A 57671-nucleotide genomic window follows, 5' to 3' on the forward strand; every position below is an offset into this window, starting at 1 on the left:
CGCAGGGAGTTACGTCGGCATTCGACGTCGAGGTTCGCATGCCGACTCGATCGCTCGGGGCGACCTCGCATCGGGTCCCGCGAGCAGCCGCGCGCAGTGAGGCCCAAACGGTCGAGCACCGCCGAGGTCACAGGGTTCAGCGGCCCTTGTATTCCGGGGTCCGCTTCTCGAAGACCGCCTGAATAGCCTCTGTCAGGTCCTCGGACGGTAGGAAGGCGGCGTTCCAGGCCGAGACGTAGCGCAGGCCTTCGGCTACGGCGGCGGCATTCCGCTGTCCGAGTACGTCTTTCACGCCCTGTACCACCAGCGGCGGGTTCGCGGCGATATCGCGTGCGGTGGCGTGCGCTGCTTCCAACGCGGCCTCCTGGTCGGCGAAGACATCGTTGACCAGGCCGATCTTCTCCGCGCGAGCGGCGTCGATGTCCTTGGCCGTGAAGGCCAGCTCGCGCAGGTGGCCCTCCGCGATGATGCCGGGCAGGCGCTGTAGCGAGCCCACGTCGGCCACGATGGCGACCTTCGCCTCTCGCAGGCTGAACTTCGCTTCCGCGCTGGCGTAGCGGATATCGGCGGCGGCGATCAGGTCCAGGCCGCCGCCGATGCACCAGCCGGACACCGCGGCGATCACCGGTTTGCGGCATTCGGCGACGGCGGTGATCGAGGCCTGCAGGCGCCGGATATCGGCGAGGAAATCGGTCCGCGGGGCGGCCAGCGCGCGGTCGGCCATCAGCGGGCCGAAGGTGCCGCTCATCGCGGGCAGATCCAGGCCGTAGGAGAAATTCTTCCCGGAGCCGGTGAGCACGACGGCCCGGATCCCGGGGTCGGCGTCGAGGCCGTGGAAGATCTCCGGCAGCTCCCGCCAGAAATCCGGGCCCATCGCATTACCTTTACCCGGCCCGGTGAGGGTCACCCGGGCGACGTGATCGTCGGTTTCGACGGTGAAAGCCTGCCAATCTGTCATCTGCCCAGCCTAAGGGGGCGCGGCGGGCGCCGGGCAGCGGCTCCGGCCCGGGTTCGCGGAATCGTGCGGGGTCGAAGGAGCCCCTCCAGTGCGCGGGAAAGCCGCGCGCGACTCTGCGTATCGCTCTACCCTGTGCCCATGCGCAGGTCGCTTCCACAGATAACCTGCCGGGTCTCGGATACATTGATCGCCCGTGGCCACCACGGGCTGATCGTCACCGCGCCGGAATCGGCGACCGGTCCCGCGGAGACCGCCGAGGCGATGGAGGTGGAACTCGGGGCGCTTGTGCATTCGGAGGTCTTCCTACTCGGAGACGAGCCGATCCTGCTGCTGGTCTCGGCGGCGCACCCGGTGGACCCGGAACGTACCGGCGCGCGCCTCGAGGGCGCGCTGATTCCCGCACCGCCTCATCTGGTGGTGCGCTACACCGGGCAACTGCCGGGCAGTGTGGCGCCCATCGGTCATCCGGCGAATCTGCCCACCTGGGTGGATTCGCGTCTGTCGGGTCACCGTGAACTGTGGGCTGCCGGCGGCAGCCCGGGGACCGTCTTCCGCACCTCCTACACCGAGTTGTTGCGGATCACCGCGGGGCTGTCCCTCGACCTGGACTGACCTCACTCACCGCCTTCCCGGCCAGTGGACCGGCCCGCTGCAGCGGGCCGTTCCGGGCGTAGCGTCGGCGAGGTGACCGAAGTACCACGGCCCGAGACCGGAATCCGGATCCCCGACGACCTCAGCGGTATCACCGCCGAGCAGTACCGCGCCTCGATGCGCCACTACCCGGCCGGGGTCACCATCGTGACGCTCGGCTCGGCCGCCGGCCCGGTCGGTTTCACGGCGACCTCGTTCGCCTCGCTGTCCCTGGACCCGCCGCTCGTCTCGTTCAACATCAGCCACACGTCCTCCAGCCTGGAGGCATTGACCGCCGCCGAGTCCGTGGTGATCCATTTCCTCGGCGAGCATCAGCGTCATCTGGCCCAGCGCTTCGCCCGGACCGCCGCACACCGGTTCAGCGATCCCGCCCTGTGGAGTGCCCTGGACACCGGCGAGCCGGTCCTGCACGGCACCCCGCTGTGGCTGCGCACCACCGTGGAGCAGCTCATCCCGATCGGTGATCACACCTTCGTGGTCGGCCGGGTGGTCCGGGTGCACGACGACACCGGCGACGAAGCGTCCGCGGCTCCGCTGCTCTATTACAACGGCCGGTACTACCGGCCGACCCTGCTCACCGACGACGTGGAGTAGCTGCCCGGCCCGCCCTGCCGACATCGGGTGTTACCCGTCGCCGAGTAATCTGTTCACCCGGTCGACCGCTGTTTGCCCTGCGGTAACCCTCGTATGAGAGAACCAGTCCGTCGGCTGGGCGATGGAAGGTGGGCCGGACACATGCGGACGCAGGTGGATGCGGAGAGCGCGCTACGGCGGGCCGAGGCCGCGCCGCCGGCGCGCACCCTGGTCGATATCGTCGCCGAAACGGCCGCCGAATATCCCGACGCCCCCGCGATCGCCACGTCGGACCGCACGCTGACCTACGCCGAACTGCGCGCCGAGATCGAGTGTTCGGTCCGGGACCTGGCCGCCGCCGGGGTGGGTCGCGGCGACCGGGTGGGGGTGCGGATGCCCTCGGGCACCTGGGAGCTCTACCTGACGATTCTGGCGGTATTGCACGCCGGCGCGGCCTACGTCCCGGTGGACGCCGACGATCCCGAGGAGCGAGCCGAACTGGTCTTCGCCGAGGCCCGGGTGACGGCCGTGGCGACGGCCGACGGCATCCGCCCGGTAGCCGGACGCCCGGATCCGGCGGAAACCCGCGAAGCCGGCCATGGGAAACCCGGCCAGGTGCCCACGGTGGACGACTATGCCTGGATCATTTTCACCTCGGGTTCCACGGGCACTCCCAAGGGTGTCGCGGTGACCCATCGCAACGCGGCGGCTTTCGTCGACGCCGAAGCCCGCATGTTTCTCCGGGATGCTCCGCTGGGACCGGGCGACCGCGTCCTGGCCGGCCTCTCGGTCGCTTTCGATGCCTCCTGTGAGGAGATGTGGCTGGCCTGGCGACACGGCGCCTGCCTGGTGCCCGCGCCGCGCGCGCTGGTCCGTACCGGCGCCGATCTCGGGCCGTGGCTGGTCCGGCAGGGCATCACCGTGGTCTCCACCGTGCCGACCCTGGCGGCGACCTGGCCCGCCGAGGCTCTGGAATCGGTCCGATTGTTCATCTTCGGGGGTGAGGCGGTGCCGCCGGAGCTGGCCGAACGGCTCGCCGATCCCGACCGCGAGGTGTGGAACACCTACGGTCCTACCGAGGCCACCGTGGTCGCCTGCGCCGCGCTGCTGGACGGCACCGGGCCGGTGCGGATCGGTCTCCCGCTGGACGGCTGGGATCTGGTGGTGGTCGACGCCGACGGTGTACCGGTCGGCGAAGGCGAGACCGGTGAACTGGTGATCGGCGGGGTCGGGCTGGCCCGCTACCTCGATCCGGCCAAGGATGCCGAGAAGTACGCACCCCTGCACACCGTGGGCTGGGACCGCGCCTACCGCAGCGGCGACCTGGTCCGCAACGAGGAGGCCGGGCTGATCTTCCTCGGCCGGGCCGACGACCAGGTGAAGATCGGCGGCCGCCGGATCGAACTCGGCGAGATCGACAACGCGCTACAACACCTGCCCGGAGTCAGCGGCGCGGCCGCCGCGGTCCGGACCACGGCGACCGGTGCGCCGGTCCTGATCGGCTATCTCACCGGTGTCGGCGAGGACTACGATCTGGCCGCCGCCCGCACCCGGCTCGCCGGGCAGCTCCCGGCCCCGCTGATCCCCCGGCTGGCCATCGTCCCGGAATTGCCTACCCGCACCTCGGGCAAGGTCGACCGCAACGCGCTGCCCTGGCCCCTCGCCGATGCCGACAGCGGAATCGACCACGGGCTCACCGGCACCGCCGCCTGGGTCGCGCAATTGTGGACCGATGTCCTCGGCGCCGAGATCACCGGCGCCGACGCCGATTTCTTCGCCCTCGGCGGCGGTTCGCTGTCGGCGGCGCAGCTGGTCACCGGGCTGCGCGCGCGGTACCCGCAGGTCACGGTGGCCGATGTGTACGACCACCCCCGCCTCGGCGCGCTCACCGAACTGCTCGACCAGAGCGCCCCGGCCGCTGTCGCGCCGGTGCGTCCGGTCCGCCCCACCCCACCGTCGGCGCAGTGGATCCAGGTGCCGGCCACTGTCGCTCTGACAACGCTGACCGGCCTGCAGTGGGTCACCTGGCTGGCTGTCGTATCGGGGGTCGCCGCATGGTTCGAGCTGCTGCCCTGGTTGCCGCGCCTGTCCTGGTGGTGGACCGCACTGCTCTTCCTGATCTTCATCACCCCGCTCGGCCGGATGGCGATCTGTGTGGTGGGCGCCCGAGCACTACTCGCGGGTGTGCGGCCGGGCAGTTATCCACGCGGCGGTTCGGTACACCTGCGGCTGTGGGCGGCGGTCCGACTCTCGGAGGCCAGCGGGGCGGAGAACCTCTCCGGAGCGCCGTGGATGGTCCCCTTCGCCCGGGCCCTCGGCGCGAAGGTGGGCAAGGGCGTCGATCTGCACACGCTGCCTCCGGTCACCGGCATGCTCGAACTAGGCGACGGTTGCAGTGTCGAACCCGAGGTCGACCTGTCCGGCTACTGGATCGACGGCGATACCGTGCACATCGGTTCCATCGTCGTCGGCCGGGGCGCGGTGGTGGGCGCCCGGTCCGTGCTGCTGCCCGGAACCCGGATCGGCCGCGACGCCGTGATCGCGGCGGGTTCGGCGGTGTCGGGCAAGGTCAAAGCCGGTCAGGAATGGGCCGGTTCACCGGCAGTGAAGGTCGGGAAGGCCCGCCACCGCTGGCCCGCGCAGACGCCGGAGCGAGCCGTGCACTGGGTTTTGGCCTTCGGGATCGGTTCGCTGGCGTTGGGAGCGCTGCCGCTGTTCGGGCTCGCGGCGGGTCTGGCCGTGATCGCCTGGGGTATCCGGGACACCGTGGATTTCGCGGGCGCCGTGCTGCCCGCCTTCCTGTGGCTGCCGGTCGCCACTGTGTTCAGCCTGGTGGTCTACGCGGTCGCGACCGTCATCGCGGTCCGGCTGCTCGGTATCGGACTCACCGAGGGCTATCATCCGGTGCGTAGCCGGGTCGGCTGGCAGGTCTGGGTCACCGAACGCCTGCTGGACTCCGCCCGCACTTTCCTGTTCCCGCTCTACGCCTCGCTGCTCACTCCGATCTGGCTGCGTCTGCTGGGCGCGAAGGTCGGCAAACGGGTCGAGGCGTCCACGGTGCTGCTGCTGCCCAAGTTCACCACCGTCGCCGACGGCGCCTTCCTGGCCGATGACACCATGGTCGCCGGTTACGAGCTCGGCGGGGGCTGGCTGCGCATCGGCGAGGCCAAGGTCGGCAAACGCGCGTTCCTCGGCAATTCCGGGATGGCCGCGCCCGGTCGGCGGGTACCGAAGAACGGACTTGTCGCGGTGCTGTCGGCAGCGCCGAGCAAGGCGAAGGCCGGCTCGTCGTGGCTGGGCAGCCCGCCGGTCCGGTTGCGCCGGGCCGCGGGTACCGCCGATACCGACCGCACCTTCGATCCGCCGCTGCGGCTGCGTGTCTTCCGGAGTGCGTTCGAAACCTGCCGCCTCGCCGCGGTCGTGGTGACCTTCGCCATCGGTCTCGGGGTCCTGCTGGCGCTGGCCCGGCTGGCCGGCCGTTTCGGCTATCCGGCCGCCGCAGTGCTGTCCGGGGTGGTGCTGATGGTCGCGGGAGCGGTGGCCTGTGCGAGCGCGGTCACCGCGAAATGGGTGCTGGTCGGGCGGATCCGGGCCGGTGAGCATCCGCTGTGGAGTTCGTTCGTCTGGCGTAACGAGGTATCGGACGCGTTCGTGGAAACCGTCGCGGCACCGTGGTTCGCCCGCGCGGCGACCGGTACGCCCGTACTGAACCTCTGGTTGCGCGCGCTCGGCGCGAAAATCGGCCGCGGGGTATGGTGCGAATCCTATTGGCTTCCGGAGGCAGACCTGGTGACACTCGGTGACGGCGCGACCGTGGAACGCGGCTGCGTGGTGCAGACCCACCTGTTCCACGACCGCATCATGGCCATGGACACCGTGACCCTGGAGCCCGGCGCCACCCTCGGGCCGCACTGCGTCGCCCTGCCCGCCGCCACTCTCGGCGCGGCCGCCACCGTGGGCCCCGCGTCGCTGGTGATGCGCGGCGATTCCGTACCGGCCTCCACCAGATGGTGGGGCAACCCCATCGCCCCCTGGGCCGGGCCGGCGGCCGGCCCCGAATCCGACGAGGACACCGACAGCTGATGGGGAGCAGGTTCTACGACGCCCCCATCGACGACTATCTACCGCAGAACGGGAACAGGGGCTATCGGGTATCGCGGTACGAACTGGACCTGAACTACAAGGTGTCCAGTAACCGGCTCGCGGGGCGGGCCGAGATCACCGCCGTCACCACCGCCGAGCGCCCACGCTTCTCGCTCGACCTGTCACAAGCCCTCGCGGTGTCGAAGGTGCTGGTCAACGGCGGCAAAGCCGGTAAGTACACCCACCAGCGCGGCAAGCTCACCGTCACCCCGCGTGAGCGGATACCCGCGGGCGGGATCCTGCAACTGGTCGTGCAGTACGCCGGCGCGCCGAAACCGGTACGTGGACCCTGGGGCGAGGTCGGCTGGGAAGAGCTCACCGAGGGGGCGCTGGTGGCCAGCCAGCCCAACGGCGCCGCGTCCTGGTTTCCCTGCGACGACCATCCCAGTTCCAAGGCGAGCTACCGGATCTCCATCACCACCGATACCCCGTACTTCACCCTCGCCAACGGCGAACTGGCCGGTAAGCAGACCAAAGCCGGTCAGACCACCTGGGTCTACGAACAGACCGAGCCGATGGCGAGCTACCTGGCCACTGTGCAGATCGGGCGCTACCGCAGACACCAGCTCACCGACCGGCGCACGCCCGTCCCGATCCACGCGGTGATACCGGCGTCGCTGCGCGCGGCCTTCGACCACGATTTCGCCCGGCAACCCGAGATGATGTCGGTGTTCAGCGAGCTGTTCGGCCCGTATCCGTTCCAGAGCTATTCGGTCGTGGTCACCGAGGACGAACTCGAGATCCCGATCGAGGCGCAGGGTATATCCGTATTCGGCGCCAACCACTGCGACGGTCGCCGCGGGGCCGAACGCCTGGTCGCGCACGAACTCGCCCACCAGTGGTTCGGTAACAGCCTCACCATCCGGCATTGGTGCGATATCTGGTTGCACGAGGGTTTCGCCTGCTACGCGGAGTGGATCTGGTCGGAGGCCGCGCACGGGCCCAGCGCCGATCAGCTCGCCCGCGCGGCCTGGCACACCCTGCGCCGGGAACCCCAGAACATCGTGGTCGGTGATCCGGGCCCCGAGCTGATGTTCGACGACCGCGTCTACAAACGCGGCGCCCTCACGCTCCACGCGTTGCGGCTGGAGCTGGGCGATACCGCGTTCTTCCGGCTCATCCGCGAGTGGACCGCCCGCCACCGGCACGCCTCGGTCTCCACCGAGGAGTTCACCGACCTGGTCGGCCACTACAGCGTCATGCCCATGCAGCCGCTGTGGCAGCAGTGGCTCTATGCCGAACCGCTCCCGCAGCTGCCGCCGCTCGGCGGGAGCGCGGGTCAGAACACCAGGTAGCGGCCCGCGAGTTGTTCGACGAGCGGGTCGTCCTCGGCGACGCTGTTCAGCGCCTCGAGGTCGGCGACCACCGAGATGAGCCGTGGATCCTCGGGTTCGGCGCCCACCGGGCCGTCTTCGGTCAGTTGCCGCAGCAATTTGTCGCGTATCCGGTCCTTGAGTGAATCGCGCATTCGAACCTCGTCTGTCAGACCGGCGTCAGCCAGGTGCCCCAGGGGGTGTTGCGCACCACGGTGTAGACGGCGATCGAGCCGAGCAGCGTCCACATCGTGAGGCTGCTGATCCCCGGCAGACGTGGTCCTTCACCCCGCCATGCGCGGATCGCCCAATCAACCACCCACAACGCGTAGAGCGTCAGTACCGGCAGCGCCAGCAGGTTGCTGTGCAGGGAATCGACGATATGTCCCTCGGTCAGGTTGTGTACTGCGCGCATACCCCCGCAACCCGGGCAGTACACACCGAACAGGGCATAGACCGGGCACAGCCCGTACGCGCCCTCGATATGCGGGTCCCGGACGTGCAGCAACAGCACCGCCGCCGCCCCTACGGTGGCCGCCGCCGCGGGCAGCAGCAGCCCGCGCCATCGTGCACCGCTGTCCGGCCCGGCCGCTTCCGGAACCCGTTGGCCCACCAGCTCGCGCGGGTCGGCTGCGTCCGAGTCGTTCACGACCTTCACGGTAGTCGCGGCCCACGGGTTGACGCCACAACCACCGGAGGTGCTTGCTCCGGTTGCATTTATACCGGCCCTGGTTGCGTCGAACAGGCATAGATCATCCGGAGAATGGGCACCCCTGAGCTAACAGCGCCCCGTGCCGCACCGATATTCGGGACAAGCAACACATCCCGGACGAGGAGAACCGGAACTGCGCTTGCTCTTGTAAGCACCCAGCTTGCAGGGTTACCGTGTCAGCAGGCACAAAGGAGTGTTCTGATGCTGGTGAAATCGATAACGGCGCTGTCGCAGGCGCATCAAGGCGCGCTGACCGCCCCGTACCGAGCGACGTTGCGCGCGCGCCGATTCCGGACGGCCCACTACAACGCGCCGGCCGCCCATCCCGAGGTCGTTTCCGTCACCACTGCCGACGGCGCCCGCCTGCGAGTGCACTCCTACGGTCCCGCCGATGCCGAGCCGATCGTGCTCATCCACGGCTGGAGCTGCTGTATCGAGTACTGGCACCCCCAGATCAACGCCTTCGCCGACCGCTACCGCGTGATCGCCTACGACCAGCGCGGCCACGGCGACAGCACCCTCGGTCGCGCACCGCTGGGCGACCGCAGCCTCGCCGACGATCTCGCCGCCGTCCTCGACGCGACCCTGCGGCCGGGTGAGCAGGCCCTGCTGGTCGGGCACAGCATGGGCGGTATCACCCTGCAGGCCTGGGCCGCTCGCCATCCCGGCCAGGTGGAGCGGCAAGCCCGCGGGGTCGTACTGGCCAACACCACCTCGGGCAATATCCGTTACGACACCGATCTGCTACCGCTGCTGAACAAGCCGCTCAGCCTGGGAAGCCAGCCGCTGAGCCTGCTCGGGTCGCCGATCCGGCTGCCGATGATCGTCGCCGAGTCCCTGCTCACCACACCCCTTCCCCTGCCCGGTGGTTGGGCAGCCCGCGAGATCCTGAAAGAACGCATCATGGCCCGCGGCGCCACCAACGAACAGGCCGAATTCGCCCTGAACATCGTGCGTTCGTGCCGTCCGCTGGCTCGCGGCCGGCATGCTGCGATCCTGGCGGATCTGCAGCTCGGAGCGGCCGCGGCGAATCTGACCGTGCCCACCACGATCATCGCCGGCCGCTACGACCGCCTGCTGCCCGAACGGATGTCGCGTCTCATTGCCGACACCATGATCGAGGCCGGTCACCCGCCCGATTACCAGGTCTGGCCCACCGGCCACCTGGGCAATATCGAGCGGATCGACCATTTCAACAACGAGCTGACCGCCATCCTGAACCGCACCAGCCCCCGGTCCGCGGCCGCGGGCTGAGCGGGAAGTCCCCGAGTCCGGTCAGTGTCGCCCGGCTCGGTGGACCCTCCGCATTCGCCGGCCCCCTACTCGCGAAGACCGGAATACCGCTTGCGGCGCGTCGTTGCACGCAATGACGAACGCAACCGATAGGACTGGACTATGCGCGCAGCGACCTACGACCGGTATACCACCGACAACAGCGATATCCGGGTGCGTGACCTGCCGAAACCCAAAGTTTTCCCGGGTTCGGTACTGATCGAGGTGCGCGCGGCCGGGGTGAACCCGGTCGACTGGAAGCTGATGTCGGGTGCACTGGACGGCTTGATCGATGCGCACTTCCCGGTGATCCCGGGCTGGGACGTCGCCGGGATTGTGGTGGGCAAGGGCACGGACACCCCGGAATTCGAGGTCGGCGACGAAGTGCTGGCCTACGCCCGCAAAGACGTCCTGCAGGATGGCACCTTCGCCGAACTGGTCGCCGTCCCGGCGGCTCGGGTGGCCCGCAAACCGGCGGATCTGCCCTGGGAGCAGGCCGGTGCGCTGCCGCTGGCCGGCGGTACCGCGCTGCGCACCCTCGATCTTCTCCGGGTCACCGCCGAGGACACCGTGCTGATCCATGCCGCGGCCGGCGGTGTGGGCAGCCTGGGCGTCCAGATCGCGCGGGCTCGCGGCGCCCGCGTCCTGGGTACCGCCTCCGAAGGTAATCACGATTTCCTGCGCGAACTCGGCGCCGAACCGGTGGCCTACGGGGAGGGCGTGATCGAACGCATTCGCGAACTCGCCCCGGACGGTGTGCAAGCGGTGGCCGATTTCGTCGGCGGCCAGCTCGATACGACACTGGCCGTTCTGGCGAAGAACGGGCGGCATGCCTCGATCGCCGACGGTTCGGTGACCGAACACGGCGGCCACGCGGTGTGGGTCCGTCCGGACGGCGCCCAGACCCAGCGCCTGGCCGATCTCGCCGCCGAGGGCAACCTGGTGGTCCCGGTCGCGGCGACCTTCTCCCTGGAGGAAGTCGCCGACGCCTTCGCCGCGGGCCAGTCGGGCCATACCCGGGGCAAGAACGTCATCGTGCTCTGACGCCGTCAGGACTGTGCAACGGTTCGAGAACGGCGAGCGCTCCCCGGATATGCCGCAACCACACACACCGTGCGCCGCGCTGGAGATTCCGACGCGGGCATTCGTCGAGCCGGCACTCGCGGGAATCGAACCGGCCTGCAGGTGACCGGTCCGGCCATTCCCGCCGGCAGACGCGAACGGCCGGGGGGACATCCGTCCCACCCGGCCACCCGGAAACGTCGCGTTCAAGCGAGGACCAAGGTGACGATCAACGCGACCAGAGCGAGGGTCTGCAGGATGACCCGGGGGTAGATGATGCTGTCCCAGCGCTCCTGCAGCGCACGCGCATTCGGCGGGATCACGCCGGATCGAGCGGCGGCCTTCTGTGCCGCGTTGATCGGTTTGGCGATCCGCGCATAGAGGACGAGCCAGACAACGAGGGCCAGTACCGCGAGCCCCGCCGAAACAGCGGCACCGGCAGCGCCGGTCAGGGCGGCGATCACCGCGGCCGCCGACGCCGTCAGCACTCCGGTGATTCCGACCGGCGGCATACGCAGGTCTGCGTAGTAATGCCCCCACCCCGCGCTGAGGGTCATGGTGGTGTCGTCGAGCCGGCGGTAGACCGATCGCATGACCAGCGCGGCCAAGACATCGGTGCCGTAGACGACGGCATTGGTGAGAACCGCGACGGCGGCGAGGATCTGGATGGATACGGACATGGCGGGCTCCTGGTGTCTTACGGGTTACAGCTGGTGGTGGGTCGGTATCCGGCGATTACGCCGGCGTCGGGGCGGATGCCGCGGACTCGCGGATGAGCAGCAACCCGGTGATGCCGACGAGGAGTGCCGTGAGGCCGTGGATCCCGAAGGCGGCCGCCGCGGAGCCGTGGTAGGCCAGCACTGTGGTCATATCGCCGATCGGGATCAACGCCACGACGAGCATGACGACCCCCAGCGCGAAACGCTGCCCGACGGCCAGCAGCGCGAGGATCATGATCCCGCTGGCTGTGTCGCGTACGCCTTTGAGGTTCATGAACGCCGCGGCATCACCGGTGGGCCACTCGGGCAGCCCGAAGCCGGTGGCGATCGATTCGGGAGCGATCAGATAGCTGATCCCGATGTAGAGGATGAACGCCGCCCCGAGTAGCGACAGTGCGGTGGCGAGACGCCGAGTGGTGATCACGATTGCTCCAAAATCTAGCAGTGCTATTTGCTAGAGCAACACTAACCTACCCTGGCTATCTTGTCTAGCGGTGCTAGAATTTCGGTATGAGTGTGCAGAACAGGCGGGAACGGGAACGGGCGGAACGCCATCGGCTGATCATCGAGACCGCACGCGAGCTGGCGGAGACCGAGGGCTGGGACGCGGTGACCGTCCGCAAACTGGCAGATCGCATCGAATACAGCCAACCGGTGCTGTACAGCCACTTCACCGGTAAACGCGCCATTGTCACGGCCGTCGCCGAGGACGGAATCACCGAACTCGCCACGGCACTGCACCGCGCCAGGACCGCCGCCCCCACCGATTCCGACGCACTCGCCGCGCTTGCGCATACCTATCTCGAATTCGCGGCCGAGCGGCCCGCCGTCTACGAAGCGATGTTCTCCATGTCCACCGATCTGCAATTCGGCCCCGAGGCCCCGCAATCCCTGCGCGACGCGTTCGCCGAACTCGTCGCCGTGCTGAGTCCGTTCGCCGGAGAGCACGATGTGGAAACCTTCACCGAAACCGGCTGGAGCGCGCTGCACGGCCTGGCCACTCTCGAACGCGGTGGCCGGTTGCGCCCGGGCCTGCGCGAAGAACGGCTGACGATTCTGCGCCGGTTGCTGGAACAGGACGGACCGGCCGGCTCTGCGCGGTAAGCGCGATCCGCGGCCACGCCGCTCGACCGGTGAGCGCCCGGATCACCCGAGCACCAGCGGCACCGCACCCTGCTTCACCGCCGGCGCACGCTTGTCCGGGGACGAGCGCAACGCCGACCGGCGCGGCTCCCGGCATCGCCGCGCCAACAGCACAGATCAGCGCCGATCCGACATCCGCTCGCCGGCTGCCGTGATTCACCCGGGCCGGTGCGGGGCGGGGCCGACCGCTCCTGGCGGCACCCCGCCGCCGGCTCATCTTTTTTCCCCTCGCCGGTGATGCAGAAGAGCTCGCATACGGTTGGCGAGTGCCCTTCCCGGGGCGATCCCCGTGCCGTCGCCTCGCTGCTCCACGGACCGCTGGTCGGGTAATTCCGCATACGATTCGTAGGCCCTGGGGCCATACGAACAGATGTCGACCAGATACCCGGCCGCCGAGACACCCACAACCACGGTGCCGCTCCGGAGATGAGAAGTGGCTGCGGTATCCGCAAGCCGAAGGCAAGCGAAATGCTCGTCGATGTGGAATCTCAGGTCCGCTGATAACCAGACGGTTTCCCCTGCCTGCGGATCACGGTCGACCTCGGAGCCGCTGCGCCACAGGGATTTCGCCAAAAGGGGCGACAGCCCCTCGTCCATCGTGGTGGGCTCGCCGGCGCCGCCGGCCCCGAAGACCGGGGGCGATACCAGCACTACAGCTTGCACAAGCGCACCGGTCCGCGAATCGGCCTTCAGCTCTATCTCCCCACCCCGCCGACCGGAGATCCGCACATAGAGCGGCTGGTCCCGAGGAGTCGGGAGCCACTCGATATCCAACGGAATCCATGGGTCGCACACCACACGCGTGCCTTGGCATGCAGCGGATCCGACGATATCGATCATCACATTCTCCGACACTCGGTTTTCGCACGCAGCGGAGTCCCCCGAAGACTTCCCGGCCGGAGATCTTCTCGATCCAATTATCTACGCACCCAGGTACTCCCGCGGAGGACCACCCATCCCTCTCCAGCGTTCTCTCGCCCGCCCGTGCCGGGCAGTGGGCCGACGCAGCGGCGGGCACCCGGAACTCGGGTGCCCGCCGGATGACGCGGTTCGGTGGATGCTCAAGCTGCGGCGGTACCGACCAGCCGCCGTGGTGTCGTCGGCCAACGGGGATGTTCCTCGTCGATGACGTAGGCGTGGGTGTGCCGGTAGTAGCCATCGCCCACGAGTACGGCGTCGGCGAGGCGCGCCGGGTCGATAGTGCCGACCTTGTGCAGGTGGGTCAGTACCTCCGGGTCGTGCCGGGGCCACATCCGCAGTGCCCCAACCATTCCCGCCGACCCCAGCGCGGCGAGAACCACCCAGGTCGTGGTGAATCCGACAGCGGTGGCCAGCCATCCGGCGATCGGGTAGGTGAGCAGCCACGCCAGGTGCGAGAGCGAGAACTGGGCCGCGAACAGCGCGGGACGGTCGGCAGACCGGGACGAGCGGCGCAGCACCTGTCCGATGGGTGTCAGTATCGCCGCGGTACCCGCACCGATACCGGCCCATACCGCAATGGCGGCGGTCCTGCGCCAGTCACCGGAGTCGGCGAACGACAGGGCGACGGCCGATCCGAGTGCGGCGAGCAGGGTCACCGCGCCGGTGAGCATGACCGGTCGCGCACCCACACGATCGAGGACTCGGGGAAGCGACAGGGCGATGAGCATGGTCCCGAACCCGTTGGCTGCCAGTAGCAGCGCGACACCGGACTGGGTGCCACCGAGGACGTCGCGGACGTAGTTGACCGTATTGACCATCACCACGGATCCGGCGGCCGCGACGACGAGATTCAACCCGAGCAGGCCGCGCAGTCGCGGTGTGCCCGCGAAAATGCGCAGTCCGACCGTGATCCGTTCGCGGAAGGAACCCTCGGTCGCGGCGGTCACGTTCGGGATGTGGGTGGTGATCACCAGCGCGGCCGAGACGGCGAAGCCCATCGCGGTACCGACGAACAACCAGTGGAAGCTCAACACGGTCAGTGCGACGGCGGCCAGCATCGGACTCAACAGGGTCTCCATGGTCGCGGCCAGCTGGGCCGCCGACAGGGCACGCGTGTATTCGCGCTCATCGGGCAGGATGTCGGGAATGACCGCCTGATAGGTCGGGGTGTAGGCGGCGGAAGCGGTCTGCAGTACGGCGATCAGCACATAGACCTGCCAGATCTGATCGATGAACGGCAGGGCGAGCACGACGCCGGCGCGGATCAGCTGCAGTGCCACCAGGAACAGTCGGCGAGGGAGGCGGTCGGCATAGGCGCCCACGATCGGAGCGACCGTCACGTAGACCACCATCTTGATGGTCAGGGCGGCGCCGAGTACGGCGGCAGCGGCCGCCCCGGCGAGTTCGTAGGCGAGCAACCCCAGTGCGACGGTGGTTAATCCGGTGCCGAACAGGCCGGTCACCTGGGCGGTGAACAGGCGCAGATAGTCGTGGTTGCGCAGCAGTGAGCGGGTCATGGGCGCGGAGCGCATCGTGAATACTTCCTCGGGCGAGTTCGGGTGGGCCGCGGGTGGTTCGACAACAGCACTCGCACATGTCGGACTCCTTCGCCGTCGGCGGGTGGGCGCGCCGCGCGCCCACCCGCCGACGTGATCAGTGGGTGACGGTGGGCAGGGTGAAGGCAGCGGTACGCACCACATCGCCGTGCCGGAAATCCAGGAACAGGCGGTAGGTGCCGGGTCCGGGTACGGCGGTGTGGAAGGTGACGTCCGGACCGGGCGCGGTCACTCCGTCGCCGGGCTCGCCGTTCGGATGCACGTGGATATAGGCCAGATCACCGGCGCGCAGGATCACCAGATGGCCGTAGGCGGCCAGGTAGGGCTGCAAATCGGTGACCTGCGCGCCGTCCTTGCGCACGGTGAGCGTGAGCAGGCGGCCTTCGCCGGGCACGAGATCGCCGTCGAGGCTCACCTCGTAGCCGTCCACGATCGCGGTGCGCGCGGCCGCCGGTACCGGTTGCGGGGCGTACCGACCCGCCACCGCAAGGTCCGCACCGAGGGTAAGTGTCTTGCCGAGCGCGCGCGGGGCGATATCGGCGAACACGCGGTAGGCACCCGCCTCCGGAAGGTTCAGCCGCACCGACCAGGTGCCGTCGGCGTCCAGCTCGGGGTGAACGTGCCAGAACCCGGTCAGTTCGCGCCGCACCACGATGAGGTGCAGCTTGCGGTCGTGCAGGGCGGCGTAATCGGTGACCGGTTTCCCGTCCGGACCGAGCACGCGGAACCGGAGGTCGATCTCGCCCGCACCGGTGATCGGCTCCGCCAACTCCAAGGTGTACCCGTCCTGGGTGATCTGGAGGCCGCCCGACGCCGCGCCGTCGTGCGCGGCGTGATTGCTGTGCCCGGCGTGGGCGGCCGGCGCCGTGTGCCCGGCGTGGTGCCCGTGTTCGGCGTGACCGGCATGGGCGGCGTGCTCGCCATGGTGATGGGCATGAGTCCGAGTGGTCATTGTCGCGGCCTTCCGATCGTGTTGTGGTGACACAGACGAAGATAATACCCCCCTGGGGTATATGCAACATGTAATAGGCCGGCCCAGCGGAAGCGGGTCGAATGCGGTCATCGTCCATGCTTCCTATTGACCGATCCATACCCTAGGGGGGTATGGTAGGCGCTCCGAAGCGGTACCGGAAGGACGGGAAATGTCATGAGTACGCAGACGCGGACCACCACGCGGAAGTGGTGGGCGCTGGCGGTCATCGCCGCCGCTCAGTTCATGGTCATCATGGACACATCGATCATCGGGATCGCTCTGCCGAAGATGCAGGCCGATCTCGGGTTCTCCCAGGAGAACCTCACCTGGGTATTCAACGCCTACGTCATCGCCTTCGGCGGGTTGCTGCTGCTCGGCGGGCGATTGTCGGATCTGCTCGGTGCGCGGCGGGTGTTCGCCGCCGGATGGACGGTCCTGCTCGCAGGTTCGGTCATCGCGGGCGCGGCGGGCAATATCGCGATCGAACTGGCCGGGCGCGCGATCCAGGGTGGCGGTGCCGCCCTGATCGCCCCCTCCGCGCTGACCTTGCTGATGATGTTGTTCGGCTCGGCACCCGGAGAACTGACCAAGGCGCTGGCCGTCTACGGCGCGGCAGCCCCGGCCGGTGGCACCGCCGGAGTCTTCCTCGGCGGCGTCATCACCGAATACATCAGCTGGCCCTGGGTCTTCTACATCAACATCCCGATCGCACTGCTGGCCCTGCTCGCGGTCCCCGCGCTCATGCCCGATGCGCCGGCCCGTTCCGGTTCCGTCGATCTGCTCGGCTCGGTGACGGTCACCGCCGGTCTCGCCGCGGCAGTCTACGGCATCGTCCGAGCGCCGGAGGTCGGCTGGACATCAGGACAGACGTGGAGTGTCCTGGCCGCGGCCGCCGCGCTGCTCGCCGCCTTCGTACTGATCCAGGCGCGGCGCCGGGAACCGCTGATGCGCCTCGGCATCTTCACCGCACCGAACCTCGCCGCCGCCAATATCGCCCAGCTGTTGCTCGGCGCGGCCTGGGTGCCGATGTGGTTCTTCCTGAACCTGTACCTGCAGCAGGTACTCGGCTACAGCGCCTTCCCCGCCGGCTCTGCCCTACTGCCGATGACCACCCTGATCATGCTCGGCATGATCGTGCTGGCGCCCCGCGCCATGCAGCGGTTCGGCGCCAAACCGATGACCGTGGCCGGGCTGACCGTGCTCGGACTGGGTCTGGGGATCATGTCGCTGGTGCGTCCGACCGGGAACTTCTGGGTGGACGTCCTGCCGGCCTCGCTGGTCGCGGCCGCCGGGATGTCACTGGCCTTCGTACCGTCACTGGGCACCGCCATCTCCGCGGCTCGCCCCGAGGAGGGCGGCCTGGCCTCGGGCATCGTCAATGTGAGCTACCAGGTCGGCTCCGCACTGGGCCTGGCGGCCATGACCGCGGTCGCCGCCGCCTTCGGTGCCGACCGCATCGACAGTCTGCCGGACCTCACCAACGGGTTCTCGGCGGCATTCATCGGCGCGGCCGGCATCGCCCTCACCGGCGCAGCCGTCACGGCGGCGACCATGCGCCGTACCGAACCGGCGTCGTAGCCGGTCGGCACGACCACCGAAATCCATTCGACAACAGAGAAAGCAGTGAGATGAACACGACAACGCTCAACGTCACCGGAATGACCTGCGGGTGCTGCGCCGGCAAGGTACGCGACAAGGTCGGCCGGATCGCGGGCGTCCGGACAGTCGACGTGGATGTGGCCGGAGGTCTGGTCACCATCACCGCCACGGAGCCGGTCCGCCGAGACGCGGTCGCCGCCGCGGTCCAGGAGGCAGGTTTCCGCCTCGCCGAGTGAACACGGGCAACAACCCGGTGCCATCCGCGCGACACGGATGGGTGGCACCGGGTTGTTCAGTGCTACGGGCACACAGGCAGAACATCGGCATCCGTTGCCGCCACGAGGCGTGAACACTCCGTTGTGCGTCACCGTCGACCCCGCGCCGACGACGAGCGCTCCCATGTCGCCGAAGCGATGAAGCCGGGGATATCGATAATGACTTGCCGGCTCCGCCCCAGAGGCAGACGCGGGCCTCGTCGCCGCACTACACCAGAGGAGTCCTGACATGTCCATTCAACGCATGGATAACGTCCTGATAGTGGTCGAGGATCTGGACGCCGTCATCGCGTTCTTCGTCGAGCTCGGCATGGAGCTGGAGGGCAGAGGGCCACTCGAGTGGCGCGGGGCGGAGCGCGTCATCGGGCTCGACGACGTCCGGCAGGATGTCGCCATGCTGCGGATCCCGGACGGTCCCGGCCGGATCGAGCTGGCCAAGTTCCACAAACCGAAGGCCATCACCCCCGAACCGAAAGACGCGCCGGCGAACACGCTGGGTATCCGTCGCATCATGTTCGCCGTCGACGATATCGACGACGTCATCGACCGCCTGCGCAACCACGGCGCCGAACTCGTCGGCGAGGTGGTGCAATACGAGAACATCTACCGGCTCTGTTACGTCCGCGGCCCCGAGAACATCATCGTCGGATTGGCCGAACAGCTCAGCTGAAAGGTTCGTTGTTGCGGCATAACCCGCTCGTACAGGATACGACGAAGGCCCTTCCCGGCTGCCCGGAAAGGGCCTCTGACCTGGAGCCGCCTAGGAGAATCGAACTCCTGACCTTTTCATTACGAGCAAGCTAGAAACCGTGCTCGGCAGTGATCCGATGTACCCCGCCTGTCCCGTCGCGCGCAGGTAGACCCCGGTTTCCGTCCTCCCCGTGCCGGTCCGTTATCCGGCATGTGTGCACACACGCGGCACATACTCCCGCCGGTCGAAGGTCACGGCTTCCTACAGATTCGGCAGACGTCAGCACTGGGTCTCTTACGGTCCTTCCACCCGATCGAAAGGACCCCGGAATCATGACCACGAAGGCCACCGCCACCGAACCGCTCACCACCCGCCAGGTAGCCGAGGCGCTCGGCACCGACCCGAAGACGCTGCGTGTGTTCCTCCGGGCGTCGGCCGACTACACGGCGGTCGGGTCCGGCAAGCGGTACGTGTTCACCGCGAAAGATGTCGGCCCGATGAAGACCCGGTTCACGAAGTGGGCGTAGGAACGCGCAGCGGCCAAGGCGGAAGCGACCACACCCCCGGCCGAGTAACCAGCCCGGCTACACCCCGGCCCCATACCCCGCGTTGGGTGTGGGGCCGGAGGGTGGGTTCGCCGTCCAATCACCCCAGTTCATCGTTACCAATGGTGTGTGTTGCGTCGCGAGCTGCGCCCGAAGGTCGTCCTTCCTGCCCCACCACTCATTGATCTCGAAACGAATCTGAGGGACACCCCAGTTCAGGTAGTAGCCCTCTGGCACCCGCTGACCAATGTTGACCCTCTGCACGACGGCAACCGCGATTAGCCCGAAGATGGTGTTCCACGGTAGGCGGACCTTGCCTTCCTCGACATGCATCTCGCTTATCAGTTCCGCCTCTCGAATGCCCAGCTCGAAACCGTCCGGCAACTCGTCACCGTGGCCCTGAACGCACCGGTGAACGAAGTAGATTAGGTCGGCAGTGTCTGGCCACTCGTTCTTGCCCAGTGTCGACTGGATACGCACCGGCCACCGAGTCTCAGCGACGTTCACACCGCGCACGGCCATAAGGCCAAAGATGTCGTAGTTCGCGCGGATTAGCTTGGTGAACCGACGACCCACGCTCTTGATGTCGGGGTAGACCTTTTTTGCCGTCCCGTCGATGGCGTTGCAGGCGTGCAGCATCGCGGCCTCAGACTCCCCCCGCTCGAAGTCTGCTATTGCCAGGCGGATCGAATCCCCAACCTTCATGAAGGTGAGCGTATCTAAGCCGACTGACATGAGTCGCGCAGTTTTCAAAGTGGCCAAACCCGCTTCATGCCCCGCGCGGGTGTGGGGCTTCAGTCAGGGACCGTGTGGCTCATCGACGACCTCAGCATCGACAACATCCCCCGCTTGTCCGTTGTCATCGCCGACTGCGGGTAGCTCCGCCTGCGGTCGTTTCTGTTCGATCTGCGGACGCGACTCCCCACTAGTAAGTTCCTCGATCTGCGCGGACATTGTGGTCAGGTGCTCCAAGAACACGTTGCCCTCAGCCATACCGCCATTAATGATCGTGAGCGCACCCGTACAGTACACAACCGCCTCAGTGACCTTCTTCGCCAAACGGGGAATGAGTGCCAATGCGGTAACGCCAGTACCTACGAGTTCTTCAGTGCGGGCTACCACGGGCTGAGGCCCAAAGGTCTCGACGCCAGTTAGCAGCCATTCGAGATGATCGACTTGCCCACGAATCTGCTCCCTCAGTTGCCCGGGCAAGGTCGATTCGTCTACCAATTCACGCCATTTTGCGAGACCCTCACGAAGCCGAGCCATAGCATCGTCAGAGATCCCGTCGCCCGCATCTCGGTCTCGTCCGACGAGGATGTCCGAGAAGTTCCCGAGATCATCAAGGTGGTCCACACTAATCACGTTCTGAGCAGGATGCCCTTGGGCATTCCAGCCGTTGGAGTACACGACCGCGCTGTACCAGTGAGGCAGGTACCGAAGGTTCCGCTCACGGGTGGGGTTACCCTCGGGCATCGCGTACAGCCGATCGGAGATCCGGCCAACAAGTGCTACAACCTCTGCATGTCGTCGGGCGAAGTCAGGCGTCCCATACTGCACGCCAAGGACACTCTCCCACCCCTTCTGAACACTCGCCGCTCCGGATTGCGACATCTTCTGCAGTATCGAATGCAATCCCGCCGCTGGATTCAACTCTTGAATCACCGACCACCTCACCGCTGTGTATTGGCTGCCGCCCAGAAGGGTGCCGAGTCTAATACGGAGCACCGACATCGAACCTGGCTGGGCGGCCACACCCCCAGCTCTGCGTCCCGGATGTGGGGCCGTTTCCAGCCACTCCGTGGCGACCTGCCGGGGTCGGCCCCACCACCACATGACCCGAAACGGTTAGAGCCGCCCAGCGTCGAAACTAGGCGACCCTGTTCGCGGGGTATGGGCGGTCATCGGTCGCCCGGATGGATCAGTTCCTTCTGACTGGACGCTGCGGCCATGCCGAGCGGTGTGGATGAGGTCGGACCGCCGGGAGCTCAAGGGTGGTTTCGGCGGGTGTGGTGAGGTATTCGAAACTGTGCCGACCGGGCGGGTGCCGACGACGGCCAAGCAGAAACCCGAGGACGAACGACGCAAGAACCGCTGTTGCGAGCAGGATCACGACCATAGCGACTCGCACGGCAGAGGGGGCAGATCGTCGTACGCCCCGTCATCGATCACGACCGGCACACCCAGCCAGGCGCCTACATCCTGCGCGTAGAGGCCGGCCGCTTGCCTTCCGGCTCGGTACGAGAACTCCCGCCCGGCGAGCGTCAACCGGACACGGCACTGTTCCTGCGCCATCCCAGACCCTTTCGGTTGGCTCTGAGCCGGGTGAAGGAGCGGACACCTCACCCGGCCCATTGCGAACGAACCTAAGAACCCAAACGCGAAAGCCTGTAAGGGATTTCTCCTAATTTCTCGCTGGTACGATTTTTGTTGACCAGTTTCTACTGGTGCCCGACCATCGATCGCATGGAAGAAATTGTGCGAAACGCACCGATAGAAGACAGACCGTTGCGCTTAACGTTCCTCGGCAAGAACACGCAGAACGGCGGGAGCCCAACACTCTTCGCCACGAACCGGGGGACGTACGTCGTGCAGGGATGGAAGGTGCAGGGCCATGGTGACCGGGTGGAGATACCGCACCGTCTCCTTGCCCACACCCACCCCGGTACGTGCGTCGGGGCACCGTTGGAGGACACCGGCCGGGGCACGTTCATCCTGGCGGGTACGCCGGTCACCGATGCCGGGGCGCTGGCCGAGATGAACACCCCGGACCATGAGACCAGCATCGAGGTGCCCGTAGGACAGGAGGTTTGGGTACATGCAACTGCTACAGGGTGAGGAAATCGACGACCTTCTCCGGTCCTGCGAGATCAGCGCCTACCACCTCGAAGTGCTCGATACGTACGAGACGCCCGAGGAAGCCGAACCGTTCCGCAAGTTCCTGGACGGAGAGCCCGACGATTACGCCTGGGGCACGGACTGGTGGAACCTGATTCGCGAGGTCACCAGCACCGGCCGGGCCGTACGTCGTGCCCGCGTCGTGACCGAGCCACACACCGACTACACCCGGTGGGGTCTCGTCGTCGCGAACCAGAACATCGCTGTCGGCGAGGAGATCCGGTATCTCCCCCGGCACCTGATCGACCCGACGGAGCTGTCCACGGATGATTTCTGGCTCATCGATGACCGGTCGCTCGCGTTCACCGTGTTCGAGCCATCGGGCCGATACGTCGGCTGGGGCATCAGTCACGACCCGGTGATAGTCGACCATGCTCGGGCGGTGTGGGGCCGAGTGTGGGACAAAGCCACTCCTCACGCTGATTACGTCCGGGCGTGACCACTACCGCGAAAGAGGCGCGCGAGGCGTTCGGTGAGCGCCTCCGCAATCTCCGCAAGGACGCGGGGCTGACCGGCAGGCAACTTTCCGAGCTTGCCGGTTGGCCCCCTTCCAAAGTTTCCAAGATCGAGTACGGCAAGCAAGCGCCGACCGATGACGACGTGCGCGTGTGGTGCATCCACACCCACCGTGCCGACCAGGTGCCCGACCTCATCGCCAACCTGCGCAACGTCGAAACGGCATACCTCGAGTGGCGGCGGATGCGACTGCCACACCGCCAGAAACAGTCCATCGCGGCGGAGGCCAAGACAAACCTCATGCGCTGGTACGAACCCGTGCTCGTGCCCGGCCTGTTGCAGACCCCGCCGTACGCCGAAGCGATCCTCCGAACCGTGCTCGATTTCTGCGACGAGCCGGAGACGGATATCGACGCGAGCCTATCGGCCCGGCTCGAACGTCAGCAGGTTCTGTACCGGGGCAACCACCGGTTCTATTTCATCCTCGCGGAGCAGGTTCTCCACACCCACGTGGGCACCGCGGACTTGATGGTCGAGCAGATGGACCGATTGCTCACCGCGATGTCTCTGCCCCGTGTGGTGCTCGGTATCGTGCCGTCGGCACACCGGTACACAGCGCCCACGAACAACTTCATCATGTTCGACAGCCGTATGGTGCAGGTCGAGACCGTATCGGCCGAACTCACCATCACTCAACCGAGCGAGATAGCGCTGTACGAGAGAGCCTTTCATCGCCTGAAGGATCAGGCCGTCCACGGGGCGGACGCCCGCGCGATGATCACGGCCACGATGAACGGCTCAGCGTCCACGTAACGGCCTGGCACCCACCCGGCCCACCATGGACGCCGGACGGCCCGGATAGCCCGTCACCAGCGAAAATAGCGCGCTCTATTGCGTCAACCCCGATATGTCATTTCCGGCACGCCGAGCTCCAGCACATACCGTGCTCGAAACGCTGCCCGGTATGGCTGCGTTACGGCATCGTCCCGGTCGGCGCCACCGACAAGACCGTTCCCGGCCGCTGCAAGGGCAAGACTCATCGCCGGGACCTGCTCGGCATCCCCGGCAAGCGGACGCCGAACTCTCGGCAGTGGTCCGGCAAGACGCTGCCCGACCACCAGGCCGACCGCACGGAATTCGTCCGGCAACTCCTCGCGGCCGTAGGCATCGAGAAGCCCGAGCGCACTGGTCTGCGGTTCTCCCTGGTCAAGCCCGGCGACAAGAACGTGCCGCCTCGGGATCACATCATCATGGCCGCCATTGCCCAGCGCACGAAATGGCGGGCCGAGTACACCCGCGCCCTGCTCGAAGCCGGGCCACCGGAAGCACTCGGAATCTCGGCAATCCCACAGGCAGCGTGAGAGGGGGCAACGGTGAGTGAGAAGTTCATGACGGTGCAGCAGGCGGCAGACGTGTTACAGGTCTCCCGCTACAGCATCTATCAGCTGATCTGGTCCGGGCAGGTTCAGTCGGTCACCATCGGCCGGTCCCGCCGGATCGTTCGGCAATCGTTCGACGCCTACGTGTCCGACCTGATCGATCAGGCGGCGTGATGGCGGAGAAGAAGCCAGCGGGCAAGAAGCGGAACCCGAACGGCTCGGGCACGATCAGTCAGCGCAAGGACGGCCGGTATCAGCTGCGTCTGTTCGTGGACGCACCCGACGGCACTCGTAAGCGGATCACGATCTACGGGGCCACCTGGGAAGAAGTCGACAACGAGCGGACCCGGCTCAAGGAGTTGCAGCGGCGGAATATCCCGGTCGACGTCACGACCATGACCGTTCGGCAATACCTGGAACGCTGGTTGGCAGATGTGGCCAAGCCGTCGATTCGCCCGACCACGTATATGAGCTGGGAAGCTCTCGTGCGGCTGTACATGGTGCCGGGAATCGGCCGGTACAAGCTCAAGACGTTGCAGGCCGGGCATATCCGGGACTGGCTGAACAAGTCGGCGACGCGGTGCCAGTGCTGCGCCCAGAAGAAGGACGCCAAACGGGCGAAGCCGCGGTGCTGTGCGAAGTCTCCAGCGGCCTGCTGTGGGCAGGTTCCAAGTGCCGGCACTCTGCGGACCGTGCTCCGGGTCCTGCGGGCAGCGCTGCAAGACGCGGTGGATGACGAGATCCTGGCGCGCAACGTGGCGAAACAGGTCAAGATGCCGGCCGGACGAATCCGGAAGGAGAAACCCTGGAGCGATGCGGAGGCGTCCCGGTTCCTCGCGGCGACCAGAGAGCACCGGTTGTTCGCGTTGTGGTCGGTGGCTCTCGCGATCGGGCTGCGTCGTGGCGAAGCACTCGGCCTGCGATGGGTGGACGTCGACCTGGAGGCGGGCATGGTCGATATCCGCCAGGCGCTGTACCGGATCAACGGCAAGCTGGGGCTGTTCGACGTGAAGACGGAGAGTTCGGAAGGGACGGTGCCGCTGCCGCCCAAGCTTCTCGAGATCCTGAAGCTTCATCGCCGCGACCAGTTGGCCGACCTGGTGGTGTCGGAGGCGAACCGGCTGGGCTTGGTGTTCACCTCGGCCAAGGGCACACCGTTGGAGCCGCGCAACGTCAACCGCGCATTTACCGAGCTGGTCCGGAAGGCTGGCGTCCGGCCGATTCGCCTGCATGATCTGCGCCACTCCTGCGCAACCCTGCTGTTCGCTCAGGGGGTCGACCCGGCCACTGTCCAGCGGATCTTGCGGCACAGCTCGATCACGACCACCACGAGCATCTACATGGAGGTCATCGAACGGGTACAGCGGGAAGCCGTCGCCGGCATGGACAGCTTGTTCGGTGACTCCGGGGCGTGACTGGTGTCAAAAACTGGTGTCAACGGCCCCGGAATCCCCGGGGAAAAGTGGAGCCGCCTAGGAGAATCGAACTCCTGACCTTTTCATTACGAGTGAAGCGCTCTACCGACTGAGCTAAGGCGGCGTGCCTTTCGGCGTGGCGAGTCTATCGTCTCCGCCCTGGGAACGCGAAAACGGCTGGTCAGGATGTTTGCGCGATGAGGGTGGCGGCCATGGCGGCCACCGCGAAACGGGGCTTGACGTTCCGGTCGAGGGCTTCGCGGCAGGCGAGGACGGCATCGATCGAGCGGAGGATGCCCTCGGGACGGACTCGGCTCGCCAGCTCGCGGGCGCGGTCGGCCATATCGGGGTGGGTCATGGTGATACCGGCGGGGTCGCCGAAGGCGATGGCGAGGGCGTCGCGGTAGAGGCCCGCGATATCCAGGAGAGCGCGGTCCAAGGCGTCACGGCCGGTACGGGTGGCGCGGGATTTCTGGCGGCGTTCCAGGTCCTTGAGGACGCCCGCCGAACCCCGGGTCGCGCTCGCGGCGCCCTTACCGGTGCCACCGGCGCCGAGGGCGGTGGCCAGTTCTTCGCGTTCGCGGTCGTCACGTTCGGCGCTGAGCTGTTTCGCCTCGTCTTCGGCCGCCTTCACCAGTTCGTCGGCGGCGAGGTAGGCGGTGCCGCGGGTCACCGCGGTCACGATGTCCAGGGCGCGGCGGCGGCGGGCGCGGGCATCGTCGTCGGTGGCGAGGCGGCGGGCGCGGCCGATATGACCGCCGCTCACGGCGGCTGCCCAGTCGGCGATTTCCGGATCGAGGCCGTCGTATTCACGCAGGACCTGGGCTATCGCCGGAGCTGAGGGGGTGACCAGGTGAACGTGCCGGCAGCGAGAGCGCAGGGTGACGGAGATGTCCTCCGGATCCACCGAAGGGGCGCACAGCAGGAACACGGTCCGCTCGGGCGGCTCCTCCACCACCTTGAGCAGCACGTTGCCCGCGGCTTCGGTGAGCCGGTCGGCGTCCTCGATCACCACCACCTGCCATCGGCCGGTGCTGGGCCGCCGGGCCGCGATCTGGACGATCCCGCGCATCTCCTTGGTGGAGATGCTCAGACCCTCGGGGACCACCCGGCGGACATCGCCGTGCGTGCCCGCCATGGTGGTGGTGCAGGCGTGGCAGCGGCCGCACCCGGGCTGCTCGGGATCTGTGCACTGCAGCGCGGCCGCGAAGCATAGGGCCGCGACCTCACGACCGGACCCGGGCGGGCCCGTGAACAGCCACGAATGCGTCATGGCGCCCTCGGCCACACCGGATCGGCCCGCGACCGCGGCCGCGGTCAGATCGGCGGTCACCGAAGCCTGACCCACGAGACGCTCGAAGACACCCACCACGCTCACACCCTAATACGCTCGACCGGCCACGCCCCCACTGTCCGCGGGACGGCTACCCGGCGCGCTGTGCGGTGGTGTTCGCCCCGTCCAACTGTTCGCGGATGATGTCGGCGTGCCCGCTGTGGTGGGCGATCTCACGAAGGATGTGCAGGATCAGGAACCGCGCGGACCACCACACACGGCCGGGTACCCACGGGTTGGTGGGTGTGGGAATCGAAGCGTCCAGATCATCGACGGCGCGCACGAGCTCGGCGGTGTTCGCGGCGACACGCTCCCATTCGGCGAGCAGCCCGGCGACTGTCTCGTCGTCGCCGATAATGTATTCGCCCTCGTAATCCTCGAGTTTCTGTTCCGCGTTCTCGTCCCGCTCGACGAGCACCGTCGTCCACTCTCGCTCGCAGCGGATGATGTGGTGCAGCAGGCCGCCGAGCGTCAGCTCGCTCGCGGTGGTCCGCTGCCGCGCCTGCTCGTCGTCGATACCCCGCAGCGTTATGCGGAACATCTCGCGCTGTTCGTCGAGCAGTTGGATGAGATCCTCGCGTTCCCGGCTACCGGGCATCGGCGCTCCTTGTCAGTGGACGATATTCGCGCGCGACGTTACTGCGACGATCCGACAGAGGGCCGCCGTCTAGTCTTCGCGCTGGGAAGACGACCGGCCCGCGGCCTGCTTCGCCGGGGCCTTCTTGGCGGGAGCCTTCTTGGCCGCCGTCTTCTTCGCAGCCGCTTTCGCGGTGGTCGTCTTCTTCGCCGCGGTGGTGGTCTTCTTGGCGGCGGCCTTCTTGGCCGGTGCCTTCTTGGCGGTCTTCTTGGCCGCCTTCTTCACCGGGCCGCGGGCGCGCCGGTCGGCCAGCAGCTCGGAGGCGCGTTCGTCGGTGATGGATTCCACTTCGTCGCCCTTACGCAGGCTGGCGTTGGTCTCACCGTCGGTCACGTAGGGCCCGAAACGCCCATCTTTGATGACCATCGGCTTCCCGGTGGCGGAATCGTTGCCGAGTTCCCGGAGCGGCGCGGCTGCCGCGGCCTGTCTACCTCTGCGTTTGGGTTCGGCATAAAGTTTGAGGGCCTCGTCCAGGGTCACCGTGAAGATCTGGTCCTCGGTGGCCAGCGACCGTGAATCGGTGCCCTTCTTCAGATACGGCCCGTACCGACCGTTCTGCGCGGTGATCTCCTCGCCGGTGGCGGGGTCGGTGCCGACCACTCGCGGCAGCGACAGCAGTTTCAACGCGTCTTCGAGCGTCACGGTCGCCGCGCTCATGGATTTGAACAGAGACCCGGTCCGCGGTTTCGGCGCGTTCTTCTTCGCGGTTTTCTTCGCCCCTTGTTCCTCCTCCGCCTCCGGGAGGATTTCGGTGACGTACGGGCCGAAACGGCCTTCCTTGACGACGATTTCATGATCGTCGTCGTCGAAGCCCAGGTGCCTTCCCTCCGCCGGGGTGGCGAAGAGTTCCTCCGCGACCTCGGGGGTCAGTTCATCGGGCGGCAGATCGTCGGGAAGGTTCGCCCGCTGGGAGGTCGGTTCGGCGTCCGGCGCGGCGGGATCGGTGACCATTCGCTCCAGGTACGGCCCGTACCGGCCGACCCGCACCACTACATCACGCCCGGCGTCGTCGCTGAACAATTTGATGGAGTTGATCACGCGGGCATCGATATCGTCGAGCCGCTCGCCGACCATGCGCTTCAGGCCGCCCGACCGCGCGACCGAGCCCTCGGCTCCGTCGTCACCACCGAAGTAGAAGCTGGACAACCAGTTCCCGCGCTGCGCCCGCCCGCCGGCGATGGCATCCAGATCGTCTTCCATGGCAGCGGTGAAATCGAAATCGACCAGCCGGCCGAAGTACTGTTCGAGCAGCCCGGTCACCGAGAAGGCCACCCAGGACGGCACCAGCGCACTGCCGCGTTTGTAGACGTAACCGCGATCCAGAATGGTCTTGATGATCGACGAATAGGTGGACGGCCGCCCGATGCCGAGCTCCTCCAGCGATTTGATCAGCGAGGCCTCGGTGTAGCGGGCGGGCGGGTTGGTGCTGTGCCCGTCGGGATTCAGTTCGACAGCGGTGACGCCCGCGCCCTCGGCGAGCTGCGGCAACCGGGTCTCGGCGTCGTCGGACTGCCCGCCGGCCTCCTCGTCGACACTTTCCACGTAGGCCTTCAGGAAGCCCGGGAATGTGATGGTGCGCCCCGAGGCGGAGAACACGCATTCCTCGCCGGTGCCGGCGGTGCCGGTGATCCGCAGGGTGAGAGTGGTGCCCCTGGCGTCGGCCATCTGTGAGGCGACGGTGCGCTGCCAGATCAGCTCGTAGAGCCGGAACTCATCGTTGTCCAGCCGCGCGTGCAACTGGCCCGGGGTGGCGAAGGTGTCACCCGCGGGACGGATGGCCTCGTGCGCTTCCTGCGCGTTCTTCACCTTCCGGGTGTACTGACGGGCGGTGGGATGCACGAATTCGGCACCGTAGAGCTGCGTGGCCTGGGTGCGCGCGGCATTGATCGCCGACTCCGACAGCGTGGTCGAGTCGGTACGCATATAGGTGATGTAGCCGTTCTCGTAGAGCCGCTGCGCGGTGCGCATGGTGCGTTCCGAGGTGAACCGCAGCTTGCGGCCGGCCTCCTGCTGCAGCGTGGAGGTCATGAACGGCGCGTACGGTTTGCGGGTGTAGGGCTTGGACTCGGCCGAGGTGACCACCAGATCGGCGCCGTGCAAGGCCTCGGCCAGGCGGCGGGCCCGAGCCTCGTCCAGGACCAGCGCCCGGGAGTCGGCCTTGAGCCGGCCGTCGGACCCGAAGTCACGGCCGGTCGCCACCCGCGAGCCGTCCACGTCGACGAGACGGGCGGCGAAAACCCGCGGATTGGCGGAGTCTGCCTCGCCGCCGGCGTCCAGCTTGGCGGCGATATCCCAGTACTCGGCCGATCGGAACGCCATCCGTTCCCGCTCGCGCTGCACGATCACCCGGGTCGCCACCGACTGGACTCGGCCCGCCGACAACCGCGGCATGACCTTCTTCCACAGCACGGGGCTGACCTCGTAGCCGTACAGCCGATCCAGGATGCGCCGGGTTTCCTGCGCGTCGACCAGGTCGTTGTCCAGGTCGCGGGTGTCTGCGGCGGCCGCGCGGATCGCCGGCTCGGTGATCTCGTGGAAGACCATCCGCCGAACCGGAACCTTCGGCTTCAGCGTCTCCAGCAGATGCCAGGCGATGGCCTCGCCCTCACGGTCGGGGTCGGTGGCCAGATACAACTCGTCGGCGTCGGCCAGCAGACCCTTGAGTTCGGTGACCTTGCCCTTCTTCTCCGGGCTGACGACGTAGATGGGTTCGAAGTCGTTGTCGACGTCCACCCCGAGCCGGGCCCACTCCTGGCCCTTGTACTTGGCCGGGACATCGGCCGCACCACGCGGCAGATCCCGGATATGGCCGACCGATGCCTCGACCGTATAGTCCCGCCCCAGGTAGGGCGCGATTTTGCGGGCCTTCGTCGGCGATTCGACGATGACGAGACGACGCACGGGACGACCCGCCTCGGCTGCGTTTCGGTCTCGTGTTGCCACCGGCGAATCCCTTTCCTTCTCGACCCGCTGAACACTGCTCGGTACGGCAGGACGCGGCTGATTGAGCAGATGGTGACGCCTTACATCACCACCAGTCACGTTTATACCTCGACGCCGCGCGTGGTCGAACGGTTGCGACCATCGGGCGATGGCGCGTCGATGCCGTTCAGTATGCAGGGCCGCGCCGACAGTCGGCACGCACGGTGCGTCACGAATCCACGCAGTATCGGCTTGACCGGTATGCGCGAAGACCGATCGGCCTCCCGCCCGCGCGTGGCGCGGAGCACGTTCGACCGGTCCGAGCGGTAGGCGCCGGGAGTGCCACGGAGTGGGGCAGCACACCATCCACAGGCCCCGTACGCTGCCGCACTGCCCGCCGAGCGCCCGGCGGGCGCCGCTTCTAAAAAGCGCGCGTGCGCAAGAGGGGCGAGATTCCGCGTAAGACACATTGCATGTGCATCGCCGCACCCGGAGAGCACGGTGGCAGCGGATACCCCGGCACGCGGAAGTCGCTGCGGCCCGGCTGCGCCGATACGCCGGAAATGCATGGTGGACGCGCCGCCGTGCCATGAACGTATCGGCGGAGTGCCCACCCGGGGGCCGCCTGATCTCACGAACGAGGCGCCTACCCGCTCGCTGTTCGAGCGCACGTCGGTAGCCGATGGCCACCCACGCAAGGGTGAGGGGGACGCTCCGATAATCCGCCACCACATATGCCGGGCTGCTACCCCGCCACGCCGAGAGCGCACGGCCGGAACGGACGCGGAGATACGCATACTCCACATATAGTTCGTCCCTCGCTCCCGTTACGGGAGGCGAGGGACGAACTGGGAGGGGACTCGCTCAGCTGAGCGCGCGAACTCCGGTGGCCTGAGGGCCCTTGGTGCCCTGACCAACCTCGAACTCGACCTTCTGATTTTCTTCGAGGGTGCGGAATCCCGAACCCTGGATCTCGGAATAGTGGACGAAGACGTCCGCAGAGCCGTCTTCGGGCGCGATGAAGCCGAAGCCCTTCTCCGCGTTGAACCACTTCACAGTTCCCTGTGCCATTCTGTTCCTTCTCTTTTCTTACTCGGAACGGCGGACAACTGGGTTTCGTCCACCGGGCCTGTTCCGATCGGCGCTACTCTGGACTCCCGTGGGGGCCAACGTATGCCGTTCGCAACATCGATCCTGCCAGGGGTTTGGACTTTGCATCCGTCCCTCGAACACAGAAGCTTGCGACCGAGAACCAGTGAACCATGTCTTTGGGGAATTCAACAGCGGAGTTACCGACAATTTGCAAAAAAAATGATCTAGCGAATGCGGGGGTAAGGGTTAGTCGGCACGAATCTGAACCTCCGGTATGTTTGCCTTCCGATAACCAGCGTTCGGACCGAGTACCCGGTTGTGACCCAGATCGCTATTGGGTATCGAATCCGCAGGTCGAACGAAGCGGACGGCGGTGTTTCACATTGTTCGGAGATCCGGAAGGCGCGCAGGCATGAGTCGAGAGAGCCGGCCCGATCGCTCTTATGGGCGATCGTTGCTGAATCGTGTCCTCGACGGCGTTCCGGCCACGGATTCGCGACTGACCCATATCGCCGAGATCCCGGGCCGGGCCGCAGCACCGGCCGAATGGCCGGCCTGGTCGGCTCCGGATGTCGTCGACGCGCTGCGTGCGGAAGGTATCGACACACCGTGGCGTCACCAGGCGGTCACCGCCGACCATGCCGCTCGCGGGCAGCATGTGGTGGTGGCGACCGGGACGGCGTCGGGAAAGTCGCTCGGTTACCAGCTCCCCGTTCTCACCGCACTGCATGAGGACCAGCGCGCGACCGCGCTGTACCTCGCCCCGACCAAGGCACTGGGCGCCGATCAACTCCGCATGGTCGGCGGACTCACCCGACACGGATCTCTGCGCCGGATCTCCGTCGCGGCCTACGACGGCGACACCCCCACCGAGATCCGGCAGTGGGTGCGCGCGGAGGCCCGCTGGCTGTTCACCAACCCCGACATGCTGCACTCCAGCCTGCTGCGCTCGCATCGCCGCTGGTCACGGTTTTTCCGGCGTCTGCGCTACGTAGTGGTCGACGAGTGTCACGCCTACCGGGGGTTGTTCGGTTCCCATGTGGCGCTGGTCCTGCGCCGATTGCGCCGCCTGGCGGCCCATTACGGCGCCGATCCGGTATTCGTCCTCTGCTCCGCGACGGCCGCCGATCCCGCCGCGGCGGCGTCCAGGTTGATCGGCGCCGACTGTGTGGCGGTGACCGAGGACGGGTCGCCGCGCGGACCGCGCACCGTCGCGTTCTGGGAGCCGCCGTTACTTACCGCGGTGACCGGGGAGAACGGTGCGCCCGTCCGGCTCGGTGCCACCACAGAGGCGGCACGTATCACCGCCGACCTGGTCCTGGAGGGAGCACGGACACTGACCTTCGCGCGTTCGCGCCGGGCGGCCGAACTGATCGCCGTCCACACCCGGCAGCGCCTGACCGAAATCGACCCCGCACTGGCGCCACGCGTCGCCGCCTACCGCGGTGGCTATCTGCCCGAGGACCGGCGGGCGCTGGAAGCCGGGCTCTCCGACGGGTCTCTGCTGGCCGCGGCGACGACGAACGCTCTGGAACTCGGGGTGGACATCGCCGGGCTCGACGCCGTGGTACTGGCCGGGTTCCCCGGCACGGTCGCCTCGTTCCGCCAGCAGATCGGCCGGGCCGGGCGCCGGACACAGGGGGCATTGGCCCTGCTGGTGGCCCGTGACGACCCCCTGGACACCTATCTCGTGCATCATCCCGAAGCACTGCTGGACCGCCCGGTGGAAGCCAGCATCATCGATCCCTCGAATCCGTACGTACTCGGTCCGCAACTGCTCTGCGCGGCCATAGAATTACCCATCGCCGACACGGAGGCCCAAGCCCTCGGCGCCCATCGAGTACTTACGGAATTGGCAGGTCAGGGACTCCTCCGGCGACGAGGAGCCGAGGGCGGCAGCCGTTGGTTCTATACGGGTGCCGAACCGCCGCACGAAGATGTCGACATCCGCGGCGGTATCGGCACCCAGGTCGCGATCGTGGTTGCCGAAACCGGGCGGCTACTCGGCACGGCGGATGGCGGACGAGCCCCTGCCACCCTGCACGAAGGCGCCGTCCACCTACACCAGGGCGAAAGCTATCTGGTCGAGGAACTGGACCTCGAGGGCGGTGTCGCACTGGTCCGCGCCGATACCCCGGGGTGGACGACCAGTGCCCGCCGGATCACCTCCCTCACGCTGGACACGGTGCGCGAGAGCACGACCTTCGGCGAGGTCACCGCGGCTTTCGCAGACGTGACGGTGCGCAGCCAGGTGGTCGGCTACCTGCGCACTCTGGTCACCGGGGAGGTCCTCGACCTGGTCGAACTCGACCTGCCCGAACAGACGCTGCCCACCACCGCCGTGCTCTACACCGTCACGCCCGACCTACTGGACCGCGCGGGGATCGAGGCCGCCGCGGTGCCGGGTGCCCTGCATGCCGCCGAACACGCGGCGATCGGTCTGTTGCCGTTGGTAGCGACCTGCGACCGATGGGACATCGGCGGGGTATCCACAGCTCAGCACCCCGACACCGGTCTGCCCACGGTCTTCGTGTACGACGGGCAGCCCGGTGGGGCCGGATTCGCCGAGCGCGGCTACACGATGCTGCGGCGCTGGCTCGCCGCCACGCTCGCGGCGGTGGAGGCGTGTACCTGCCGTAACGGGTGCCCGTCCTGCGTGCAGTCGCCCAAGTGCGGGAACGGCAACGATCCCCTGGAAAAAGCCGGGGCGAGCCGCTTGTTGACCGCGATTCTCGCCGAGCTCACCCACTCGGAACGTCGACGCGCCACGGCTATGGGGCACCCTGGTGGTCACGGTGTTGCCGGATGAGTGAAAGCGGGCAGAGTACGCATACCCGCCGGCCGAATTAAGAGGATAAGCATCATATTAACTGAATCGTTGCTAAAGGACCGGTCGGTAGCTACAGAGAGTGCTTTCGTATCAATTCCGGAACATATGTCGAATTCGAGTAACGGACCATTAATTGCCGTCGCTAAGTGAATACCGTATTCGCCGTTAACAAAATTCGACATAGTGCGATCACGGCGCTTCTCCGACCGGCCCGGCTCGCGCAACCGCTCGTATACTCCGCGTCCCGAACGGACCCAACGGTATTGTTTCTTCGATCGAGATCACGGCCTCCCAGCCGTCTATCTCGCACCGCGCGACATGAGCCGCCATTCGCCGTCCGAGGGCCTGAGCCGCTGCGCATCCGGCTTCCGCGCCGTTCCAGAGTTCGCCCGCGGCCGCGAGGGCAGCCAGATCCGCCGCGGCCTGGGCTCGGTGCCGCGCCACGACCACCCCGCCGAACTGGACGACGAGCACGGTCACCACGATCAAGCCCGCCAGTGCCAGACATGCCGTGACCGTCGCGGAGCCCTCCTCACCTGCCGTGAGCCGCGGCCGGTACCGAATCGGACAGACGGGCCGAGTCGCACCCGCGCACCGCGTTCGCCGGTACGGCGGCGTTCGATCTCGGCTACTCACGGGCTCGGATCCGGCTCTGTTGCCGCCACCGCCTCGGCGCGCAGCCGCAGAACGGGTAACAGCGGAGTATCGGACGCTACGACAGCGATCACCCGACCGCCCTCGTAGCGCAGCGAGATATCCGCCCCTTCCGGTGCCACCCCGCGCGCGGCGACCTCCGCGGCACCACGATCGCCGCGGGCCGCCAGCCGGGCAGCCTCGCGCGCGGCGTCCACACACCGCACCTGGGTCACCACCGCCAGCATTGCTCCGATGCACAACACGGCGGTAGCGGCGATCGCGGCGATCGCGATCGCCGCTTCGACGGTCACCGACCCGGTCTCGTCGGTGATCGGGCGCCGAAACGCACCGACAGCGCTGCCGGCGTCGGCGGCCCCGGTGCCCGTCGAGCCGATCGGATACCTCAGACGCTGGTGTTCAGCGCCTTCTCGATGATCCCGGTCAGCGCATCGGGGATGCTCTCGCCGGTCACCACGGTGTACAGCACCGCGCCGAAAGCGGCCGCGGCTATGGTCCCGATCGCGTACTCGACCGTGCTCATCCCCTCCTCCTCCGCCACCACGCGCAGCAGCCGTGCGTTCGCCCTTCGCCACACTCCCCGCGCCGGCTTCCACGCGTTCCACATCGTCGTTGGGCTCATGAGCACCCCGACCCCCTCTCTTCTCGGCTCGTACAGCCGTTCCGTACGAGCACAACTCGGTAGCCGCCGGCCGCGGCGTCACAGCAGGCCCCCGCCCAGCACCCCACCTGCCAGGCCGACGATGACCGGCACTATGCCCAGGCAGATGAACGCCGGTAGGAAACACAGGCCCAAGGGTCCGCCGATCAGGACACCGGCCCGTTCGGCCCGCGCGGTCGCCGCTTCCTCTGCCTGGGTGCGGCGCTCCCCGGCGAGTTCGCCTATGGCTGCCGCCAGTGATGCACCCGAGCGCGCCGAGCGCCGTGCCAGCCGGGCGAGCGCGTCGAATTCGGGAGCCGGGGAGGTACCGGATTCGGTGGGAGCCCATGCCACGGCCGGGTCGGCACCGAGGGCGAGCAGATCGGCCACCCGCTGTAGCCGGTCCGATAGCGAATCGGGTGCGGCCGGCGCGACAGCACGCAGTGCGGCGGCGGTCGGTAAACCGGCCCGTAGACAGGCGGCCAGCAGATCGAACAGCGTCGCGATCGCGACCGGGTCGGCGGCCGCGACGGGTTTCGGGCCCTCTACCCGCCGGGCAGCCGTATCGAAGCTCAACCGGGACACCACCGACGGTGGGGCCGGTACCAGCAGGATCGCGACGGACAGCAGGGTGAACGGCCAGGCGTGGAACGCCATCGTTGTTCCTTTCGGCGTCGTTCGAGAAGGCCGACCGGATGGACACCGCCGCCGCGCAGGCCGCGGACCGGAATCGGTGGGGCCCCTGGCGAGGCGTCGCTACGTGTACCGAGCTGTCCTCGTCTCGCCGGAAGAAGGTCCGCTCGGCGGCATGTCGGACGGAGTCGGCGGGCATATTCGGGTTCACCGCGGGGCCACCCGGTGGGTTATCTCGTCTGCCCAGAGCAATCCGGCACAGGCCAGCCCGGCGCCCAGCGGTAGGAGAAAGCGCCCCGCCGGGGAGACGAACAGTACGTGGAGCGGATGGGCACCCATCAGCTGGCCCAGACCTACACCCAGCACCGGCAGCACCGCAAGAATCGCCGCGGTGGCGCGAGCACCGGCCAGCGAAGCGTCGGTCCGGGTCCGGAATCTGATCCGGGCTGCAAGGTCGGCGCGGGCCGCCGCCAGCAGTTCGGCCAGCGCCAGGCCGTGTCTCTCGGCGACCTGCCAGGCATCGGCCACCCGACCCAGTTCGGCGGCTATCACCGAGTCGGGACGGAGCAATCCCTGCGCACCGGACCCGCCCAGCCTGCTGCGCGCCGAACCGACCGCGAAGGCCGCCGCCGCGATACCGCCGCTCTCCCGGGCGGCGATGGCGGCCGCGGCACTCGGGTGCGCGCCCACCCGCAGTTCGGAGACGACGGCCTCGAGTCCTTCGAGGAGGTATCCGCATTCGGTGCGGTGCAGACGAGTCCGGCGGGAGCGGCGCACCCGCACCGCGATAGTGCCCGCGACGAGGAGCGCGGCCATCAGGCTGCCGCTCCCCAGCACGAACGCCAGCGCACATCCGATACCGACCGCCCCGCGTATCACCCACCGCATAGGAAGAACTCGTGTCCGACGAACTTCGAATACTCTGCCGAATCGCCGCCTGCCCGCGGGACCCGGTGTGAGCAACAGCGCCAGAGCGGTGCATCCCAATGCCGCCGCGACCGGGCCGCCCGCTATCACGATCGGGAACATCACCCGGTCCGCTCCGCGAGCACAGCCTGCAGTACCCCGGCCGCCGGTGCCGGGCCGGCCGCCCGCCACGCCGGGCGAATCTCCACCCGGCCGGCGCTGTCTCGCTGCACCACGCCGATTTCGGTGAGATACCGGAACCCGTCGGCTCGCCGCCGGACGTGCAGCACCACCTGAACGGCAGCGGCCAATTGGCTGTGTAGCGCCGGCCGGTCCATTCCGCCCAGCCCCGCCAGCGCCTCGAGCCGCGCGGTCGCCTCCCGGATCGAGTTGGCGTGGATCGTTCCCGCCCCGCCGTCGTGCCCGGTGTTCAACGCGGTGAGTAGGTCGACGACTTCCGGACCTCGCACTTCACCGACCACTATGCGGTCGGGACGCATACGCAACGCCTGTCGGACCAGATCACGCAGCGTGATCTCCCCCGCACCTTCGATATTGGGCGGCCGGGCCACGAGGCGGACCACATGCGGATGCGGTGGTGCGAGTTCGGCCGCGTCCTCGACGCAGATGATGCGCTCCCCCTGATCCACCTCGGCGAGCAGGGCGGAGAGCAAGGTGGTTTTCCCCGCGCCGGTGCCCCCGACCACGAGGAAGGCCAGGCGGGCACGAACTATCTGCTGCAAAAGGAGTTTCGCGCCGGAGGGAACCGCACCGGACCTCGAGAGTGCGTCCAGGCCCTGGGTCGCCGGACGCAGGATCCGCAGTGACAGGCAGGTGCCACCGCGAGCGATGGGGGCCAGCACGGCGTGCAGCCGGACTCCGAAGCTCTGTCCGAGTACCAGTTCCCGGCCGGACAGTTGCCCGTCGACCCAGGGCTGGGCATCGTCGAGACGACGACCTGCCGAGAGGGCCAGGCGCTGCGCCAGCCGCCGGACGGCGGCTTCGTCGGGAAAGCTCGTCGCGGTCCTTTCGACCCCGCGGCCCCGATCGATCCATACCGCGTCCGGAGCGGTGACCAGCACATCGGCGACCGCTGGATCGTGCAACAGCGGTTCGAGCACACCCGCTCCGGTCAGTTCGGTCTGCAGCAGCCGCAGGGCGCGCAGCAGATCGGTATCCCCCAGCATGCCCCCGGCTTCGGCGCGGATGGCCGCCGCCACCCGTGCGGGGTCGGGCTCCGCGCGGTCTCCGGCCAGCCTTTCCCGCACCCGTTCCAGCAGTTCGGTCGTCACCACCCCCGGGTGTTCGGGGCCGGTGCTCATCCGGCCCGCCGCGGGTCGGGTGGGCTCAGCACCGCCAGTACGGCATCGCAGGCGTCTCGCAGGGGCCCGCGCCGTAGCCGCAGACCCCGGCGTTCGAGCCGCGCGGCCAGGCCGGGTTGCGCCCGGACCGCCGCCAACAGTGGTAGGTCCAGCACCGCGGCGATATCGTGGCCGCGCAGGTTTCCGGGTGCCGGACCGCGCACCACCAGGCCGCGGTTGGGATTGCGCTGCGCGATCCATTCCACCGCGGCACCGGCTGCCGCCACCGCGCGCAACCGAGCCGGCACGACGAGCACCACGAGATCGGCGGCATCGAGTATCCGGTCCGTATGCGGACCGCGCTCGCTGGAGATATCGCAGACCACGAGATCACCCGCGTTTCGGGCGGCTTCGACCACCGCGTGCACCGCGGCCGCACCGATGGGGCCGGTCCGGCCCCGGCCCCGGCCGCTGGACAGCACCGACAACCCGCCGCCCGCCGCCGGGAGCGCATTGTGCAGTTCGGCGGCGGCGACCCGGCCGTCGTCCACGACCAGATCCGGCCAGCGCAGGCCCGGCGCATCTTCGATACCGAGCAGCAGATCGAGTCCGCCGCCGCGGGGCGCGGCGTCGACCAGCACCGTATGCGGCCGGAATCCGGCGGTGGCCGAGCGCAGCGCGGTCGCGGCGGCCAGCACGGACGCCCCGGCACCGCCACCCGCCCCGGCCAGGGCGATCACCACTCCCCCGTCGGTGCGCTGTTCTCCGTATTCGGCGAATTTCTCGATGAGCCCGACCGCGGCGGCGGGGAGAGCGATCACCCGTTCGGCTCCGATCACGGCGGCAGCCTGCCAGTCGGCCAATCCGGGTTCACCGTCGGTGACTGTCACCACACCGCTGCGCCGTGGGGGCGCCGTGCCCGCGGACACCACGGCGGCCTCGGTGTCGAGCACCACCAGCGGCGCCGCCGACCAGGGGTGCCTGCCGGCGGGCGCCTCGGCTTCGTCGATTCGCCGACCGGCCGCGGCGGCGACCCGGCGCACTTCCTCGCGTAACCGTTCGTCCCGGATGAGCACCAGCACCGCGGGTGGCTCCCCGACAGTGGGTGTCGCGTCGTGATCCATGGGTCCAGAGTCGCCCGATCGGGCCTGCGCGAGCCGGTGGATTCGGCGATTGTGGACAACTCGCGGGCTGTGGAGAAATCTTCGAAGCCGGCGACCGCCCCTGGATAGAGGACGGCCCCAGCCGGGGGGGGAGGAGGCTGGGGCCGTCGGGGTTCAGCCCCGGGGGGTCGGGCTGAACACGCCTGGAACATGTCCAGGTGCCAGCAATACTACACCCAAGAACGGCCCGGAACGCAAGCCCGACGAAGAAGAAGTTCCACAGGTCACCCTCACCCCCCATCCAATAAGAAAATCCCTGGTCAGCACGCATGCGGAGGCAGAGCAGGCAAGACACGCGACGCGCAGATGCCTATTCTGGAGCGGTGACGGGCTCCGGTGAAACGACACCATCTCCCGGCGATCGGCACCGCGCGAACGGCCGCATCGCCGCCTTCTTCGATCTGGACAAGACGGTGATAGCCAGATCGAGTACCTACGTGTTCAGCAAACCGTTCTTCGCTCAGGGGCTGATCAATCGCCGAGCCGTACTGGAGAGCAGTTACGCCCACTTCATGTTCCTGCTCTCCGGCGCCGACCACGACCAGATGGAGCGTATGCGAGCGCACCTCACCGATATGGTCGCAGGCTGGGACGTCGCCCAGATCCGATCGATCGTGGCGGACACCCTGCACGAGTTGGTGGACCCGCTGATCTACGCGGAGGCCGTCGACCTCATCGCCGACCACCGCATTCGCGGGCACGATGTGGTGATCGTCTCCGCCTCGGGCGAGGAGGTGGTGGCCCCGATCGCCGAAGCGCTGGGCGCCACCCATACCGCCGCGACCCGGATGGAGGTCGTGGACGGCAAGTACACCGGGGCAGTCGACTTCTACTGCTACGGCGAGGGAAAGGTCACCGCGATCGAGAAGCTCGCCGCAGCAGAGGGTTACGACCTCGCGCGCTGCTACGCGTATTCCGATTCGATCACCGATCTACCGATGCTCACCGCGGTCGGACACCCCACCGCGGTCAATCCCGACCGCGGTCTGCGCCGCGAGGCAACGAACCGGGGCTGGCCCGTGCTCGGCTTCTCCAACCCGGTCTCACTGTGGTCACGCTTTCGGGCGCCGTCGAAAACCGTGGCCACGGGACTCGCCGTCGCGGCCAGTGCGCTTATCGCCGCGGCAGTGACCTACCGACTGCTGCGCCGACGATGAGCACCCTTACGACCTGGCCTTATAGCATAAGACTCCGTCCGATGTGCCCGATTCTATTTGTTCCACCAAGTTGCGCCAGCCCTTGATGTGAGTGCAGTCACAGTGTAAAAATGGAGGCACGGAAGGAAGGAAGGCCAAGGCGGAGCCGGAAGAGAAGGCTCAGTCTCCCGACCTACCCTTCCCAGCACGGACACCCGGTACCCACGCGGAGCTCGCCGCGACAAGGGCAGAAGCGTTGTGGGCCTGCGAAATCCGGTCCGTTGCCGGCGATGGCCTCGCATAGCTGCGGGGATGAGCTGCTGCGGAGCCCGGAGGAACGCCGAGGCCGGAGAACACAACCCAAACCAGCACGCATGGTAACCAGGTAGTCCGTGCTCGCGGGCGGTGAGGTCTCACGACCACGCCGCCCGCTTTGACGTACCGGGGCAGCTCTACCCGCGGTCACAGACCCTGATCAGCCGGCGGCGTCCGCTATCGAAGTCGCTTCCCGCGCGCCGTCCTCGAGCGCACCGCAGCAGAACAGCACCCAGCCGCCGACACCGTCGGCGGTCCCCGACCCGAACCCGGCCGCCGCGTCCAGGTAGGCCTGCCGCCGACGCAGCCAGAAGACCTCGGGCACACCGAGCGAGCGAGGGTCGAGTCCACTGGCCACCGTCACCAGCCGGGAGGCGGCCCGCGCGACCAGCCCGTCGGCCGAACCGAACGGTTTCAGGGTCAGCAGCTCACCGTGCACCACGGCGGCGGTGACCGGTGCGGGTGCGGAGGTGGTGAGCAGCGTCTGCGCCAGCACGTCCAGGCGTTCTGCGACGCCGCCGTCGGCGCGCGGACGCCCCAATTCGTTCTCGTCGTCCACGAGGTCGGCGGCGGCCAGCAGATGTAGCCGGGCCAATGCCTGCAGCGGCGCCCGCTCCCAGATGCCGACCAGGTTGCGCAGCGCGTCGCCGTCGAGCGCCTGCCCCACCCGCAACGCGCCCGCCAGAATGGGGTCGGTGATCGTGCCGTCGGCCGGCAACTCCGTACTGCCGCCTTCCAGTGCCGCCGACGACCGTGCCGCGCGTACCGAGGCCTCGGCGGCGGTCGTGGCCCAGCCGCGGCGGTTCGCCCGGTGCCGGTGGACCTCGGCCAGCGCGTCGCGGGCCTTGTCGGCGGCGGCCCGGACCCCGGGCAGTTCGATGAGCGGCGCGAGCGGATCGGTCACGGATCAGCACGCTACCGCCGCCGGATCCCGGCTCGAGCGCTGGCCCCGCGGCGAGAACTGCCGTAGGTGGCGGTCGTGGCGGGATTCACTCGGGCGCCGGCCCCGCAGTCGATAACCGCTTCGCCGTCGGTGGCGACCGTGGCCGGGTTCAGCCGACGAGCAGTTCACGGCCGGGGATGGCCTCGAGCAGGCGGCGGGTGTATTCCTCGCGCGGGGATTCGAAGATCTCCCCGACCGGCGCCGCTTCGACGATTCGGCCGTGGTGCATCACCAGGACCTCGTCGGCGAGCTGACGGACCACCGCCAGATCGTGAGTGATGAACAGATAGGTCAGGCCCAGTTCGTCCTGGAGCCGGGTGAGCAGATCGAGAATGTTCTGCTGGACCAGGACGTCGAGCGCCGAGACCGCTTCGTCGCAGACCAGCAGTTCCGGTTCCAGGGCCAGGGCGCGCGCGATGGCGACCCGCTGCCGCTGGCCACCGGAGAGCTCGTTGGGATAGCGGGCCAGCACACTGCTGGGCAGCGCGACATGTTCCAGCAGTTCGCGGACCCGGCTCTCCCGCTCGGTGCGGGTGCCGATCCCGTGGGTCCGCAGCGGTTCGTCGATACAACGATGGATCGAGTACATGGGGTCCAGCGAGGCGTACGGGTTCTGGAAGATCGGTTGTACCCGGCGGCGGAACCGGGTCTGCTCGCGCCCCTTCAGGTGGCCGATATCCCCGCCGTCGAAGACGACGGATCCGGAGCTGGGTTCCAGCAGGCCGAGTACCAGCTGCGCGACCGTGGACTTGCCCGACCCGGACTCACCGACCAGTGCGGTGGTGAGCCCGCGCTGCAGCGTGAACGAAACATTGTCGACGGCCACTGATTCCACGGATCGCCACGGCACCGAACCGCGGGTCCGATACCTCTTGGTGAGCCGGTCTGCGACGAGGACGGCATCCCGGGTGGCCGATTCGCGAACTCGATCCGGCCGCCGGGCGGCCGCCAGGGACGGCGCCGATTCGACCAGCTTGCGAGTGTACTCGTGCCGCGGATCGCGCAACAGTTCCAGCGCGGGCCCCGATTCCACCACCCGGCCGCGGTACATCACCACCAGATGTTCGGCGCGCTCGGCGGCCAAGCCGAGATCATGGGTGATGAGCAGCATCGCCGTGCCGAATTCACCGGTGAGACTGTCGATATGGTCGAGTATCCGGCGCTGCACGGTGACGTCCAGGGCGGAGGTGGGTTCGTCGGCGATCAGCAGCTCGGGCCGCCCCGACAACGCCATCGCGATCAACGCGCGCTGCCGCAGACCCCCGGACAATTCGTGCGGATACCGGTCGACCCGTCGCTCGGGATCCGGTATCCCCGCGGAGCGCAGCAGTTCCACCGCACGCTCCCGGGCGGCGCGGCCGCGGGCGATACCGTTGGCCGCGAGGGTTTCCCGGATTTGAAATCCGATCCTGTGTACCGGATCGAGGTTCGACATCGGGTCCTGCGGAACGAAACCGATTCTCGTGCCCCGCAGCTGCACCAAGCGCGATTCGGCCGCGCCGGTCAGTTCCGTTCCGTCGAATTCGATACTGCCCCCGGTGATCCGGCCGGCGCGCGGGAGCAGTCCGATGATCGCGTGCGCGGTGGTCGATTTCCCGGAACCGCTCTCGCCGACAATCGCCACCGTCTCGCCGGGGTACACGGTGAGATCGACACCGCGTACCGCGTCCACCCGGTTGTCTCCCTCCCCGAACGCGATCCGCAGATCCCGGATCCGCAGCAGTGGACGCTGCGCCTTGGACTCGTCGGTCATATCCGCTCCCGGTCCGGAATCCGCTCGCTCGCAGTGTTTCACCTCGACACCCGGCCTTTCGGATCCAGGGCGTCACCGAGTGCGTCACCGAGCATGATGAAACCGAGAACCGTCAGCGCCAGCGCGGTGGCCGGATAGAACAGGATCAGCGAACCGCCGCGCAACTGCTGCTGGCCGGTGGCGATATCGGCGCCCCAGGAGACCTCGGTGGGCGGCAGGCCGACACCCAGGAACGACAGTGTGGCCTCGGTGACGATGAAGACCCCGAGCCAGATCGCGGTCACCACGATCACCGGACCCAGCGAGTTCGGCAGCACGTGCCGGATCAGGATGCCGAAGCGGGAGACGCCGAGTGCCCGGGCCGCCAGCACGTATTCGCTGTTCTTCGCGGCGATCACCGCGCCACGGGCGATCCGGGCCGCCTGCGGCCAGGTGAAACCGGCCAGGGTGACGATCACCAGCCCGACCGTGCGCGTGGTCGACAGCTGCATCAGCACGATGGCGGCGAGCATCAGCGGGACGGCGTACACGATCTCGGAGACCCGAGATATCACCGAATCGAGCAGACCGCCGTAGTAGCCGGCCAGCGCGCCGAGCGTCGCGCCGATCAGCACGAAAAGCAGGGCCGCCCCGACCCCGACGAGGACCGAGGCCCGCGCCCCGTAGACGGTGCGGGCGTAGATATCGCAACCCTGCAGGTCGAATCCGAACCAGTGCGCCGAGCTGGGCGGCAGCAGACTGTTGTCGACCACGCAGTAGCGCGGATCCTGATCGGTGAACAGCCCCGGGAAGGCCGCGACCACCAGGACCAGCGCGATGAGCGCTATCGAGATCAGGAACAGCGGATTGCGGCGCAGACCGTGCCAGGCCTGCCCCCAGAACCCAAGCGGTGCGCCCGCCACTCGCACCCGATCGGTGGTTTCGACGGTCACCGCGTCCGCCGCGGCGACCCAGCGTCGCCGGTCGGGTCCGACCGGGCGGGCAGGCGACTCATCGGACATGACCGCACTCCTTCTCAGGCATAGCGAATCCGCGGATCGAGCACGGCGTACAGCAGGTCCACCAGCAGGTTGGCGAGGAGGAACACCACGATCAGAACCGTGACGAACGAAACCACCGTCGGAGCCTCACCGCGGACGACCGCCTGATACAGGGTGCCGCCGACACCCGGGATGTTGAAGATGCCCTCGGTGACGATCGCACCGCCCATCAGCGCGCCCAGATCGGCGCCCAGGAAGGTGACCACCGGAATGAGCGAATTGCGCAGGATGTGCACCCGAACCACCCGGCGCCGCGGCAGGCCCTTGGCGGTGGCGGTACGCACATAGTCGGCGTCCCGGTTCTCGGCCACGGCGTTGCGGGTCAGCCGCAGTACATAGGCGAACGACAACGAGCCGAGCACCAGCGCCGGCACGACCAGGCGACCCCAGCTCGCGTCGGCACCGACGGTGACCGGCGCGATCCCCCATTCGACGCCCAGCAGGTACTGCGCGAGGAAACCGAGGACGAACACCGGCACCGCGATCACCACCAGGCTCAGCACGAGCATGGTGGAGTCGAACAGCTTGCCTTTGCGCAGCCCGGCCAGCGTCCCGAACAGCACACCGAACACCGCCTCGAACAGCAGCGCCAGCAACGCCAGCCGGATCGTGATCGGAAAGGCCCGGGCCAGTTCGTCTTTCACCGAACGTCCGGAGAACGTGGTACCGAGATCGAAGGTGAAGATGCCCTTCAGATAGTAGAAGTACTGCACCAGGAAGGAGCGGTCGAGGTGGTAGCGCGCCTTCAACTGCGCCTCCAGCGCGGGCGTGAGGGTGCGGTCACCGGCCAGGGCGGCGACCGAGCCGCCGGAGATCTTGTAGATCAGGAAGTAGATGAGCAGGGTCGCGCCGAAGAACACCGGGATCATCTGCAGCAGACGCCGCACTACATACCACGCCATGGGCACTCCTGCGGTCGGGGCGAGGATTCGCGGCCGGCGGTCATATCAGCTCGATGTTCTCGAAATCGGCCAGGCCGTTCCAGCCGAAGACGACGCCGCGGACCCGCTCGGAGTACCCGGCCGAGTTCACGTAGTCGAAGATCGGGATGGTCGGCATATCCCGTAAGAGCAGCGTCTGCGCCCGGCCCACCAGCGCCCACGATTCGGCCTCGGTGGACGCCGCCTCGGCGGCCGCGATGAGCGCGTCGAATTCCGGGTTGTGATAGTCGAAGTCGTTGGTTTCGGAGTTGCTCAGGAACCCGGGCTCCAGGAACTGCAGCATGGTCGGATAGTCACCCTGCCAGCCCGAGCGGAACGCCTTGCCGACGGTCCGCGTGGTGATCTGATCGCGCAGTTGTTTGAACGTCGGCAGGGCCGCGCCCACCGCCTCGATACCGAGAGTGTTCTTGATGCTGTTGGCGACCGCGTCCACCCACGCCTGATGGTCACCGTCGGCGTTGTAGGCGATCTCGAAGCGCCCGGACCACGGTGCGATCTCGTCGGCCTTCGCCCACAGCCGGCGCGCCTCGTCGGGGTTGTAGTCGAGCAGATGCGCGCCCGGCAGATCGCCGTTGTAGCCCGGGAGCACCCGGGAGGTGTAGTCGCGGGCGGGGGCGCGGGTGCCTCGGAAGATCTTGTCGCCGATGGCCTGCCGCTGGATGGCCATCGAGATCGCGTGCCGGCGCAACCGGCCTTCCTCACCGCCGAAATGGGGGAGGCCCGACTGGGTACCGATCCACTGGCTCTGCGCGGTCGGCGCCGAGACCGCCCGCTCCCCCAGGTCGTTGTCCACCACGGTCAGCGCGCTGGAGGGAACCGTATCGAGCACATCGAGGTTGCCGGCGAGCAGATCGGCGTAGGCGGCGTCGAAGTCGGAGTAGAACACGAAGGTCAGGCCCTTGTTACGGGCCGGACGCCCACCCCGGTAGCTCTCATTGGGCACCAGGTCCAGTTTCACATCGTGCTGCCAGGCGTCGGCGGTCGCGAAGCGGTACGGCCCATTACCGATCGGTCGCTGCCCGAACGCCTCCATATCCGCATACGCTGCCGCGGGCAGCGGATAGAACGGGGCGTAGGCCAGCCGGGTCCGGAAGTCGATGGTGGGTTCTTTCAGCGCGACGGTGAAGGTGAGATCGTCGAGCACCCGCAGCCCCGACATGGTCCGCGCGCGGGGCGGGTCGGCCTGTACATCCTCGAACCCGGCGATCGGCGCATAGGTGTAGCTCTGCAGCTGCGCGTTGGTGACCAGGGCGCCGTAGTTCCAGGCGTCGACGAACGAATGCGCCGTCACCGCGGAACCGTCGGAGAACGTCCAGCCGGGTTTCAGCCGGATCCGGTAGAACTGCTGGTCGGTGGTCTCGATGGATTCGGCGACCTCGTCGTGCAGACTGCCGTCCGCCGCGATGCGGCGCAGTCCGGCGAACAACCGGTCCACGATGCGCCCGCCGCCGTTCTCGTTGGTGTTCGACGGGACCAGCGGGTTCTGCGGTTCGGTACCGTTGACCGCGATCGATTCACCGAGGGCGGGTGTCACCGCGCAGGCCGGCAGTACCGTCGCGCCGACCAGAACGAGTGCCAGGGCGGCCGCCCGCAACACCCACGACGATCCCCTCACTCACCCTCCCGGCTCGTCACGACCACAGCCTCGGCACCCCGCAGAGTTGTCAGCAGACTATAGGTCCCGTTGGGCGATCCCGCCGGATTCGTGAACTCTCGTATCGTCGGCCCGGCCGCCGCGACCGCGCCGCGGGCGGCCGTTCGTCGGACGCCGACTGCCGCTCACCGGACACCGGCGACCATTCGTCCCGGGACCACCTCGGCGGGCCGGAGCGAGAGTCTAGGGTCACAGATGGCCCTCTATGGTGCAGGTAACGCGAAGGAAGTGACTCAGATGACCGAACCCGCCGATCACCCGGACGCCTACCCGCCGAGTGCGGAGTTCGCTGCCGCGGCGAATGTCGACGCCGGTATCTACGAGCGTGCCGCGCAGGACCGCGAAGCGTTCTGGGCCGAGCAGGCCGACCGCCTGCACTGGCACGAGCGGTGGAACCAGGTACTCGACTGGACCGACGCACCGGTCGCGAAATGGTTCGTCGGCGGCCGGCTCAATGTCGCCTACAACTGTGTGGACCGCCATGTCCTGGAGGGGCGCGGCGACAAGGTCGCGCTGCACTGGGAGGGTGAGCCGGGCGATTCCCGCACGATCACCTATTCCGATCTGCTCGCCGAGGTGAGCCGGGCCGCCAACTACCTGACCGAGCTCGGGCTGACCGCGGGCGACCGGGTCGCGATCTACATGCCGATGATCCCCGAGACCATTGTGGCGATGCTGGCCTGCGCCCGGCTCGGACTGCCGCATTCGCTGGTCTTCGCCGGTTTCTCACCGACCGCGCTGCGGCAGCGGATCGACGACGCCGAAGCCCGCCTGGTCATCACCGTCGACGGTCAGTGGCGCCGTGGGACTGCCGCACCGCTGAAAGAAGCCGTCGACGAGGCCCTGTACGCCAAGGGCGATGTGCCATCCAGCGTCGAGCACGTCCTGGTGGTCCGCCGGGTCGGCACCGAGGTGGAGTGGAACGAGGGCCGCGACCTCTGGTGGCACGAGACCGTCGCGCAGGCCGATCCGGTGCACGAGGCGCAGGCATTCGATGCCGAACACCCCCTGTTCATCCTCTACACCTCGGGGACCACGGGTAAGCCCAAGGGCATCCTGCACACCAGCGGCGGTTACCTCACCCAAACCAGCTACACCCACCGGGTGGTCTTCGACCACAAGCCGGAGACCGATGTGTACTGGTGCACCGCCGATGTCGGCTGGGTGACCGGGCACAGCTATATCGTCTACGGCCCGCTGGCCAATGGCGCCACCCAGGTGCTCTACGAGGGCACGCCGAATTTCCCCGACGAGCATCGGCACTGGCAGATCATCGAGAAGTACGGCGTCACTATCTACTACACGGCGCCGACGCTGGTGCGCACCTTCATGAAATGGGGCCGCCAGATCCCCGACGCGCACGATCTGTCCAGCATCCGCGTGCTCGGGTCGGTCGGCGAACCCATCAACCCGGAGGCCTGGCGCTGGTACCGGGACGTGATCGGCTCCGGCACCGCCCCGATCGTGGACACCTGGTGGCAGACCGAGACCGGCGCCATCATGATCTCGCCGCTGCCCGGTATCACCGCGACCAAACCGGGCGCCGCCATGACCCCCGTGCCCGGTATCTCGGCCGCTGTGGTCGACGAAGAGGGTAAGCCTGTGCGGCGCGGTGAGACCGAGGCCAACGGCTATCTGGTCCTGGACCAGCCGTGGCCGTCGATGCTGCGGGGTATCTGGGGCGATATGGAGCGGTACCGGGCCACCTACTGGGATCGTTTCGGCGACCAGGGCTGGTACTTCGCCGGAGACGGCGCCAAGCTCGATGTCAACGGCGACCTCTGGGTACTGGGCCGCGTCGACGATGTGATGAATGTTTCCGGTCACCGCATCTCCACCGCCGAAGTGGAATCGGCGCTGGTCGGGCACTCCGGCGTGGCGGAGGCGGCGGTGGTCGGCGCCACCGACGAAACGACCGGTCAGGGGATCGTGGCCTTCGTGATCCTCACCGCCGAGGCCACCGATACCGGGGCCGCGATGGTCGACGAACTCAAGGCCGAGGTGGCGCGCGAGATCAGTCCGATCGCCCGCCCGCGGGAGATCCATGTGGTACCCGAACTGCCCAAGACCCGCAGCGGCAAGATCATGCGCCGGCTGCTGCGCGATGTGGCCGAGGGCCGGGAGCTCGGCGATACCTCGACCCTGGTGGATCCGCAGGTCTTCGAGGCGATCCGGGCCGGCCGGGCCGACTGACCGACACCGATCCGGGCGCCCGCCCACGCGAACCCCGGCCTTCTCCGGCCGGTCGGCTCGCGTGGGCGGGACTCGTTTCGGCGCGGGGCACGAGGGCCCCGGCCCGCGGCGTCGGGGATGGCGCCAATAGAATTGCCGAAGGTGTGCCGGGAAGTCTGGTCGGCGAGATGGGCGCGCGTCTACGGAAGGAAGCTTCCACGGCGGGCGCGGCAGACGTCCGTGCGACCGAAAGGTTTCCCCGTGGTCACCAACCCCCGGCTGGAACTCGCCCGCTACCTCCGCACCGAAACCGTCGGTGGCGCACTGTTGCTCGTCGCGGCCGCGGTGGCGTTGCTCTGGGTGAACTCGCCGTGGGGCCAGAGCTACCTCACACTCACCGAAACCCACCTGGCCATCCCGCCGCTGCACCTGGATCTCACCCTGGCCGACTGGGTGCAGGACGGCCTGCTCGCCGTGTTCTTCTTCGTGGCCGGTCTCGAACTCAAACGCGAACTCGTCATCGGCGAACTCGCCGACCCCAAACGCGCCGCGCTCCCGATCATCGCGGCCGTAGGTGGGGTGGTGACTCCGGCGATCATCGCCTACACGGTGGGTTTCGGGGTCGACGGGATGGACCGCGGCTGGGCGATTCCGGTCGCCACTGATATCGCCTTCGCCCTCGCGGTGCTGGCCATGACCGGTTCCCGGATCCCGGTCGGTGCGCGGGTCTTCCTCCTCAGCCTGGCCGTGGTCGACGATCTGCTGGCGATCGTGCTCATCGCGGTACTGTTCACCACCGGCCTGGCCTTCGCCTGGCTGGCGGCCGCACTGGCCTGTTGCGCGGCCTGGTGGTTCGCGCAGCACAAACGGTGGACCTCCCCGCTGATCTACATTCCGTTGGCCCTGGTCTGCTGGTATGCCTTGCACGAAGCGCATATTCACCCGACGCTGGCGGGCGTGGCCTGTGGTCTGCTCACCCGGGTCCGCCCGGACAAGGGCGAAACCGAAGCCCCCGCCGCCCGCTGGGAACACCGGTTCCAACCCATTTCGGCCGGACTGTGCGTGCCACTGTTCGCGCTTTTCGCGGCCGGGGTGCCGATCAACGCCGAGGTTTTCGGCGAGCTGTTCACCGACCGGTTGTCGCTGGCGATCATCTTCGGTCTGCTCATCGGCAAAACCGTGGGCATCTTCGGGATCAGCTGGTTGGCCATCCGCACCGGAATCGCCGAACGGCCCGCACAGCTGGGTTATCGGGACATGTTCGCCCTGTCGGTGCTGGGCGCGATCGGGTTCACCGTTAGCCTGCTGGTGGCGGAACTGGCACTGGAGGACTATCCCGATTCCGCCGAACTCGCCAAGGCCGCGGTCCTGGTGACGTCCATGGCCGCATCGCTGGCCGGTTCGGCGCTACTGTTGCGGCGTGGGCGTGTCCACCGAGCACGGCGCGACGCGGATGCGCTAGAACCAGAACAGTAAGACCGAGCAGGATCGGGACAGGGAGAGGGTCGACCACGTGAGTGTCACACAGGGCGGTAACGGAGACGGTGTACGAGGCGGCACGGTCACCTCGATTCCGCTGTCCGAGATCGACCCGCACGCATCGGCCAGTTTCGGCAGTCTTGTCCGCGACGCCTCCGAGCAGGTCTCGACCCTGGTCCGCGCCGAAGTCGCCCTGGCCAAAGCCGAGGTCACCGGTGAGATCAAGAAGGGCATGCAGGGCAGCGTCTTCTTCATCGGCGCGCTGACCGTGCTGCTGTTCAGCAGTTTCTTCTTCTTCTTCGCCGTGGCCGAGACCCTGGACATCTGGCTCACCCGGTGGGCCGCGTTCTGGATCGTCTTCGCGCTCATGATCCTGGTGACCGCGCTGCTGGCGTTCCTCGGCTACCGCAAGGTGAAGAAGCTGCGCGCGCCGGAGAAGACCATCGATTCGCTCAAGCAGACCCGTACGGTCCTGCCCTCCGGGTTCGGCGGCCACGACGAGCCGAGCGCGCTGGAGAAGACCACGCAGCGGTAGGCGGGACCGGCACACCGCGACGGCCCGGCGTTCACTACGCTCGGACGGCGTGGCGTCGAACTTTCCACCGGACCCGTCCAGCGTGCGCTTCGGCGGCCCCTGGACGCATCGCGACGTGCACGCCAACGGGATACGGCTGCACATCGCGAGCGCTGGACCGGAGCATCCGGAGGCGCCGCTGGTCGTCCTGTTACATGGGTTCGCGGACTTCTGGTGGTCGTGGCGCCATCAGCTCACCGCGCTCGCCGAACTCGGCAATCATGTGGTAGCGGTCGACCTGCGTGGCTACGGCGACAGTGACAAACCGCCGCGCGGCTACGACGGCTGGACGCTGGCCGGTGATATCGCGGGGCTGATCCGCGCGCTCGGGCACACCGGCGCGACCCTGGTCGGGCATGCCGACGGCGGTCTGGTCTGCTGGGCGACCGCGGTCCTGCACCCTCGACTGGTCCGGTCGATCGCTGTGGTGTCCTCGCCGCATCCGGCGGCCCTGAAGAGTTCGGTGCTGCGGGACCACGCCCAGCGCCGGGCGTGGTTACCGGAGTTCCTGCGCGACCAGCTCCCCCGCTACCCCGAGCACCGGCTCACCCGCGACGACGGTGCCGGCGCCGTGCGGATCCTGGCCGACCGCGCCGACCGGTCCTGGGCGCGCACCGCGGATTTCGCCGACAGCGCCAACCGGATGCGTTCGGCCATCCGGATTCCCGGGGCCGCCCACTGCGGGCTGGAATACCGGCGCTGGGCCTTCCGCAGCCAGTGGCGGGCCGACGGTCGTCGGTTCATGGCGGTGATGCGTCAGCCGATCGATATCCCGGTGGTCTCCATGCGCGGCGAGTTCGACCGCTACATCCTGCCCGCCACCGTGCACCGCGGCCCGCAACTGTCACCGCACCGCCGGGTGGTCACCATCCGTGACGCCGCGCATTTCGCGCACCTGGAGAATCCGGACGCGGTCACCGCCGAGATCGCGAAGCTGCTCGCCGGGACCGACCGGCGAAGACCGGGTCGCTACGCCTGAGTGCCCGGTGTGGGTGGGACTCACTCACAGCCTGCGTACGTCCCGGCCGTAGACCGGCACCGGCCACCCGAGCCGCGTCGACCGGGGTGCGCCCGTGGGCGAGATCCGGTGGTAGCGGCCTTGGTCGGCTCCGCCGCATGCGGGTATTCGACGCCGCACCGACGAGGTCCCGAGCCGATTATCGGCGCACGGCCGCCGAGCCCCGGCCGACCCCGGCTTCGACACTCCCAGATACGCCAGGCCCGGCCGGCGCCCGCAGGTCAGCTCAGTACGCAGGGACCGGTATCCACCGGCGCACTGGCCGAGGGTGCGATATCAATACGTTCCCGGACCTCGTCGAGTGTGAGGACGTAACCGGTGTCGTCGTCGGTGACGGCGGCACCGAACACCACGCCCAGCACATTGCCCTCGGTATCGACCAGTGGGCCACCCGAATTCCCGGCCCGCACCGAGCCGCGCACGGTGTAGACCTCACGTTCCACCGTGCCGTCCCGGTAGATGGTGGGCCCCGTCAAATCCAGCGTCTCGCGCACCCTGGCCGCGCTCGCCGTGTACCGGCCACCGCCGGGATAGCCGAGCACAATCGCGCTCTCACCCGATCCGGCCGGTTCGGACGCCTGCGGAATGACCGGCGCGACCAGCCCGGGCACCGACAGCACCGCGATATCCATGGACGGATCGAATTCGACCACCGTGGCATCCAGCGGTCCGGCCGCGGAATCCACTGTCACGCTGGTGGTTCCGGCCACCACGTGCGCATTGGTCATCACTCGCTCCGGCGCCACCACGAAGCCGGAACCTTCCAGCGCCCGCTGGCAGCTCGGTGCCACACCGCGGATACGCAGCACGCTCTGCTGCAGGGAACCGGCGACCGGACTGGCCAGCACGCTGGGATCCGGCGGTTCCACCGCGGCGATGGGCGCGCGCCCGAACGGGCCGATCACATCCGGCAGACCCGAGGTGTTGAGCAGTTTGGAGAACTCGTTGGGCAGGTGGCGCAACCAGTCCGGGGCGACCCGGTTGACGTCGGCCAGTACGCGGGAACTGTTGATGGCCGAGGCGATGGCGGGCTGCGACGAGGTCGCCAGGGGCAGCGCCAGCAGCCAGGCCGTCACCAGCACCGCGCCGGTCTGCAGTACCGCGCCGACCACACTGTCGGCCCCGCGCGCGAAGGGATGGGTCATCCCGCTGCGCGCCGCCCGGCCCAGCACCATGCCTGCTACTTCACCGACGATCACCAGCAGCACGATGAGCAGGACGCCGGCCAGTACCCGGCTGCGGCCCTCATCGATGTGCACGAGAATGTGCGGGGCGATCAGAATGCCGGCGACCGCGCCGAGCACCACCCCGAGAAAAGCCAGTGCGGACGCCACCGCGCCCTGCCGCCACCCGGAGGAGGCGGCCAGGAGCGCCAATATGACAACCGCTATATCGAGCCACGCCGAGGAGCTCACAACACCATCCCCACTGCGGCCAACGCCTCTTCCAGATCACGCACGTCGGTTCGGTCCCATTCCGATTCCCAGCCCAGTGAAGTCACGAGTTCGGCCAGTATGCCGCCGGTGAGTCCCCAGACCAACATTCCGTCCACCTGGAAGGCCGGACTCCGGTACCCGAGCGCGGTGCGGACCAGGAACCGGTTGGCCGGATCGAGGAGTTCCGCCATCGGTACTCGCACCACCCGATCGGTTTCCGCACTGTCCACGACCCGCACCTCGCTCGGCGTGCGCCAATACGAGACGACCGGGGTGACGTCGAAGCGCGATACCGGGACGTACACCTTCGGCAGTGTGGTGATCGGCTGCACGCCGGTCCGGTCCAGACCGGTTTCCTCCCATGCCTCGCGCAGCGCGGTATCGACCGGACCGTCATCGCCGGGATCGGCGGCACCACCGGGAAATGCCACCTGCCCACGGTGCTGCCGCATGGTGGTCGCGCGCTGGGTGAGCAGTACGTCGGCGTCGGCAGGCAGCCCACCGGCTGCGGTCGGATCACCGGCCGGATCGCCCGCGAAGAGCACCAGGACCGCGGCCTCGCGGACCTTGCCCGCCATCGTGCGGCGCAACATCCGGGTACGGCCGAGAGTGTCGGCGAAATCGGGCTGGGCGGGTCCGGCCGCCCCGCTCAGCCAGGGCGGCACCAGATGTTCACTCATGGGATCTTCCTCGAAGGGGCTATACGCGCTCCGCAGCGGCCGAGGCGTTGGCGGACCGAATAGCGAAGCGTCAGCGAAGGAATTCCCATCATGCGGTGACTCCCAGCGCGCCGGCCACACTGGCGGCGATATCGTCCGCGTCGCGGAACGGGCGGGCGACATAGTCCGCGATCGAACCGTCCGAGCGGACCAGAACGGTGATCGGCAGGGCGGTCGGGGCCTGCGCGGCGGCGCGCACTCGGGCGTCGGAGTCCTGCAGCCCCGGCAGGTGCAACCCGGGGCGCCCCTGCGCCCGCAGCTCGTCGTCGAGCGCGGCGAGCAGCGCGAGCGCTTTCGCCTCGTCCGGGTCACTGTGCACCGTGACCACCTGCACCGCGGAGCCCGCCCGGTCGGCGTATTCCTGGAAGTGGGGCAGTTCGGTACGGCACGGTTGGCACCAGTACGCCCACAGGTTGAGTACGAGGGGCCGGCCGGTAAGGCGACCCGGGTACACCGGCGAGGCATCGGCGAGACAAGTCAGCACCAGATCCGCCAGCGGACCCGGCCGCGGTGTCGATGTCGACGCGGGGGGGCAATCCGCGGCGCCGGACGCCGCGCGCAGCGCGGGTTCGATCTTGCGGGTGGGTTCTGTCACCGGCCCTGCGTTTTCCGAACCACCGCGCGGCCAGAATGCGATCGCGGCCGCCAGGGCCACTATTACCGCCGTCAACGCCCATTTCCAGAAAACCGGTACGCGACTCACCGGCCCACCAGTTCGAGCAGATGCGGCGCCTCGGGTCCTTTCACGAGTTTTGCCGCCGCTTCCGGATCGGTGGGTCCGGCCCCGAACGAGGGGCAGTCCTTGGCCAGCAGGCAGACACCGCACGCCGGCTTCCGGGCATGACAGACACGCCGCCCGTGGAAGATCACCCGGTGCGACAGCATCGTCCATTCCTTGCGCTCGATCAGCGCACCGATCGCGTGTTCGACCTTTACCGGGTCCTCCTCGGCGGTCCACCCCCAGCGACGCACCAACCGGCCGAAATGGGTATCGACGGTGATACCCGGAATTCCGAATGCGTTACCGAGAATCACATTGGCGGTTTTCCGGCCGATGCCCGGTAAACGGACCAGCTCCGCCATCGTGTGAGGTAATTCACCGTCGTAGTGTTCGAGAAGTGCCTGTCCGAGGCCGATGAGTGAATTCGCCTTGTTGCGGTAGAAACCGGTGGGGCGGATGAGTTCTTCCAGCTCCGCACGGTTGGCCTCGGCATATGCGCGGGCGTCGGGATAGGCGGCGAACAGCGCCGGAGTGGTCATATTCACTCGCACATCCGTGCATTGCGCAGACAGGATCGTGGCCACCGCCAGTTCCAGCGGAGTACCGAAATCCAACTCGCAATGAGCGTCGGGAAATGCACGTGCCAGAAGCCGGTTCATACGGCGGGCACGACGCACCAGACCCAAACGCGTTTCCGCCGGTCGAGTACTGGATTTACGGGTGCGCGCCCCGCCGGCGGCCGGGCGCACGACAGCCGCCTCGACAGTGCCGGAAATGTCGCTTCCGACGGTTTCTGAGGGGGAGGTACGCACCCGTCCACCATACGGAACCGTCCGACAACGTTGTCTTCTCAGTTCTACTCCCGTATTCCATCTGAGACCTCGACCGTGTTAACTACCCGGCATGCAAGGACTCGCTGTGGTGCTCTTCCCAGTGGTGTTGATGCTGTTCGCACTCGGCATGGAACGGGTGGAGAACCGTCTGCGCAAACTTCTCGAGCCCGACGAGGAAGTCCAGGCCTACCTGGACAAGGCCAGCAACGCCGAGGTCAACGAGCTGACGAAGCTCGGACTACCGGCGGCGGTCGCGCGTATGCGCCGCCGCCGTAATCGCAGCGAGGAGGCGCGCGAGACCGTCGACATCGCCCGTGCGAGCTGATCGACATCGCCCGTACGAGCCGATTCGTGCGGGCGGCCGTACCGTCCCGACTCGCCCACGGTTAACCTTCCTTACGTGGTGTCTGTCACTGCGCGTCGATAACGCCGCGTAGACTGCACTGTCGGCCGAACCGCATCGGTCCGCCCGACGACTACAGCCGTTTCCCTAAGGAGCACATTCGTGGACGAGGCCCTCGCCAGAGCAGGCATCTTCCAAGGCGTTGAGCCCACCGCGGTGGCTGCGCTCGCCAAACAGCTGCAGCCCGTGGATTTCCCTCGCGGCCACGTCATCTTCAACGAGGGCGAACCGGGTGATCGGCTGTACATCATCACGTCCGGCAAGGTGAAGCTGGGCCGCCGTTCTCCGGACGGCCGGGAGAACCTGCTGACCATCATGGGTCCGTCGGATATGTTCGGCGAGCTGTCGATCTTCGATCCCGGGCCGCGTACCTCCACCGCCACCACGGTGACCGAGGTCCGCGCCGTGACCATGGACCGGGACGCGCTCAAGGCGTGGATCGATCAGCGTCCCGAGATCGCCGAACAGCTGCTGCGGGTACTCGCCCGCCGGCTGCGCCGGACCAACAACAACCTCGCGGACCTGATCTTCACCGACGTGCCCGGCCGGGTCGCCAAGGCGCTGCTGCAGCTCGCACAGCGGTTCGGCACCCAGGAGGCGGGCGCGCTGCGGGTGACCCACGACCTGACCCAGGAGGAGATCGCCCAGCTCGTCGGCGCCTCCCGCGAGACGGTCAACAAGGCGCTCGCCGATTTCGCGCACCGCGGCTGGCTGCGCCTCGAGGGCAAGAGTGTGCTGATCTCCGATTCCGAGCGGCTGGCCCGCCGGGCTCGCTGACACCGCGGCACGAACACCCCCGGCCATACCCGGGAGTCCACCCGATCGCGGAGGGTGGACCACCGGTCGGTACCGGGCGCACCGAGTACTTGCGGCGCTGCTACGTAGAACGGGCGGTGCTCCGAGGGATACCGTCCCCGGAGCGCCGCCCGTTGCCGAATACGCTCGGCTCAGTTCTGCGTGTCCTGCTCCGACCGCAGATACGTGAGCTGCGATTCCACCGAACTACGGGCCGCCGGCCACAGGCTCTCGTCGACGTCGGAGTACACCTTGCGCACCACATCCATGGCATCCGCGTCGGCACCGAGCTCTGCCAGGGCCGTGCGGACCTGTGCGAGCCGCTCCTGCCGGTGCGCGATGTAGTACCGCGCCACCGGTTCCGCATCCGGGTG

55 protein-coding genes, 1 tRNA gene and 1 pseudogene (1 of these 57 running past the window's edge) are annotated in these 57671 nt (G+C 67.8%); 25 read left to right on the top strand and 32 right to left on the bottom strand.

Annotated elements, in window-relative coordinates:
- Positions 1-136: 136 nt before the first annotated feature.
- Positions 137-958, bottom strand: a complete 822-nt coding sequence (locus NS4_RS09685) for a crotonase/enoyl-CoA hydratase family protein (RefSeq protein WP_063059197.1) — start codon at positions 956-958, stop codon at positions 137-139.
- Positions 959-1096: 138 nt separating this feature from the next.
- Between NS4_RS09685 and NS4_RS09690 the strand changes: the two genes are divergently transcribed.
- The 4 genes from NS4_RS09690 (at position 1097) to NS4_RS09705 (ending at position 7620) form a co-directional block, all read left to right on the top strand.
- Complete coding sequence (locus NS4_RS09690) at positions 1097-1570, top strand: YbaK/EbsC family protein (protein ID WP_063059198.1); 474 nt, start codon at positions 1097-1099, stop codon at positions 1568-1570.
- Positions 1571-1642: 72 nt separating this feature from the next.
- On the top strand, positions 1643-2203 hold the full coding sequence (locus tag NS4_RS09695; RefSeq protein WP_439955770.1) for a flavin reductase family protein: 561 nt from the start codon (positions 1643-1645) through the stop codon (positions 2201-2203).
- A gap of 141 nt (positions 2204-2344) precedes the next feature.
- Complete coding sequence (locus tag NS4_RS09700) at positions 2345-6265, top strand: Pls/PosA family non-ribosomal peptide synthetase (RefSeq protein ID WP_063059200.1); 3921 nt, start codon at positions 2345-2347, stop codon at positions 6263-6265.
- The gene (locus tag NS4_RS09705; protein ID WP_063059201.1) at positions 6265-7620 is read left to right on the top strand and encodes a M1 family metallopeptidase; all 1356 of its coding nucleotides are present in this window, start codon (positions 6265-6267) and stop codon (positions 7618-7620) included. Before NS4_RS09700 ends, NS4_RS09705 begins: the two co-directional genes overlap by 1 nt.
- Here NS4_RS09705 and NS4_RS09710 read toward each other — a convergent pair.
- Together NS4_RS09710 and NS4_RS09715 are read right to left on the bottom strand one after the other, a co-directional pair.
- Complete coding sequence (locus tag NS4_RS09710; RefSeq protein WP_063059202.1) at positions 7605-7793, bottom strand: hypothetical protein; 189 nt, start codon at positions 7791-7793, stop codon at positions 7605-7607. The two genes, NS4_RS09705 and NS4_RS09710, sit on opposite strands and share 16 nt — an antisense overlap.
- A 14-nt stretch (positions 7794-7807) precedes the next feature.
- Positions 7808-8287, bottom strand: a complete 480-nt coding sequence (locus tag NS4_RS09715) for a DUF2752 domain-containing protein (RefSeq protein ID WP_245665230.1) — start codon at positions 8285-8287, stop codon at positions 7808-7810.
- A 264-nt stretch (positions 8288-8551) separates the two neighbouring features.
- Between NS4_RS09715 and NS4_RS09720 the strand changes: the two genes are divergently transcribed.
- Together NS4_RS09720 and NS4_RS09725 are read left to right on the top strand one after the other, a co-directional pair.
- Entirely contained in the window at positions 8552-9604 is a 1053-nt protein-coding gene (locus NS4_RS09720; RefSeq protein WP_063059203.1) for an alpha/beta fold hydrolase, read from the top strand.
- A gap of 141 nt (positions 9605-9745) precedes the next feature.
- Positions 9746-10666, top strand: a complete 921-nt coding sequence (locus NS4_RS09725; RefSeq protein WP_063059204.1) for an NADP-dependent oxidoreductase — start codon at positions 9746-9748, stop codon at positions 10664-10666.
- A 224-nt stretch (positions 10667-10890) separates the two neighbouring features.
- Here NS4_RS09725 and NS4_RS09730 read toward each other — a convergent pair whose 3' ends face one another.
- Positions 10891-11364, bottom strand: a complete 474-nt coding sequence (locus NS4_RS09730; RefSeq protein WP_063059205.1) for a hypothetical protein — start codon at positions 11362-11364, stop codon at positions 10891-10893.
- A gap of 55 nt (positions 11365-11419) precedes the next feature.
- Positions 11420-11827, bottom strand: a complete 408-nt coding sequence (locus NS4_RS09735; RefSeq protein ID WP_245665232.1) for a DUF4267 domain-containing protein — start codon at positions 11825-11827, stop codon at positions 11420-11422.
- A gap of 86 nt (positions 11828-11913) precedes the next feature.
- Between NS4_RS09735 and NS4_RS09740 the strand changes: the two genes are divergently transcribed.
- Complete coding sequence (locus NS4_RS09740) at positions 11914-12507, top strand: TetR/AcrR family transcriptional regulator (RefSeq protein WP_063059206.1); 594 nt, start codon at positions 11914-11916, stop codon at positions 12505-12507.
- Between the two features lie 252 nt (positions 12508-12759).
- Here NS4_RS09740 and NS4_RS09745 read toward each other — a convergent pair whose 3' ends face one another.
- The 3 genes from NS4_RS09745 to NS4_RS09755 form a co-directional block, all read right to left on the bottom strand.
- Positions 12760-13386: a hypothetical protein gene (locus NS4_RS09745; protein ID WP_157105976.1), complete on the bottom strand. Its 627-nt coding sequence runs from the start codon at positions 13384-13386 to the stop codon at positions 12760-12762.
- A gap of 221 nt (positions 13387-13607) precedes the next feature.
- Complete coding sequence (locus NS4_RS09750; RefSeq protein WP_084487065.1) at positions 13608-14999, bottom strand: MFS transporter; 1392 nt, start codon at positions 14997-14999, stop codon at positions 13608-13610.
- Positions 15000-15120: 121 nt separating this feature from the next.
- Complete coding sequence (locus NS4_RS09755) at positions 15121-15975, bottom strand: DUF8832 domain-containing protein (protein WP_063059208.1); 855 nt, start codon at positions 15973-15975, stop codon at positions 15121-15123.
- Between the two features lie 195 nt (positions 15976-16170).
- On the opposite strand from NS4_RS09755, the gene NS4_RS09760 reads away from it, so the two are divergent.
- The 4 genes from NS4_RS09760 (at position 16171) to NS4_RS09775 (ending at position 19088) form a co-directional block, all read left to right on the top strand.
- Complete coding sequence (locus NS4_RS09760) at positions 16171-17574, top strand: MFS transporter (RefSeq protein ID WP_063059209.1); 1404 nt, start codon at positions 16171-16173, stop codon at positions 17572-17574.
- A 50-nt stretch (positions 17575-17624) separates the two neighbouring features.
- Positions 17625-17831, top strand: a complete 207-nt coding sequence (locus tag NS4_RS09765) for a heavy-metal-associated domain-containing protein (RefSeq protein WP_063059210.1) — start codon at positions 17625-17627, stop codon at positions 17829-17831.
- A 268-nt stretch (positions 17832-18099) separates the two neighbouring features.
- Complete coding sequence (locus NS4_RS09770) at positions 18100-18540, top strand: VOC family protein (RefSeq protein WP_084487066.1); 441 nt, start codon at positions 18100-18102, stop codon at positions 18538-18540.
- Between the two features lie 353 nt (positions 18541-18893).
- Positions 18894-19088, top strand: a complete 195-nt coding sequence (locus tag NS4_RS09775; protein WP_063059212.1) for a helix-turn-helix domain-containing protein — start codon at positions 18894-18896, stop codon at positions 19086-19088.
- Between the two features lie 57 nt (positions 19089-19145).
- On the opposite strand, the gene NS4_RS09780 is transcribed toward NS4_RS09775, so the two are convergent.
- Together NS4_RS09780 and NS4_RS09785 are read right to left on the bottom strand one after the other, a co-directional pair.
- Positions 19146-19811: an Rv1289 family protein gene (locus NS4_RS09780; protein ID WP_157105977.1), complete on the bottom strand. Its 666-nt coding sequence runs from the start codon at positions 19809-19811 to the stop codon at positions 19146-19148.
- Positions 19812-19904: 93 nt separating this feature from the next.
- Positions 19905-20771 carry a hypothetical protein gene (locus NS4_RS09785; RefSeq protein WP_157105978.1) on the bottom strand — a complete coding sequence of 289 codons (867 nt, stop codon included), beginning with the start codon at positions 20769-20771 and terminating at the stop codon, positions 19905-19907.
- Positions 20772-21536: 765 nt separating this feature from the next.
- On the opposite strand from NS4_RS09785, the gene NS4_RS09795 reads away from it, so the two are divergent.
- The 6 genes and pseudogenes from NS4_RS09795 to NS4_RS09815 all read left to right on the top strand — a co-directional run bounded on the left by NS4_RS09795 (position 21537) and on the right by NS4_RS09815 (position 25254).
- A complete protein-coding gene (locus NS4_RS09795) occupies positions 21537-21944 on the top strand; it encodes a hypothetical protein (RefSeq protein ID WP_245665234.1) in 408 nt (135 codons plus the stop codon).
- Positions 21925-22443 (top strand): DUF6879 family protein, encoded by a 519-nt coding sequence (locus NS4_RS09800; protein WP_063059217.1) that lies wholly within the window; start codon positions 21925-21927, stop codon positions 22441-22443. Before NS4_RS09795 ends, NS4_RS09800 begins: the two co-directional genes overlap by 20 nt.
- Entirely contained in the window at positions 22440-23273 is an 834-nt protein-coding gene (locus tag NS4_RS09805; protein WP_063059218.1) for a helix-turn-helix domain-containing protein, read from the top strand. Before NS4_RS09800 ends, NS4_RS09805 begins: the two co-directional genes overlap by 4 nt.
- A gap of 155 nt (positions 23274-23428) precedes the next feature.
- Positions 23429-23668 (top strand): annotated as a pseudogene (locus NS4_RS33860) (replication initiator); the annotation flags it as partial.
- A 165-nt stretch (positions 23669-23833) separates the two neighbouring features.
- Positions 23834-24013: a helix-turn-helix domain-containing protein gene (locus NS4_RS31410; RefSeq protein ID WP_084487068.1), complete on the top strand. Its 180-nt coding sequence runs from the start codon at positions 23834-23836 to the stop codon at positions 24011-24013.
- Entirely contained in the window at positions 24013-25254 is a 1242-nt protein-coding gene (locus tag NS4_RS09815) for a tyrosine-type recombinase/integrase (protein ID WP_084487069.1), read from the top strand. Before NS4_RS31410 ends, NS4_RS09815 begins: the two co-directional genes overlap by 1 nt.
- 48 nt (positions 25255-25302) lie before the next feature.
- Here the strand turns inward: NS4_RS09815 and NS4_RS09820 are convergent.
- From NS4_RS09820 to NS4_RS09840, 5 genes are all read right to left on the bottom strand, one after another.
- Positions 25303-25378: transfer RNA gene (locus tag NS4_RS09820), tRNA-Thr, on the bottom strand.
- Between the two features lie 57 nt (positions 25379-25435).
- Entirely contained in the window at positions 25436-26626 is a 1191-nt protein-coding gene (locus tag NS4_RS09825; RefSeq protein WP_063059221.1) for a DNA polymerase III subunit delta', read from the bottom strand.
- A 52-nt stretch (positions 26627-26678) separates the two neighbouring features.
- Positions 26679-27185 (bottom strand): DinB family protein, encoded by a 507-nt coding sequence (locus NS4_RS09830; protein WP_063059222.1) that lies wholly within the window; start codon positions 27183-27185, stop codon positions 26679-26681.
- Positions 27186-27254: 69 nt separating this feature from the next.
- On the bottom strand, positions 27255-30167 hold the full coding sequence (gene topA, locus NS4_RS09835) for a type I DNA topoisomerase (protein ID WP_063059223.1): 2913 nt from the start codon (positions 30165-30167) through the stop codon (positions 27255-27257).
- Positions 30168-31010: 843 nt separating this feature from the next.
- Entirely contained in the window at positions 31011-31217 is a 207-nt protein-coding gene (locus tag NS4_RS09840) for a cold-shock protein (protein WP_011206895.1), read from the bottom strand.
- Positions 31218-31650: 433 nt separating this feature from the next.
- On the opposite strand from NS4_RS09840, the gene NS4_RS09845 reads away from it, so the two are divergent.
- The gene (locus tag NS4_RS09845) at positions 31651-34047 is read left to right on the top strand and encodes a DEAD/DEAH box helicase (protein WP_063059224.1); all 2397 of its coding nucleotides are present in this window, start codon (positions 31651-31653) and stop codon (positions 34045-34047) included.
- A gap of 210 nt (positions 34048-34257) precedes the next feature.
- On the opposite strand, the gene NS4_RS09850 is transcribed toward NS4_RS09845, so the two are convergent.
- The 7 genes from NS4_RS09850 to ssd form a co-directional block, all read right to left on the bottom strand.
- The gene (locus tag NS4_RS09850; protein WP_369690207.1) at positions 34258-34704 is read right to left on the bottom strand and encodes an Rv3654c family TadE-like protein; all 447 of its coding nucleotides are present in this window, start codon (positions 34702-34704) and stop codon (positions 34258-34260) included.
- On the bottom strand, positions 34701-35015 hold the full coding sequence (locus tag NS4_RS09855; protein WP_174552080.1) for a TadE family type IV pilus minor pilin: 315 nt from the start codon (positions 35013-35015) through the stop codon (positions 34701-34703). The genes NS4_RS09850 and NS4_RS09855 overlap by 4 nt, the downstream gene beginning before the upstream one ends.
- A 92-nt stretch (positions 35016-35107) precedes the next feature.
- On the bottom strand, positions 35108-35329 hold the full coding sequence (locus NS4_RS09860; protein WP_063059268.1) for a DUF4244 domain-containing protein: 222 nt from the start codon (positions 35327-35329) through the stop codon (positions 35108-35110).
- A 93-nt stretch (positions 35330-35422) separates the two neighbouring features.
- Positions 35423-36019, bottom strand: coding sequence for a type II secretion system F family protein (locus NS4_RS09865; RefSeq protein ID WP_063059225.1), 597 nt, complete (start codon positions 36017-36019; stop codon positions 35423-35425).
- Between the two features lie 183 nt (positions 36020-36202).
- Complete coding sequence (locus NS4_RS09870) at positions 36203-36883, bottom strand: type II secretion system F family protein (protein ID WP_245665236.1); 681 nt, start codon at positions 36881-36883, stop codon at positions 36203-36205.
- 140 nt (positions 36884-37023) lie between these two features.
- The gene (locus NS4_RS09875) at positions 37024-38223 is read right to left on the bottom strand and encodes a TadA family conjugal transfer-associated ATPase (RefSeq protein WP_063059226.1); all 1200 of its coding nucleotides are present in this window, start codon (positions 38221-38223) and stop codon (positions 37024-37026) included.
- Positions 38220-39326: a septum site-determining protein Ssd gene (gene ssd / locus NS4_RS09880; RefSeq protein ID WP_063059227.1), complete on the bottom strand. Its 1107-nt coding sequence runs from the start codon at positions 39324-39326 to the stop codon at positions 38220-38222. The genes NS4_RS09875 and ssd overlap by 4 nt, the downstream gene beginning before the upstream one ends.
- A gap of 362 nt (positions 39327-39688) precedes the next feature.
- On the opposite strand from ssd, the gene NS4_RS09885 reads away from it, so the two are divergent.
- Positions 39689-40522: an HAD family hydrolase gene (locus NS4_RS09885; protein WP_063059228.1), complete on the top strand. Its 834-nt coding sequence runs from the start codon at positions 39689-39691 to the stop codon at positions 40520-40522.
- A gap of 454 nt (positions 40523-40976) precedes the next feature.
- Here NS4_RS09885 and NS4_RS09890 read toward each other — a convergent pair whose 3' ends face one another.
- The 5 genes from NS4_RS09890 to NS4_RS09910 all read right to left on the bottom strand — a co-directional run bounded on the left by NS4_RS09890 (position 40977) and on the right by NS4_RS09910 (position 47108).
- Positions 40977-41720 (bottom strand): Fic family protein, encoded by a 744-nt coding sequence (locus tag NS4_RS09890; RefSeq protein ID WP_063059229.1) that lies wholly within the window; start codon positions 41718-41720, stop codon positions 40977-40979.
- Positions 41721-41868: 148 nt separating this feature from the next.
- Positions 41869-43512, bottom strand: coding sequence for a dipeptide ABC transporter ATP-binding protein (locus NS4_RS09895; RefSeq protein WP_063059270.1), 1644 nt, complete (start codon positions 43510-43512; stop codon positions 41869-41871).
- A 38-nt stretch (positions 43513-43550) separates the two neighbouring features.
- Positions 43551-44513, bottom strand: a complete 963-nt coding sequence (locus NS4_RS09900) for an ABC transporter permease (RefSeq protein WP_063059230.1) — start codon at positions 44511-44513, stop codon at positions 43551-43553.
- A gap of 14 nt (positions 44514-44527) precedes the next feature.
- Entirely contained in the window at positions 44528-45454 is a 927-nt protein-coding gene (locus NS4_RS09905; RefSeq protein ID WP_063059231.1) for an ABC transporter permease, read from the bottom strand.
- A gap of 40 nt (positions 45455-45494) precedes the next feature.
- Positions 45495-47108 carry a peptide ABC transporter substrate-binding protein gene (locus NS4_RS09910; protein WP_063059232.1) on the bottom strand — a complete coding sequence of 538 codons (1614 nt, stop codon included), beginning with the start codon at positions 47106-47108 and terminating at the stop codon, positions 45495-45497.
- Positions 47109-47384: 276 nt separating this feature from the next.
- Between NS4_RS09910 and acs the strand changes: the two genes are divergently transcribed.
- From acs to NS4_RS09930, 4 genes are all read left to right on the top strand, one after another.
- Positions 47385-49340 carry an acetate--CoA ligase gene (gene acs / locus NS4_RS09915; RefSeq protein ID WP_063059271.1) on the top strand — a complete coding sequence of 652 codons (1956 nt, stop codon included), beginning with the start codon at positions 47385-47387 and terminating at the stop codon, positions 49338-49340.
- Between the two features lie 240 nt (positions 49341-49580).
- A complete protein-coding gene (gene nhaA, locus NS4_RS09920) occupies positions 49581-50795 on the top strand; it encodes a Na+/H+ antiporter NhaA (RefSeq protein ID WP_063059233.1) in 1215 nt (404 codons plus the stop codon).
- Between the two features lie 37 nt (positions 50796-50832).
- Positions 50833-51333, top strand: a complete 501-nt coding sequence (locus NS4_RS09925; RefSeq protein ID WP_063059234.1) for a phage holin family protein — start codon at positions 50833-50835, stop codon at positions 51331-51333.
- A 49-nt stretch (positions 51334-51382) separates the two neighbouring features.
- A complete protein-coding gene (locus tag NS4_RS09930) occupies positions 51383-52351 on the top strand; it encodes an alpha/beta fold hydrolase (RefSeq protein WP_063059235.1) in 969 nt (322 codons plus the stop codon).
- Between the two features lie 260 nt (positions 52352-52611).
- Here NS4_RS09930 and NS4_RS09935 read toward each other — a convergent pair whose 3' ends face one another.
- From NS4_RS09935 to nth, 4 genes are all read right to left on the bottom strand, one after another.
- The gene (locus tag NS4_RS09935) at positions 52612-53805 is read right to left on the bottom strand and encodes a MarP family serine protease (RefSeq protein WP_063059236.1); all 1194 of its coding nucleotides are present in this window, start codon (positions 53803-53805) and stop codon (positions 52612-52614) included.
- Positions 53802-54506, bottom strand: a complete 705-nt coding sequence (locus NS4_RS09940; protein WP_063059237.1) for an NUDIX hydrolase — start codon at positions 54504-54506, stop codon at positions 53802-53804. The genes NS4_RS09935 and NS4_RS09940 overlap by 4 nt, the downstream gene beginning before the upstream one ends.
- Positions 54507-54594: 88 nt before the next feature.
- Positions 54595-55140, bottom strand: coding sequence for a TlpA family protein disulfide reductase (locus NS4_RS09945; RefSeq protein ID WP_245665238.1), 546 nt, complete (start codon positions 55138-55140; stop codon positions 54595-54597).
- 104 nt (positions 55141-55244) lie between these two features.
- On the bottom strand, positions 55245-56015 hold the full coding sequence (gene nth / locus NS4_RS09950) for an endonuclease III (RefSeq protein ID WP_063059239.1): 771 nt from the start codon (positions 56013-56015) through the stop codon (positions 55245-55247).
- A gap of 169 nt (positions 56016-56184) precedes the next feature.
- Between nth and NS4_RS09955 the strand changes: the two genes are divergently transcribed.
- Both NS4_RS09955 and NS4_RS09960 read left to right on the top strand, forming a co-directional pair.
- Positions 56185-56424, top strand: a complete 240-nt coding sequence (locus tag NS4_RS09955; RefSeq protein WP_081877169.1) for a hypothetical protein — start codon at positions 56185-56187, stop codon at positions 56422-56424.
- 180 nt (positions 56425-56604) lie between these two features.
- Positions 56605-57279, top strand: a complete 675-nt coding sequence (locus NS4_RS09960; RefSeq protein WP_039821685.1) for a Crp/Fnr family transcriptional regulator — start codon at positions 56605-56607, stop codon at positions 57277-57279.
- Positions 57280-57449: 170 nt separating this feature from the next.
- Here NS4_RS09960 and NS4_RS09965 read toward each other — a convergent pair whose 3' ends face one another.
- Positions 57450-57671 carry the 3' end of an MBL fold metallo-hydrolase gene (locus NS4_RS09965; RefSeq protein ID WP_439955771.1) on the bottom strand. 594 nt of this gene lie beyond the right edge of the window, so only the last 222 of its 816 coding nucleotides appear in the window; the start codon falls outside the window, past its right edge; the stop codon is at positions 57450-57452.

Source organism: Nocardia sienata NBRC 100364 (assembly GCF_001613205.1).
Classification (GTDB): Bacteria; Actinomycetota; Actinomycetes; order Mycobacteriales; family Mycobacteriaceae; genus Nocardia; species Nocardia sienata.

What these genes read in the sequence shown, in the direction of transcription:
- NS4_RS09685 (WP_063059197.1), bottom strand. Translation starts at nt 958, where the DNA reads ATGACAGATTGGCAGGCTTTCACCGTCGAAACCGACGATCACGTCGCC.
- NS4_RS09690 (WP_063059198.1), top strand. Translation starts at nt 1,097, where the DNA reads ATGCGCAGGTCGCTTCCACAGATAACCTGCCGGGTCTCGGATACATTG.
- NS4_RS09700 (WP_063059200.1), top strand. Translation starts at nt 2,345, where the DNA reads ATGCGGACGCAGGTGGATGCGGAGAGCGCGCTACGGCGGGCCGAGGCC.
- NS4_RS09705 (WP_063059201.1), top strand. Translation starts at nt 6,265, where the DNA reads ATGGGGAGCAGGTTCTACGACGCCCCCATCGACGACTATCTACCGCAG.
- NS4_RS09710 (WP_063059202.1), bottom strand. Translation starts at nt 7,793, where the DNA reads ATGCGCGATTCACTCAAGGACCGGATACGCGACAAATTGCTGCGGCAA.
- NS4_RS09720 (WP_063059203.1), top strand. Translation starts at nt 8,552, where the DNA reads ATGCTGGTGAAATCGATAACGGCGCTGTCGCAGGCGCATCAAGGCGCG.
- NS4_RS09725 (WP_063059204.1), top strand. Translation starts at nt 9,746, where the DNA reads ATGCGCGCAGCGACCTACGACCGGTATACCACCGACAACAGCGATATC.
- NS4_RS09730 (WP_063059205.1), bottom strand. Translation starts at nt 11,364, where the DNA reads ATGTCCGTATCCATCCAGATCCTCGCCGCCGTCGCGGTTCTCACCAAT.
- NS4_RS09740 (WP_063059206.1), top strand. Translation starts at nt 11,914, where the DNA reads ATGAGTGTGCAGAACAGGCGGGAACGGGAACGGGCGGAACGCCATCGG.
- NS4_RS09745 (WP_157105976.1), bottom strand. Translation starts at nt 13,386, where the DNA reads ATGATCGATATCGTCGGATCCGCTGCATGCCAAGGCACGCGTGTGGTG.
- NS4_RS09750 (WP_084487065.1), bottom strand. Translation starts at nt 14,999, where the DNA reads ATGCGCTCCGCGCCCATGACCCGCTCACTGCTGCGCAACCACGACTAT.
- NS4_RS09755 (WP_063059208.1), bottom strand. Translation starts at nt 15,975, where the DNA reads ATGACCACTCGGACTCATGCCCATCACCATGGCGAGCACGCCGCCCAT.
- NS4_RS09760 (WP_063059209.1), top strand. Translation starts at nt 16,171, where the DNA reads ATGAGTACGCAGACGCGGACCACCACGCGGAAGTGGTGGGCGCTGGCG.
- NS4_RS09765 (WP_063059210.1), top strand. Translation starts at nt 17,625, where the DNA reads ATGAACACGACAACGCTCAACGTCACCGGAATGACCTGCGGGTGCTGC.
- NS4_RS09770 (WP_084487066.1), top strand. Translation starts at nt 18,100, where the DNA reads ATGTCCATTCAACGCATGGATAACGTCCTGATAGTGGTCGAGGATCTG.
- NS4_RS09775 (WP_063059212.1), top strand. Translation starts at nt 18,894, where the DNA reads ATGACCACGAAGGCCACCGCCACCGAACCGCTCACCACCCGCCAGGTA.
- NS4_RS09780 (WP_157105977.1), bottom strand. Translation starts at nt 19,811, where the DNA reads ATGAAGGTTGGGGATTCGATCCGCCTGGCAATAGCAGACTTCGAGCGG.
- NS4_RS09800 (WP_063059217.1), top strand. Translation starts at nt 21,925, where the DNA reads ATGCAACTGCTACAGGGTGAGGAAATCGACGACCTTCTCCGGTCCTGC.
- NS4_RS09815 (WP_084487069.1), top strand. Translation starts at nt 24,013, where the DNA reads ATGGCGGAGAAGAAGCCAGCGGGCAAGAAGCGGAACCCGAACGGCTCG.
- NS4_RS09830 (WP_063059222.1), bottom strand. Translation starts at nt 27,185, where the DNA reads ATGCCCGGTAGCCGGGAACGCGAGGATCTCATCCAACTGCTCGACGAA.
- NS4_RS09840 (WP_011206895.1), bottom strand. Translation starts at nt 31,217, where the DNA reads ATGGCACAGGGAACTGTGAAGTGGTTCAACGCGGAGAAGGGCTTCGGC.
- NS4_RS09845 (WP_063059224.1), top strand. Translation starts at nt 31,651, where the DNA reads ATGAGTCGAGAGAGCCGGCCCGATCGCTCTTATGGGCGATCGTTGCTG.
- NS4_RS09860 (WP_063059268.1), bottom strand. Translation starts at nt 35,329, where the DNA reads ATGTGGAACGCGTGGAAGCCGGCGCGGGGAGTGTGGCGAAGGGCGAAC.
- NS4_RS09865 (WP_063059225.1), bottom strand. Translation starts at nt 36,019, where the DNA reads ATGGCGTTCCACGCCTGGCCGTTCACCCTGCTGTCCGTCGCGATCCTG.
- NS4_RS09870 (WP_245665236.1), bottom strand. Translation starts at nt 36,883, where the DNA reads ATGCGGTGGGTGATACGCGGGGCGGTCGGTATCGGATGTGCGCTGGCG.
- NS4_RS09875 (WP_063059226.1), bottom strand. Translation starts at nt 38,223, where the DNA reads ATGAGCACCGGCCCCGAACACCCGGGGGTGGTGACGACCGAACTGCTG.
- ssd (WP_063059227.1), bottom strand. Translation starts at nt 39,326, where the DNA reads ATGGATCACGACGCGACACCCACTGTCGGGGAGCCACCCGCGGTGCTG.
- NS4_RS09895 (WP_063059270.1), bottom strand. Translation starts at nt 43,512, where the DNA reads ATGACCGACGAGTCCAAGGCGCAGCGTCCACTGCTGCGGATCCGGGAT.
- NS4_RS09900 (WP_063059230.1), bottom strand. Translation starts at nt 44,513, where the DNA reads ATGTCCGATGAGTCGCCTGCCCGCCCGGTCGGACCCGACCGGCGACGC.
- NS4_RS09905 (WP_063059231.1), bottom strand. Translation starts at nt 45,454, where the DNA reads ATGGCGTGGTATGTAGTGCGGCGTCTGCTGCAGATGATCCCGGTGTTC.
- acs (WP_063059271.1), top strand. Translation starts at nt 47,385, where the DNA reads ATGACCGAACCCGCCGATCACCCGGACGCCTACCCGCCGAGTGCGGAG.
- NS4_RS09940 (WP_063059237.1), bottom strand. Translation starts at nt 54,506, where the DNA reads ATGAGTGAACATCTGGTGCCGCCCTGGCTGAGCGGGGCGGCCGGACCC.